This window comes from Paenibacillus sp. cl123, assembly GCF_900101595.1.
Taxonomy (GTDB): Bacteria; Bacillota; Bacilli; order Paenibacillales; family NBRC-103111; genus Paenibacillus_G.
In genome coordinates, this window is the sequence record NZ_FMYY01000001.1 from 378,072 (window position 1) to 435,742 (window position 57,671).

Annotated in this window: 58 protein-coding genes, 1 tRNA gene and 2 pseudogenes (1 of these 61 only partly in view); 36 read left to right on the forward strand and 25 right to left on the reverse strand. The window is 46.6% G+C overall.

Annotation, left to right across the window (positions count from 1 at the left end):
- Positions 1–257: 257 nt before the first annotated feature.
- Positions 258–1,139 carry a transposase gene (locus BLR08_RS01615; RefSeq protein WP_072327815.1) on the reverse strand — a complete coding sequence of 294 codons (882 nt, stop codon included), beginning with the start codon at positions 1,137–1,139 and terminating at the stop codon, positions 258–260.
- Positions 1,140–1,947: 808 nt separating this feature from the next.
- Here BLR08_RS01615 and BLR08_RS01625 point away from each other — a divergent pair.
- Positions 1,948–3,741 (forward strand): bifunctional diguanylate cyclase/phosphodiesterase, encoded by a 1,794-nt coding sequence (locus tag BLR08_RS01625; protein ID WP_072327817.1) that lies wholly within the window; start codon positions 1,948–1,950, stop codon positions 3,739–3,741.
- Between the two features lie 20 nt (positions 3,742–3,761).
- Here the strand turns inward: BLR08_RS01625 and BLR08_RS01630 are convergent, their stop codons facing one another.
- Positions 3,762–4,523: an HAD family hydrolase gene (locus BLR08_RS01630; RefSeq protein WP_072328347.1), complete on the reverse strand. Its 762-nt coding sequence runs from the start codon at positions 4,521–4,523 to the stop codon at positions 3,762–3,764.
- Positions 4,524–4,714: 191 nt separating this feature from the next.
- Between BLR08_RS01630 and polA the strand changes: the two genes are divergently transcribed.
- The 5 genes from polA (at position 4,715) to BLR08_RS01655 (ending at position 10,328) form a co-directional block, all read left to right on the forward strand.
- Positions 4,715–7,426, forward strand: coding sequence for a DNA polymerase I (gene polA, locus BLR08_RS01635; RefSeq protein ID WP_072327818.1), 2,712 nt, complete (start codon positions 4,715–4,717; stop codon positions 7,424–7,426).
- Between the two features lie 33 nt (positions 7,427–7,459).
- The gene (gene mutM / locus BLR08_RS01640; RefSeq protein WP_072327819.1) at positions 7,460–8,311 is read left to right on the forward strand and encodes a DNA-formamidopyrimidine glycosylase; all 852 of its coding nucleotides are present in this window, start codon (positions 7,460–7,462) and stop codon (positions 8,309–8,311) included.
- 147 nt (positions 8,312–8,458) lie between these two features.
- The gene (gene ytaF, locus BLR08_RS01645; protein WP_072327820.1) at positions 8,459–9,145 is read left to right on the forward strand and encodes a sporulation membrane protein YtaF; all 687 of its coding nucleotides are present in this window, start codon (positions 8,459–8,461) and stop codon (positions 9,143–9,145) included.
- 26 nt (positions 9,146–9,171) lie between these two features.
- Positions 9,172–9,768, forward strand: a complete 597-nt coding sequence (coaE, locus tag BLR08_RS01650; RefSeq protein WP_072327821.1) for a dephospho-CoA kinase — start codon at positions 9,172–9,174, stop codon at positions 9,766–9,768.
- Positions 9,765–10,328 (forward strand): lytic transglycosylase domain-containing protein, encoded by a 564-nt coding sequence (locus tag BLR08_RS01655; RefSeq protein WP_072327822.1) that lies wholly within the window; start codon positions 9,765–9,767, stop codon positions 10,326–10,328. Before coaE ends, BLR08_RS01655 begins: the two co-directional genes overlap by 4 nt.
- A gap of 75 nt (positions 10,329–10,403) precedes the next feature.
- Here BLR08_RS01655 and BLR08_RS01660 read toward each other — a convergent pair whose 3' ends face one another.
- On the reverse strand, positions 10,404–10,628 hold the full coding sequence (locus tag BLR08_RS01660; RefSeq protein ID WP_072327823.1) for an alpha/beta-type small acid-soluble spore protein: 225 nt from the start codon (positions 10,626–10,628) through the stop codon (positions 10,404–10,406).
- Between the two features lie 100 nt (positions 10,629–10,728).
- On the opposite strand from BLR08_RS01660, the gene nrdR reads away from it, so the two are divergent.
- Together nrdR and BLR08_RS01670 are read left to right on the forward strand one after the other, a co-directional pair.
- Positions 10,729–11,211 (forward strand): transcriptional regulator NrdR, encoded by a 483-nt coding sequence (gene nrdR / locus BLR08_RS01665; RefSeq protein WP_072327824.1) that lies wholly within the window; start codon positions 10,729–10,731, stop codon positions 11,209–11,211.
- A gap of 62 nt (positions 11,212–11,273) precedes the next feature.
- Positions 11,274–11,346: transfer RNA gene (locus BLR08_RS01670), tRNA-Ala, on the forward strand.
- A gap of 219 nt (positions 11,347–11,565) precedes the next feature.
- Here BLR08_RS01670 and xerC read toward each other — a convergent pair.
- The 3 genes from xerC to BLR08_RS01685 form a co-directional block, all read right to left on the reverse strand.
- The gene (gene xerC, locus BLR08_RS01675; RefSeq protein WP_176835386.1) at positions 11,566–12,531 is read right to left on the reverse strand and encodes a site-specific integrase; all 966 of its coding nucleotides are present in this window, start codon (positions 12,529–12,531) and stop codon (positions 11,566–11,568) included.
- Positions 12,524–12,679: an Arm DNA-binding domain-containing protein gene (locus tag BLR08_RS01680; protein WP_083536647.1), complete on the reverse strand. Its 156-nt coding sequence runs from the start codon at positions 12,677–12,679 to the stop codon at positions 12,524–12,526. Before BLR08_RS01680 ends, xerC begins: the two co-directional genes overlap by 8 nt.
- A gap of 376 nt (positions 12,680–13,055) precedes the next feature.
- The gene (locus tag BLR08_RS01685; protein WP_072327825.1) at positions 13,056–13,274 is read right to left on the reverse strand and encodes a helix-turn-helix domain-containing protein; all 219 of its coding nucleotides are present in this window, start codon (positions 13,272–13,274) and stop codon (positions 13,056–13,058) included.
- A 328-nt stretch (positions 13,275–13,602) separates the two neighbouring features.
- On the opposite strand from BLR08_RS01685, the gene BLR08_RS01690 reads away from it, so the two are divergent.
- Positions 13,603–14,565 (forward strand): hypothetical protein, encoded by a 963-nt coding sequence (locus BLR08_RS01690; RefSeq protein WP_072327826.1) that lies wholly within the window; start codon positions 13,603–13,605, stop codon positions 14,563–14,565.
- 147 nt (positions 14,566–14,712) lie between these two features.
- A complete protein-coding gene (locus tag BLR08_RS01695) occupies positions 14,713–15,819 on the forward strand; it encodes a hypothetical protein (protein WP_072327827.1) in 1,107 nt (368 codons plus the stop codon).
- Positions 15,820–15,912: 93 nt separating this feature from the next.
- On the opposite strand, the gene BLR08_RS30935 is transcribed toward BLR08_RS01695, so the two are convergent.
- From BLR08_RS30935 to radC, 5 genes are all read right to left on the reverse strand, one after another.
- Complete coding sequence (locus BLR08_RS30935) at positions 15,913–16,053, reverse strand: hypothetical protein (RefSeq protein ID WP_176835387.1); 141 nt, start codon at positions 16,051–16,053, stop codon at positions 15,913–15,915.
- 3 nt (positions 16,054–16,056) lie between these two features.
- Positions 16,057–16,251, reverse strand: coding sequence for a hypothetical protein (locus BLR08_RS01700; RefSeq protein ID WP_090585825.1), 195 nt, complete (start codon positions 16,249–16,251; stop codon positions 16,057–16,059).
- Positions 16,252–16,613: 362 nt separating this feature from the next.
- Positions 16,614–17,177 carry a hypothetical protein gene (locus BLR08_RS01710; protein WP_072327830.1) on the reverse strand — a complete coding sequence of 188 codons (564 nt, stop codon included), beginning with the start codon at positions 17,175–17,177 and terminating at the stop codon, positions 16,614–16,616.
- 104 nt (positions 17,178–17,281) lie between these two features.
- Positions 17,282–17,656, reverse strand: coding sequence for a helix-turn-helix domain-containing protein (locus tag BLR08_RS01715; protein WP_072327831.1), 375 nt, complete (start codon positions 17,654–17,656; stop codon positions 17,282–17,284).
- 394 nt (positions 17,657–18,050) lie between these two features.
- The gene (gene radC, locus BLR08_RS01720; RefSeq protein WP_072327832.1) at positions 18,051–18,656 is read right to left on the reverse strand and encodes a RadC family protein; all 606 of its coding nucleotides are present in this window, start codon (positions 18,654–18,656) and stop codon (positions 18,051–18,053) included.
- 243 nt (positions 18,657–18,899) lie between these two features.
- On the opposite strand from radC, the gene BLR08_RS01725 reads away from it, so the two are divergent.
- The 6 genes and pseudogenes from BLR08_RS01725 to BLR08_RS31530 form a co-directional block, all read left to right on the forward strand.
- Positions 18,900–20,084 carry an ABC-three component system protein gene (locus BLR08_RS01725; protein ID WP_072327834.1) on the forward strand — a complete coding sequence of 395 codons (1,185 nt, stop codon included), beginning with the start codon at positions 18,900–18,902 and terminating at the stop codon, positions 20,082–20,084.
- The gene (locus BLR08_RS30510) at positions 20,081–20,563 is read left to right on the forward strand and encodes a three component ABC system middle component (RefSeq protein WP_143014312.1); all 483 of its coding nucleotides are present in this window, start codon (positions 20,081–20,083) and stop codon (positions 20,561–20,563) included. Before BLR08_RS01725 ends, BLR08_RS30510 begins: the two co-directional genes overlap by 4 nt.
- Entirely contained in the window at positions 20,560–22,506 is a 1,947-nt protein-coding gene (locus BLR08_RS01730; protein WP_083536649.1) for a DUF3732 domain-containing protein, read from the forward strand. Before BLR08_RS30510 ends, BLR08_RS01730 begins: the two co-directional genes overlap by 4 nt.
- 47 nt (positions 22,507–22,553) lie before the next feature.
- Positions 22,554–23,897: an ATP-binding protein gene (locus tag BLR08_RS01735; RefSeq protein WP_072327837.1), complete on the forward strand. Its 1,344-nt coding sequence runs from the start codon at positions 22,554–22,556 to the stop codon at positions 23,895–23,897.
- 1 nt (position 23,898) lies between these two features.
- A complete protein-coding gene (locus BLR08_RS01740) occupies positions 23,899–25,017 on the forward strand; it encodes an HNH endonuclease (protein WP_072327839.1) in 1,119 nt (372 codons plus the stop codon).
- A 274-nt stretch (positions 25,018–25,291) separates the two neighbouring features.
- Positions 25,292–25,531, forward strand: a pseudogene (locus tag BLR08_RS31530) (group II intron maturase-specific domain-containing protein); the annotation flags it as partial.
- Positions 25,532–25,618: 87 nt separating this feature from the next.
- Here the strand turns inward: BLR08_RS31530 and BLR08_RS01750 are convergent.
- The gene (locus BLR08_RS01750) at positions 25,619–26,074 is read right to left on the reverse strand and encodes a hypothetical protein (RefSeq protein WP_072327841.1); all 456 of its coding nucleotides are present in this window, start codon (positions 26,072–26,074) and stop codon (positions 25,619–25,621) included.
- A gap of 152 nt (positions 26,075–26,226) precedes the next feature.
- On the opposite strand from BLR08_RS01750, the gene BLR08_RS30515 reads away from it, so the two are divergent.
- Positions 26,227–26,472: a hypothetical protein gene (locus BLR08_RS30515; RefSeq protein WP_143151525.1), complete on the forward strand. Its 246-nt coding sequence runs from the start codon at positions 26,227–26,229 to the stop codon at positions 26,470–26,472.
- A gap of 125 nt (positions 26,473–26,597) precedes the next feature.
- Here BLR08_RS30515 and BLR08_RS01755 read toward each other — a convergent pair whose 3' ends face one another.
- From BLR08_RS01755 to BLR08_RS32065, 3 genes are all read right to left on the reverse strand, one after another.
- Positions 26,598–27,170, reverse strand: a complete 573-nt coding sequence (locus BLR08_RS01755; RefSeq protein WP_083536651.1) for a LysR family transcriptional regulator substrate-binding protein — start codon at positions 27,168–27,170, stop codon at positions 26,598–26,600.
- A 141-nt stretch (positions 27,171–27,311) separates the two neighbouring features.
- A complete protein-coding gene (locus BLR08_RS32060) occupies positions 27,312–27,536 on the reverse strand; it encodes a JAB domain-containing protein (protein ID WP_072327843.1) in 225 nt (74 codons plus the stop codon).
- Entirely contained in the window at positions 27,496–27,822 is a 327-nt protein-coding gene (locus tag BLR08_RS32065) for a JAB domain-containing protein (protein ID WP_143014314.1), read from the reverse strand. Before BLR08_RS32065 ends, BLR08_RS32060 begins: the two co-directional genes overlap by 41 nt.
- Before the next feature lie 328 nt (positions 27,823–28,150).
- On the opposite strand from BLR08_RS32065, the gene BLR08_RS01775 reads away from it, so the two are divergent.
- The 3 genes from BLR08_RS01775 (at position 28,151) to BLR08_RS01785 (ending at position 31,707) form a co-directional block, all read left to right on the forward strand.
- Entirely contained in the window at positions 28,151–29,986 is a 1,836-nt protein-coding gene (locus tag BLR08_RS01775) for an outer membrane protein assembly factor BamB family protein (protein WP_072327849.1), read from the forward strand.
- Positions 29,987–30,110: 124 nt separating this feature from the next.
- Positions 30,111–30,782 (forward strand): hypothetical protein, encoded by a 672-nt coding sequence (locus tag BLR08_RS01780; RefSeq protein ID WP_072327850.1) that lies wholly within the window; start codon positions 30,111–30,113, stop codon positions 30,780–30,782.
- A 106-nt stretch (positions 30,783–30,888) separates the two neighbouring features.
- Complete coding sequence (locus BLR08_RS01785) at positions 30,889–31,707, forward strand: hypothetical protein (protein WP_143151526.1); 819 nt, start codon at positions 30,889–30,891, stop codon at positions 31,705–31,707.
- Positions 31,708–31,786: 79 nt separating this feature from the next.
- Here BLR08_RS01785 and BLR08_RS01790 read toward each other — a convergent pair whose 3' ends face one another.
- Both BLR08_RS01790 and BLR08_RS01795 read right to left on the reverse strand, forming a co-directional pair.
- Positions 31,787–32,635: an Rpn family recombination-promoting nuclease/putative transposase gene (locus BLR08_RS01790; protein WP_072327852.1), complete on the reverse strand. Its 849-nt coding sequence runs from the start codon at positions 32,633–32,635 to the stop codon at positions 31,787–31,789.
- A 48-nt stretch (positions 32,636–32,683) separates the two neighbouring features.
- Positions 32,684–32,998 carry a hypothetical protein gene (locus BLR08_RS01795; protein WP_072327854.1) on the reverse strand — a complete coding sequence of 105 codons (315 nt, stop codon included), beginning with the start codon at positions 32,996–32,998 and terminating at the stop codon, positions 32,684–32,686.
- Between the two features lie 221 nt (positions 32,999–33,219).
- On the opposite strand from BLR08_RS01795, the pseudogene BLR08_RS01800 reads away from it, so the two are divergent.
- Positions 33,220–33,666, forward strand: a pseudogene (locus BLR08_RS01800) (transposase); the annotation flags it as partial.
- Positions 33,667–33,835: 169 nt separating this feature from the next.
- On the opposite strand, the gene BLR08_RS01805 reads toward BLR08_RS01800, so the two are convergent.
- From BLR08_RS01805 to BLR08_RS01820, 4 genes are all read right to left on the reverse strand, one after another.
- Complete coding sequence (locus tag BLR08_RS01805) at positions 33,836–35,632, reverse strand: FAD-dependent oxidoreductase (RefSeq protein ID WP_256257370.1); 1,797 nt, start codon at positions 35,630–35,632, stop codon at positions 33,836–33,838.
- Positions 35,633–35,967: 335 nt separating this feature from the next.
- Positions 35,968–37,086, reverse strand: a complete 1,119-nt coding sequence (locus BLR08_RS01810) for a HAMP domain-containing sensor histidine kinase (protein ID WP_072327858.1) — start codon at positions 37,084–37,086, stop codon at positions 35,968–35,970.
- A gap of 35 nt (positions 37,087–37,121) precedes the next feature.
- Entirely contained in the window at positions 37,122–37,814 is a 693-nt protein-coding gene (locus BLR08_RS01815; RefSeq protein WP_072327860.1) for a response regulator transcription factor, read from the reverse strand.
- Positions 37,815–37,962: 148 nt separating this feature from the next.
- Positions 37,963–38,538 (reverse strand): NAD(P)H oxidoreductase, encoded by a 576-nt coding sequence (locus BLR08_RS01820; RefSeq protein ID WP_072327862.1) that lies wholly within the window; start codon positions 38,536–38,538, stop codon positions 37,963–37,965.
- 167 nt (positions 38,539–38,705) lie between these two features.
- On the opposite strand from BLR08_RS01820, the gene BLR08_RS01825 reads away from it, so the two are divergent.
- The 8 genes from BLR08_RS01825 to BLR08_RS01860 all read left to right on the forward strand — a co-directional run bounded on the left by BLR08_RS01825 (position 38,706) and on the right by BLR08_RS01860 (position 42,912).
- Complete coding sequence (locus BLR08_RS01825) at positions 38,706–39,050, forward strand: winged helix-turn-helix transcriptional regulator (RefSeq protein WP_072327864.1); 345 nt, start codon at positions 38,706–38,708, stop codon at positions 39,048–39,050.
- Between the two features lie 216 nt (positions 39,051–39,266).
- Positions 39,267–39,593, forward strand: coding sequence for a PadR family transcriptional regulator (locus tag BLR08_RS01830; protein WP_218131556.1), 327 nt, complete (start codon positions 39,267–39,269; stop codon positions 39,591–39,593).
- The gene (locus tag BLR08_RS01835) at positions 39,590–39,937 is read left to right on the forward strand and encodes a DUF1048 domain-containing protein (RefSeq protein WP_072327866.1); all 348 of its coding nucleotides are present in this window, start codon (positions 39,590–39,592) and stop codon (positions 39,935–39,937) included. The genes BLR08_RS01830 and BLR08_RS01835 overlap by 4 nt, the downstream gene beginning before the upstream one ends.
- 32 nt (positions 39,938–39,969) lie before the next feature.
- On the forward strand, positions 39,970–40,320 hold the full coding sequence (locus BLR08_RS01840) for a DUF1048 domain-containing protein (RefSeq protein WP_072328351.1): 351 nt from the start codon (positions 39,970–39,972) through the stop codon (positions 40,318–40,320).
- A gap of 15 nt (positions 40,321–40,335) precedes the next feature.
- On the forward strand, positions 40,336–41,094 hold the full coding sequence (locus BLR08_RS01845; RefSeq protein WP_072327868.1) for an ABC transporter ATP-binding protein: 759 nt from the start codon (positions 40,336–40,338) through the stop codon (positions 41,092–41,094).
- Complete coding sequence (locus BLR08_RS01850) at positions 41,095–41,862, forward strand: ABC transporter permease (RefSeq protein WP_072327870.1); 768 nt, start codon at positions 41,095–41,097, stop codon at positions 41,860–41,862. It abuts the gene before it with no gap.
- Between the two features lie 164 nt (positions 41,863–42,026).
- A complete protein-coding gene (locus tag BLR08_RS01855; protein WP_072327871.1) occupies positions 42,027–42,500 on the forward strand; it encodes a MerR family transcriptional regulator in 474 nt (157 codons plus the stop codon).
- The gene (locus tag BLR08_RS01860; RefSeq protein ID WP_256257372.1) at positions 42,490–42,912 is read left to right on the forward strand and encodes a hypothetical protein; all 423 of its coding nucleotides are present in this window, start codon (positions 42,490–42,492) and stop codon (positions 42,910–42,912) included. The genes BLR08_RS01855 and BLR08_RS01860 overlap by 11 nt, the downstream gene beginning before the upstream one ends.
- Positions 42,913–42,941: 29 nt before the next feature.
- Here the strand turns inward: BLR08_RS01860 and BLR08_RS01865 are convergent, their stop codons facing one another.
- Entirely contained in the window at positions 42,942–45,014 is a 2,073-nt protein-coding gene (locus BLR08_RS01865; protein WP_072327874.1) for a helix-turn-helix domain-containing protein, read from the reverse strand.
- A 130-nt stretch (positions 45,015–45,144) separates the two neighbouring features.
- On the opposite strand from BLR08_RS01865, the gene ilvB reads away from it, so the two are divergent.
- Both ilvB and ilvN read left to right on the forward strand, forming a co-directional pair.
- Positions 45,145–46,938, forward strand: coding sequence for a biosynthetic-type acetolactate synthase large subunit (gene ilvB / locus BLR08_RS01870; protein ID WP_072327876.1), 1,794 nt, complete (start codon positions 45,145–45,147; stop codon positions 46,936–46,938).
- On the forward strand, positions 46,901–47,380 hold the full coding sequence (ilvN, locus tag BLR08_RS01875; RefSeq protein ID WP_072327878.1) for an acetolactate synthase small subunit: 480 nt from the start codon (positions 46,901–46,903) through the stop codon (positions 47,378–47,380). The genes ilvB and ilvN overlap by 38 nt, the downstream gene beginning before the upstream one ends.
- Before the next feature lie 51 nt (positions 47,381–47,431).
- Here the strand turns inward: ilvN and BLR08_RS01880 are convergent, their stop codons facing one another.
- Entirely contained in the window at positions 47,432–48,010 is a 579-nt protein-coding gene (locus BLR08_RS01880) for a TetR/AcrR family transcriptional regulator (RefSeq protein ID WP_072327880.1), read from the reverse strand.
- A 158-nt stretch (positions 48,011–48,168) separates the two neighbouring features.
- On the opposite strand from BLR08_RS01880, the gene BLR08_RS01885 reads away from it, so the two are divergent.
- Positions 48,169–49,416, forward strand: coding sequence for an MFS transporter (locus BLR08_RS01885; protein WP_072327882.1), 1,248 nt, complete (start codon positions 48,169–48,171; stop codon positions 49,414–49,416).
- 35 nt (positions 49,417–49,451) lie between these two features.
- On the opposite strand, the gene BLR08_RS30945 is transcribed toward BLR08_RS01885, so the two are convergent.
- The gene (locus tag BLR08_RS30945) at positions 49,452–49,733 is read right to left on the reverse strand and encodes a hypothetical protein (protein ID WP_176835390.1); all 282 of its coding nucleotides are present in this window, start codon (positions 49,731–49,733) and stop codon (positions 49,452–49,454) included.
- Between the two features lie 177 nt (positions 49,734–49,910).
- Between BLR08_RS30945 and BLR08_RS01895 the strand changes: the two genes are divergently transcribed.
- Genes BLR08_RS01895 through BLR08_RS01905 form a run of 3 tightly spaced genes read left to right on the forward strand, consistent with a single transcriptional unit; the run spans position 49,911 to position 55,389 of the window.
- The gene (locus BLR08_RS01895; RefSeq protein WP_072327885.1) at positions 49,911–51,845 is read left to right on the forward strand and encodes a putative thiazole-containing bacteriocin maturation protein; all 1,935 of its coding nucleotides are present in this window, start codon (positions 49,911–49,913) and stop codon (positions 51,843–51,845) included.
- On the forward strand, positions 51,842–53,785 hold the full coding sequence (locus tag BLR08_RS01900) for a TOMM precursor leader peptide-binding protein (protein ID WP_072327887.1): 1,944 nt from the start codon (positions 51,842–51,844) through the stop codon (positions 53,783–53,785). The genes BLR08_RS01895 and BLR08_RS01900 overlap by 4 nt, the downstream gene beginning before the upstream one ends.
- A 23-nt stretch (positions 53,786–53,808) precedes the next feature.
- Positions 53,809–55,389 carry a SagB family peptide dehydrogenase gene (locus BLR08_RS01905; RefSeq protein WP_072327889.1) on the forward strand — a complete coding sequence of 527 codons (1,581 nt, stop codon included), beginning with the start codon at positions 53,809–53,811 and terminating at the stop codon, positions 55,387–55,389.
- Positions 55,390–55,474: 85 nt separating this feature from the next.
- Here the strand turns inward: BLR08_RS01905 and BLR08_RS01910 are convergent, their stop codons facing one another.
- Complete coding sequence (locus BLR08_RS01910; protein WP_072328352.1) at positions 55,475–56,896, reverse strand: PQQ-dependent sugar dehydrogenase; 1,422 nt, start codon at positions 56,894–56,896, stop codon at positions 55,475–55,477.
- A gap of 218 nt (positions 56,897–57,114) precedes the next feature.
- Here BLR08_RS01910 and BLR08_RS01915 point away from each other — a divergent pair, with 218 nt between their 5' ends.
- Positions 57,115–57,671 carry the 5' portion of a GyrI-like domain-containing protein gene (locus BLR08_RS01915; protein ID WP_072327890.1) on the forward strand. The gene runs 70 nt beyond the window's last position, so the window shows 557 of its 627 coding nt (coding positions 1–557); the start codon lies at positions 57,115–57,117; its stop codon lies off the right edge, out of view.

The window sequence follows — 57,671 nt, forward strand, 5'->3', positions numbered from 1 at the left end:
AAGGCAGAACCTAAAGGCAGAACCTAAAGGCAGAACCCAAAGGCATATCATTTATACAGAGAGAAAAGCACTCAACCAGTGTGATGAGTTAGGACGAATAAAGACGCGATGAAATAATATAAAGAAATGACCGTTTTTGTCTGGAGCTGTTGAAAATATTTAGCTAATACGCAAGGCGAGTTCCGTGCTTAAGCTCGAGTTAGGAGTTAAGAAATATTCCTCCAGCCCACAGATCAAATAGCTTAGAGATAAAATGATTAGATAAATTCAGATTGAATAATACGGCGATAAGTAGTTCGTGGAGAAGAGGCTGCCAACTGAAGCAGGGATGAGAAAAAGGGGCGGGCCAAGCTTGAAAGTTTGTATCTATACGCGAATTCCTCCAGATAGGATTGAAGGTGCTTGGGTCCAATACCATGGAAAGTTTGGTTGATCCAATTGCCAAGTTTACGGTTGAGCGCGCATAATGGTTGAAAACGTCTGGAACAGTAGGGCCTTGTTACGAAATGAGCCTCCGAATGCTGGGGAGAAATATAATTTTGCGAAAAGTGCTTTGTACCGCTTCGAAGTATGGAATCTCCATGCATGTGCGCGGCGGGCACTTTTTTGATTTTAAGGTGAACGGGTGAGCCTTGTTCATCTATGTCCGCACCGATTAGAAGAGTCTGTTTGCGTGGATGCTCCAGACTGCTGGAAAATCGGGGTCGTCCGTAATTACCAATGTTTACACGTATAATTCCTGTGAGCAGCTCTTTGTTATTATCAAGGGTCATCGCATGTCGAAGCTTATGTAGCATAAGCCAAGCTGTCTTATAGGTAACGTCGATGATGGAGCTCAGCTGCCGGGCATTTATACGGTAGGAGTCGTGCGAGAGCAGAAAAATGGCCTGGAACCATTTGACGAGGGCGGTTTTGCTGCCCTCCATCACAGTGCCGGAAATAAGAGATTCCTGAAAGCAGCAGCGGCTGCATTCAAACAGAGGAAGCCTTCTTGTACGGATTTGGTACGCGTGACGGTGACCGCATACACTGCAAGTAAAGCCATTAGGCCATTTTGCTTTATATAGAGTATTTTCGCAGGCAGATTTGTTTGCATACTGCGCATTAAACTGTTCAAATGTGATCGGGGACGCTTCCATAAAATCCTCCGTTCAAGACATAAGAATTATTTTATAGCGGAAAAAAGATACATCTGCAATGAATTCTTATAAATATCCTTATGTATCAGGTTATTTTGGGTTATGAACTCTATGAATGAATCTCTGTTAATTACGAAAAAATAGGAACGTTTGTTCCTTTTAATTATACCGAACGTATGTTTCCGTGTCAATCTTTTAGGAATGGAATTTGGGCAGTGGCTGAAGAATTCCTTTCCTGAGGGATGGGGATCATTCCCCAAAGTGCTGCATTGGGAGATGTGGAGAATCGACTCTTTCGCAGAGTAAAGCGGCTTTTAACTATAAGGTGCCATTTCTCTGAGTAGAGCAGACGACTATAGAAATAGAGCGGCAGTTCGACGCAAAAGCAAGAAGCAAGAAGCAAGAAGCAAGAAGCAAGAAGCAAGAAGCAAGAAGCAGGGAGCAGGGAGCAGGAAGCAGGGAGCAGGGAAAAGGGAGCAGAGAGAGGAGCAGAAAGCAGAGCGGAAACTAGAGAGCAAAGAACAGAGAGCAAAAAAAGTGAGCGGCAATGAGTCAGGTGTTTATAGGGAGCCAGAGAGCAAAGTGCAAAGGACCAAAGGACCAAAGGACCAAAGGACCAAAGGACCAAAGGACCAAAGGACCAAAGGAGCAAAGGGCCGAAAGCAAGAGCAAGAGCAAGCGGATGTTTTGGCTAACAATATTTACAACACATTTACATAAGTGCAGAAGGATTTAACATGGGGTTGAAAGTCCTATGATAAAGTAGGAATTAGGTACTGTGAGACAAAGAAAAGTGGGGATACATGCGATGGCTGCACAACGGGACAAAGGGACACCGGGAGATGAAGTGGAGACTTTGCGGCAGGAGCTTGGACATATTATCGAGCATCAGACCATACGCTCCGTTTATCAACCGATAGTTTCTTTGAGTGACGGAGAAATTACTGGCTATGAGGCATTGACCAGAGGGCCAGATGGCAGCTTGCTCCACTCGCCGCTGCCTTTGTTCGAATGGGCGGAGAAGCTAGGGGTGCTGTATACCCTCGACCGTTTGGCTCGCGCCAAGGCGATTGAAGGCGTCAGGATGAATAACGATAAGCAGTTGTTATTTCTTAACGTGTCAGCCGAGATACTGAATGATCCGTTGTTTGCTCCTGGACAAACGTTGGAGCTGCTGACAGCTCGGGGGCTCAGGCCCTCCAATGTTGTCTTTGAAATTACGGAGCGGAGCTCGATTGAAGATTTTGCCTCAGCTCAAAAAATATTGGATCACTACCGGCAGCAGGGATACAGAATTGCCATAGACGATGCAGGAGCGGGGTATTCGTCCTTGCAGGCTATTGCCGAGCTGAATCCGGATTACATTAAAGTAGATAAGTCGCTTGTGGCGGGTATGCATCGAAGTAAAACCAAGGAGTACATGCTGGAGACGCTGGTTGCTTTCGCTGATAAGCTCGGCATTTATTTGATAGCGGAAGGGATCGAGTCGCCTGATGACTTGATGAAGCTAACGAGAATGGGGGTTCATTACGGGCAGGGATATTTGCTGGGCAGACCTTCGGGGCAGGAACTGAAGCAGATACAGTCCGACATCAAGCGTCAGATCGCCGAGCATCGCAGCATGCGTGAATGGTCAGGACATATGCCGGCCATCGGCGAACTGGCGGCGCCTTGCCAGACCTTTGACGCAAGAACACCGATATCGGGGGTGGCCAACTATTTCAAAAAGCATATGGATGCGCAGGGAGCAGTCATATTAAGAGATAATCGACCGGTGGGGCTCATTATGCGGGAGAGGCTGTTTCAACAATTGGCCGGTCAATACGGCTATTCTCTATTCTGGAACAGACCGATCGATCAGTTGATGGACGAAGCTCCTCTAATCGTGGACGACAGCAAGCCGGTGGAGGCTGTTTCGAAGCTCGCGACCTCACGCGCCATCGGTCATTTGTACGATCTGGTGATCATTACGTCTAATGATCGATTGCTTGGCACCGCGTCGGTGAGAACTATTCTGGAGTGTATTACGAACGTCAAGATGGAGAAAGCCCGGGTAGCCAATCCCTTAACTGGCTTGCCGGGCAATTTGCAGATTAACAGGGAGATCAAGCGCCGCCTAACCGACGGCAAGCGCTTCTCCGTCATTTACGCGGACTTGGATTTTTTTAAATGGTATAACGATAGATATGGCTTCCACAAGGGTGATCAATTAATTCAGTTCACGGCCGACTGCATTCAGCATTCGCTTCATTTGCTTGGGGCCCCCCATGACTTTGTCGGTCATATTGGCGGAGATGATTTTATTGCCGTCACGGCGTGCTCGGATTCGGAGAAGATTTGTCAGGAGATGATTCGCAGGTTCGACACAGGTGTAGTTGCCTTCTATGAAGCAGAAAGCTGGACCTATGTAGAAGACCGTCACGGCAACCGGGTAGAAAGCGACGGCGTCACCTTGTCCTTGTCGCTGGTCGTTTGCGAAGCGGGCTTGCATGCAACGCCTGAGCAGATCTCGCAGACGGCCGCCAGACTAAAGAAACAGTCCAAGGCACATCGGGGCAGCGTTGTATTCTGTGACCATGTCGGGCACCGTATTTCGATGTGAGCATACGGACCGTTGGCAGCTCAGGAAAATAAGCCTGGCAACTGATCTATCCGCTTGATCAGATATACTTGGCGTTTGCCGAGTTTTTGCCGGGTAATCTTGGGCGACTCCGAGACAGGGTCCCCGCTCTCGTGCAGCCAGACGGCGTCCATCCCGACTTTAACGGCGCCGCAAACATCGTGCCTCCATGAGTTTCCGACCATAACGGCATGCCGGGGGGCGAGCTTTAGCGCATGCAGAGCGGATTTGAACAATACCGGAGAGGGCTTCTTATCCGCCGGTCTTAAGGCTGTGTAAACCCGCTCCGCAGGAAAAAACGACTGCAGACCGAACCGCTCGAGCAGCAGGAGCACTTCGGCACGGGGGCTGTTGCTGATGATCGCCAAGGTAAAGCGAGGCATGAGCAGAGTGAGTGTATCATGAGTGCGAGGAGGCATGGTTTTGGCGGAAACCTGCAAATGAAGCACCTCTTGCATAAAGTCGCGCGCCATCGACCCGGAGACTGGCAGCCTGCGTTCGAGAAAAGCCTCCCGCAGGCACTGCTGCTGCAGCTCGTCGAGCTGCTTGAAAGTCGAACGGGCTTTTTTGCGTTGGTGCCAGCGAGTGATATAGGCTTCCCAGAGCTTGTCGCTTTCTCCCGTCTCCGCTGAGTCCCACCGCGCCGCGTAGGCGCTCCACACCTCCCGAAAGCAAGCCTCGAAGCTCAGCCCCTGCAGCACCAGCGTCTGGTTTACGTCGAAAAAAATGACTTGTTTGCCGCTCAGCGGCTTCGATTCATTCACGGTCATCCCTCCGATTCTCCGGCACATTCATCATTCTCCAACATGCTCGGTAAGGATCGAGTCCTTTCATTTTATGCGACGTGTAGGCAGGTCACCCCTCTTCCTCTCTGTTTTTTGCGATGTTTTTTTCTTTCGTGCTCCTATGCTATCATGGAGGTAGAAGGATAGTTTGTACGAATGGGGTGTAATCGTTGTCCAAATCGAAGCTAATCGTCATTGACGGGAACGGGATTGCTTACAGAGCTTTTTTTGCGCTTCCGCTGCTCAGCAACTCGAAGGGGCTGCATACGAACGCGGTGTACGGATTTACTACCATGCTGTTGAAACTTATGGAAGACTATAAGCCCTCGCATTTTCTGGTCGCATTCGACGCCGGGAAGCAAACCTTCAGACATCAGGGCTATGCTCAATATAAAGGGACGAGAGAGAAAACCCCGCCAGAGCTATCGGAGCAGTTTCCAGTGCTGCGTGAACTAATAGCTTCCTTCGGTATCCGGCAATTTGAACTGGACGGCTATGAAGCGGACGATATTATCGGAACAGTGACGAAGTTCGTAGAAGAAAGCGATACTTACGAAGCTATCGTCGTCACCGGGGACAAGGATATGCTTCAGCTCGCTTCGGACAAGGTGCATATCGCGCTGACACGCAAGGGAATCAGTGAGATAGAGCTGTTCGACCCCGCGCATATTGATAAAACCTATGGCTTAAAGCCGCATCAGATCATTGATCTGAAGGGACTGATGGGTGATGCCAGCGATAACATTCCAGGTATTCCGGGAGTGGGCGAGAAGACGGCACTGAAGCTGCTGTATGAATATGGTTCGGTGGAGAAGGTTCTTGAAAATGCCGCCGGCATCAAAGGAAAGATGGGAGAGAAGGTTGCGGCTCATGCCGAGGAAGCGAGAATGAGCAAGGAGCTGGCGACCATTCACCGGGAGGTCCCGCTGGATTTTCCATTAGAAGAGCTCGCGTACAGCGGCTATGACCCCGCCTTGCTGGGCGATGCTTTCCGCCGATTGGAATTCAAATCGCTGCTGGAGCGTCTAGACCTGAACGGAACAGATAGCGGCGCTTTCGATACCCAGGAAGACGCAGCGCCGGGGACTGCTGCACATGCGCCTTGCTCCTGGGCAGCGGAGCCCGGGGAGCTCGCCGAGCTTGTGGGGGCGCTTGGGAGAGTAACTGCGCTCCACGTTGAGGCGATCGGTGAAAATCCTCATGTTTCCGAGCTGCTTGGCGTCGCATTCTTCACCAAGGGGAATGAAGCGGAGGACGAAGCCGAGGATAAGACTTATTATGTCCCTTATGAGGCCTTGATCTCTTCGGCCGCGGCTCCTGTGCGAGACTGGCTTGCGAATCGGGATAAGGCTATCCATGTATACGATCTGCATCGTGCGCTTCTCGCGTTATATTGGAGGGACATCGAGCTGAACGGCGTCGCTTTCGACGGGCTTCTGGCCGGTTACCTGCTGGACCCGACGGAATCGGCGCTGACGCTGAGCGGTTTAACCGCGCGCTACGGACTTCCCGCTTTGCCTGCGGATGAGGACGTATTCGGCAAGGGAGCCAAGTTCAAGCTGCCCGAACAAGATGTGCTCTGCGCGTTTATGGGGCGCAAGGTGGAGGCCGTGCACCGGCTGACCGCAAAGCTGGAAGCAGCGCTCGAGGCCGGCGAGATGCGGGAGCTGTTCCACGAGCTGGAGCTGCCGCTTGCGCTGGTCCTTGCCTCTATGGAGCGGAAGGGAATTCAAGTAGATATTGAGGAACTAAAGGCTTATGGCATCGAGCTGGGCAAGCGAATCGAGGAAATTATGGAACAGGTTTATGCTGCCGTAGGAATGGAATTCAATATTAACTCTCCTAAGCAGTTGGGAGAGATTTTGTTCGACAAACTCCAGCTGCCCGTAGTGAAGAAAACGAAGACCGGTTATTCGACCGACGCAGAGGTGCTGGAGAAGCTGGAGCCGTATCATCCGATGATCGGCCACATTCTCCATTACCGAACGCTGGCCAAGCTGCAGTCCACCTACGTGGAAGGGCTGCTCAAGGAGGTACGTCCGGATACGGGCAAGGTGCATACGTATTACCGGCAGACAATCGCGGCTACCGGAAGGCTCAGCAGCCAATATCCGAACCTGCAGAACATTCCCATCCGGCTGGAGGAAGGGCGCAAGATCCGCAAGGTATTTGTGCCTTCTATGCCCGGCTGGCGGATTCTGACCGCCGATTACTCGCAGATCGAGCTGCGAGTGCTCGCTCATATTTCCCAGGACGAGAGGCTGATAGAAGCTTTCCGCGAAGACATGGACATCCATACAAAGACGGCGTCGGACGTGTTCGGCGTGCCGGCGGAGTCCGTGGATTCGAACATGCGGCGACAGGCGAAGGCCGTTAATTTCGGTATCGTCTACGGTATCAGCGATTATGGGTTATCCCAGAACTTGCACATTACCCGCAAGGACGCGGCGCGGTTTATCGAGCAGTATTTCGCCGTATTTAAAGGGGTGCGCAAGTATATGGACGATATCGTAGCCATGGCCAGAGAGGACGGATACGTGACGACGCTGCTGAAACGGCGCCGGTATCTGCCGGAGATCAAAGCCTCCAACTTCAATCTTCGCTCGTTCGCGGAACGGACCGCGATGAACACGCCGATCCAGGGGACGGCGGCCGACATTATTAAGCTGGCTATGGTTCAGCTGGATAAGCGGATGACCGCCGAGGGAGTCCGCAGCCGAATGCTGCTTCAGGTGCATGACGAACTGGTATTCGAAGTGCCTGAAGATGAGGTAGAGATGATGAAGGCTATGGTCGCGGAAGTGATGGAATCCGCGCTGCAGCTCGATGTGCCGCTGAAGGTGGATGTAGACGACGGAGTGAACTGGTACGAAGCAAAATAAGACTTACGGAAGAAGTACGAAAGGAAGATAGCTGTGCCTGAGTTGCCAGAGGTAGAAACCGTCCGCCGCACGCTGCAGCAGCTGGTGGCGGGCAAAACGGTGGAGAGCGTCAAGGTGATGCTGCCCCGTATCATTCAGAAGCCCGACGATATTCAGTTATTCGCTTCGCTGCTTGTAGGAGAGACGATTCGCTCGGTGGAGCGGCGGGGCAAATTTCTTCGCCTGATGTTCGATCATTATACGCTCGTGTCCCATCTGCGGATGGAGGGACGTTATGGCATTTATCAGGCTGGTGAACCGGTTGAACCGCATACGCATGTTATTTTTTATTTCACGGACGGGAGCGAGCTGCGGTACAGGGATGTGCGGCAGTTCGGCACGATGCATATTTTCGATAAGGATCAGGATCTGAAGGAAAAGCCGCTGGTGAAACTCGGTCTGGAGCCGCTGGACGAGACGTTTACTTTGCAGGCTTTCCGTGACAGGCTTAGCCATCGGACGACGAAAATCAAGCCGCTGCTGCTTAATCAGGAATATATCGTAGGGATCGGGAATATTTATGTCGATGAGTCCCTGTATCTGGCTGGCATTCATCCGGAGCGGGAGGCGAATTCTCTTACCGGCCCGGAATGGGCCAAGCTGCATGAAGCCATCGTAACGACGCTGCGCGATGCGGTGGCCGTAGGCGGCTCGTCAATCAAATCCTATGTGAACGGACAAGGCGAGATGGGCATGTTCCAGCATCAGCTGCGCATGTACGGACGCAAAGGAGAGCCGTGTTACACCTGCGGCGGTCCGATCGAGAAGTCGGTTGTTGCGGGCCGGGGCACGCACTTCTGTCCAGCCTGTCAAAAGCCAAAGCCGCGAAGGATTATCCGCAAATAATGCACCACCCGCCCAGAAATCCCATATAGTAAGCCATGAGCCGCCAGCCCGGCGTCACCGCTGCAAGCGTGAGCAGGCTGTGCGCAAACAATCGATAACCTGCGCATGCTCGGGTGTGCGGGGTTATGGGCTGGGAGGGAAGGGCGCATGCTGCCGTTTTTTTCGCTTTTTTTGTTGGCCTTGGCAGTTAGTTTGGACGGGTTTGGCGTAGGTGTTACTTACGGGCTTCGCAAAATTCGGATTCCATTGTTTTCCATCGCTATTATTTCATGCTGCTCCGGCTTGATTATCTTTGTTTCCATGCAAATAGGCGTTTGGATGAGCGGGTGGGTTTATCCGGACTTGGCCAAAACGATCGGCGCTTTGATTCTGGTAGGGATCGGCCTGTGGGCCTTATACCAGCTCCGCAAGGAAGAAGCGGACTCCGAGGAGGCCGGTTCGGCCGAGACTGTCTCGGAGAGCGCTGCAGTTGTCCTGGGTCCTGCCAGCGCCAAAGAGATCATCTATATCGAGCTGAAGCGATTTGGGCTTGTCATTCAAATTCTTCGCAAACCTTCGATCGCGGATATGGACCGATCGGGCATTATTTCCGCGTATGAAGCAACCCTGCTCGGGCTTGCATTATCCCTTGACGCCTTCGGGGCGGGGATCGGAGCGGCTTTGCTTGGATTTACGCCTTGGCTGACTGCTGCAGTCATTGCGCTCGCAAGCGGCATGTTCCTGAGCTTCGGTCTGCGAGTCGGCTTCCGCTATGCCGGGGCCTTCTGGATGCGCCGATTATCCGTTGTGCCAGGATTTGTTCTTATTATCATGGGCATTATGAAACTATTCTAACCATTAAAGAAGCAGGGAGTTAGGCTATGAATATCGGATTAACCGGAGGCATCGCCTGCGGAAAAAGCACGGTAGCCGCGATGCTGGTCCGCCGCGGAGCCTTGCTTGTGGATGCGGACCGCATCGCGCGGGAGGTAGTGGAGCCGGGCACTCCCGTGCTGGCGCAAGTGATCGAGCGGTTCGGGGCGGATCTGTTGCTGCCGGACGGCTCCCTCCACCGCAAGAAGCTGGGCGAGCGTATTTTCGGAGACGGCGAGGCTCGCCGGGATCTGGAGAGCTTGCTGCATCCTCCTATCCGCGCGACAATGCGCGAGAGGATGGCCAGCTTCCAGGAGAACCATCCGGACAAGCTGGTAGTTGTGGACATCCCGCTCCTGTACGAGTCGGGCCTCCAGCAGATGGTGGACGAAGTGATGGTCGTATATATTCCTCGGGAGCTCCAGCTCGAGCGGCTCATGACGCGGGATGGCTTGACCTTGGAGCAGGCGGAGAAACGGCTGGATGCCCAGATGTCCATCGAGGAAAAAAAACGGCTTGCTGATATCGTCATCTTCAACACAGGCTCTCTTGAAGAAACGGAAAGGCAGATCAGCGCGTTCTGGAAGGAAAGGGGGCTTACATGAAGTTCTGGCGCAAGAAACGGGTATTCGCCGTGTTATTGGTGACCTTTCTTGTATTTCTGTTCTTGAGCAGTTCTTTCGTCGGACGACTCCTCTATGCGATTAAGTATGAAGAGGAGATTCACACATACGCCAAGCAGTATGACCTTGACCCGCTGCTGGTCGCCGCCATCATCCGTGTGGAAACAAACTACAGGCCGGATCTTGAGTCAAAGAAGGGTGCTTACGGCTTGATGCAGCTCATGCCGGACACTTCGGACTGGATTATAGAAAAGGCTCCTTTTGACGACAGTTACAAGTCCAGGCTTCATGATCCGGCTGTCAGCATAGAGCTCGGCTCCTGGTATTTGAACTGGATGAGCAAGCAGTTTGAGGGTAATCCATACGCGATGGTAGCTGGATATAATGCGGGGCATGGGAAAGTGGGCATGTGGCTGGAAGATAAGCAGTGGGACGGAACTTTGAAGAACTCGCAGCAGATCCCTTACGGAGAGACGAGACACTATCTTCAGCGCGTCATGTACTATTACCATAAGTACGTGAAGCTTTATAGGGAGGAATAGGAAAGAAGCGCCGGACAAGCGCCCTTTGCGGGGAGAATGACCGGCACTTCTTCTCGTTTTCAGTAAAACGTGGTATTATTTGAATTGACCGGCAAGAGATTGCTCGGCAATTTGGACCAAACGGCGTGTAATGTGACCACCGATTGCACCAGTATCACGAGTAGCCATGTTACCGTAGTAACCGTCTTGAGGAATTGCGATCCCCAATTCTTGAGCTACCTCGTATTTCAGTTGATCAAGCGCTGCGTTAGCTTGTGGCACTACCAGTGTGTTGCTGCTCCGGGATTGACCTGTACCCATGTCTGTTCACCTCCTTGTCGGTTGGTAATCCTATTATGCTCGTTTGACTTTTCTTCATGTAAGGGAGTCTCTGGAAAAAAGAAAGGAGGAACTGACGTACATGAAATGTCCATTCTGTGATCATTCCGGCACCAAAGTGCTTGATTCGCGTTCTGCAAATGAGGACAAGTCGATACGCCGCCGTCGCGAATGTGAGAAGTGCGCCAAACGATTTACGACCTTCGAGATGGTGGAAGAAACGCCCCTGATCGTCATCAAGAAAGATGGAAGCCGGGAAGAGTTTAATCGAGAGAAGATGCTGCGCGGCCTTATCCGCGCCTGTGAGAAACGACCGGTGCCTTTAGAGCGTTTGGAGATGATCGCCTCCGAGGTCGAGAAGCAGATCCGCAACACGGCGCATGCCGAGGTCGACAGCCGCGCGATAGGCGAAATTGTCATGACCGAGCTGTATCCAGTCGATGAGGTTGCCTATATCCGATTTGCCTCCGTGTACCGGCAATTCAAGGACATCAACATGTTCATGAAGGAGCTCAGCGGGCTGTTAACGAAGCATCAAGTTGGCGGAGACGGCGGAAAAAATTAATTTTCCGCCAAACGTTGACAAGCCCGCTGCTCCATGGTATTATCATTCTTGTCGCCAAACGAGGGGCCTTAGCTCAGCTGGGAGAGCGCATCGCTGGCAGCGATGAGGTCAGGGGTTCGATCCCCCTAGGCTCCATAATGAATAAAGCCTTTAAACACAAGGAATTCCGAGTGTTTAAAGGCTTTTTTCTATACCTAGATAATGATGATTTGAGGGTGTGGTCACACGTTTGGTCACAGCAAGTATTTTTTTGAGCTTTTTCCGGAGAAAATACTATAAACTGTGAGCAAAATAGTCACTGGTTTTCGCATAAATTCAAAATAAGCGCTAACTGTTGAATATATTTTTTTTATTCTAGCCGAACAACATTTCCCCATATTGTGTAGCGGTCTGTTTATGAACTGAAGGCAAAACATGAGAGTAAGTGTCAAGGGTTACTCTAATGTCGGAATGGCCAAGAATTTCTTTTACCACTTTAGGATTTATGTTTTGGGCTAACATGAGCGTAGCTACTGTATGTCTGAGATCGTGGAAACGGATGCGTGGGACATCTGCTTTCTTGATCAATTTATAGAAGTTACGAAGTAAATTTCGAGGGTTAAGGGGCTTGCCTGATTTTGTACAAATAACCAAGTCATTGTCTTTATATTCTGAGCCAGCTGCAAGCTTCTGTTTTTTTATTTTCTTTTGCTGTTTCTTCAGGTCGTCCAATGTTCGCTGAATTAATGTTATCGTCCTTGCACTTGATTTGGTTTTGGTGTCCTGAATTATTTCCTTGCCGTCATGACTTAATGTTTGACGAACTCGCAGCACACCTAATTCAAAATCGACGTCCTTAAAACGAAGACCCAATATTTCTGACTGACGCATACCAGTGGTTAAAGCGAGAAGAAAAGCAATGTGGAGATCGTCCTGTTCGGCAAGTTTTAGAAATCGAACCGCCTCTTCAAGATTCCAGACAGACATTTCTTTACGAGGTACTTTTGGGGCTTCCGCATCAGCAGCCGGATTATATGATATATATTTGCGCTTCTGAGCAGTATGAAAGGAGCTCTTTACGATTTTCTGAATGTCCTGAATGGAGCGTTCTGACAAGCCAGTTTCTTTGAGCAGGAATGAATAGAACTTTTCAATCATTGCAGTTGTAATCTTGCCCATTTCCTGATTTTTAAAGTACGGCACAATATGCTTCTGAATATTTGACTTATAGGTTTTAAAGGTCACTTTTCTTAGTTTTACTTCCTTACTGTCAAGCCACTCGCCTTGAAGAAATTCTGTGTACTTCAAATGATTGCTTTTGACATAGGTATGATCATCCACTTGCTGTAATATTTTCCTCATTTCTTTCTTTCTCTGATTTGAAGCCTCGCCGTTTAATTTGTCTGCGTTTGCCATCCTCATCTTTACCGGCACTTACTACGAACCAGTACGTACCGGTTTTCTCATCTTTGTGGACTTTCATTTGCATTGGTGAATCCTCCGTTCAGAATAGTTTCGATAAACACAAATAAGCAAGAGCAAATAAGCCCCTGCCGATTACAAAGCTGTTACCAGACAAATTCTTTTTTATTTGGTTGAAGCGGCATACAATAATTGCTCGCGCTCCGCTCGAAGCATCTCAATTTCTATTTTGATTATTTCTTTCCACTCAAGGGGGTTCCAAGAGGGCTAAACTCTAATGCCAACTTTACGTGCTTCCTTCCAATATCAACCAAGCGTTCAAGATAACCATTGTTATCTTCCAGTGTAGTCCAAATTGTTGTTGCTCATTGGTTTGAACCCTCCTGTAAAATCGGTAAGAACAAAATAAGCTGCGACAACAAAGCCGCAGCTTATTCCAAGGTTCATTCATCTTCCGCTAACTCTTTGTAACTTGTTATGCTCATCTTCGCTTGAGTTAGTACAAAGTTTTTTAATGCCATTTTTGGAATCCGATATGCTTTCCCAATCTTGAATGAATTAATTTGTCCAGATCGCAATAAATCGTATGCTTTATTACGACCTATTGCTAGTATCTCCATCATGTCTGAAAGCTTAACAACATCATCGTAGTTGGAGAACATAGGCATCCATCCTTTCAATGTATTCCAGAGTATAATATATACTCGAATCTGTCTGCGATACTGATTTGATAACCGTATTTTCATATTGATTTTCCCACATTCCCGCATTCCCACGTTCCCACGTTCCCAAAGCTTTAAGTGAATTTTCGTATATGGTAGACTGGGTATAAAATTAGTTGATTTTAGCACTTTCTTAGCCTGCCTTTCCGTCACGTTGAATTTGATTATTATACTTTTGTTTCGTTTAGATTAAATTATTATTCGTTAAATTATATCTGGCTCAACCAGCGTCAGTAGCTTAGAATCTAAATAAAAGGGGTGGTGCAATATGGAAGTATATCAGTCAGAAGACTTTATAGAAAAATATGTGGGGAAAGTAAAGAATATATTTTTTGAACTCAAGCTGGATGACATTAGGAAAAAGATAAACAGGATTCTTCAAAAGGAGAATTTGTATTTTGATGATGAAGCGTATCTCGTATTACAGTCTGAAAACAAAGAAAACGAGACTAAAATTTGCAACTTTTTTGTTCTTCCTACACATAGCCTATATTTTGATGATGGAGAGAAGATCAATGAAGCAGGGATTGCTGTAGAACTATATTCGCAATTCAACGATGAAAAGTACAAGCGCATTCTTGTAAATCTAAGTGATGAGGTAATTGAGAAAGGTAATTGGCTAACCACTGCGTATATTGATCGTGATTTCTTTGTGTATAAGCCGGACTTATATAGGTATTTGAGGATTGCAATAAAGTTGTCTTCACGTATCCTTAAGAAAGAAGCTAAGAAGGTTTTTTATAATGACGAGTGGCTTGAAGATGATGAAGCAATTGAGCATATTTCTAACTACTGGTATGACCGAAACATGCTCTCATTAAGGAAGCTTGGTAATGAAAGTGAATTTGAATCCAGTCACAAGGAAGTTACAGATGCGGTGCATTTTTTAGAAGCTCAGAACCAGTACATAGCTGAGACCGAATTGCTCCCCTTTCCGGAGAAGTTACCCGATGAATCTAAAGATCAGGGCTGGGAAGACAACGATTTTTATTACCTAATTTACTCAAAGGCATGGAGTTGGATTCGTGCTTATTTCAACCGTAAGGGGATTAAGCTTAAAACTACTGAAAAGGAATTAGATCATTACTTGGTTGAAGCAGGGGTCTTCGAAAGTAACGAAATAAGACCAAAGACCAATTTAAAGCGTGCTGATCGAAAAACTACTCAATTGAAAGAACGAGTATTTATGATTAACAAAATAAGGTTTAATGAGTTCTTATCTCGAAAGTGAAGTAGCAACAATCGCAATATATATGTATATTATTTAAAGTAATATTATTTATATCAGTCATACTTACAATCGATAATTCTATAGTGTTGGTTCAATTTGTAAGAAAATAAAAGTGCGCAAACACATTCAGAAAGGGGATGTGTTTGCGTGAAAATTGGTTATCATACCGTACTGTTAACAATTCCGATTGATTTCTTTACTGAGGAAACTTTATTCAAGGCATTACAAACATATTCAAAGGAATTGAATTCCAAGTTCTATAAGCAAGAATGGGCGAGTATTTCGTGGACTACATTTGAACTTTTTAAGGAACACGGACTGTTAATTTATTTGAAGGACTACCACTACAGGAGCGATAATAAGAAACGCATTTATAAAGTGCTGGAAGTTAGGTTAAATCCGAAGCGGTTGTCTGAAAAAAATGAATATGTGCAGGTAAGCACCTACGAAGATTACAAAGTAATCTCAATAGCGTTTAAAAAGGTGCTGGAACCTCTGAAACGTGCTTATAAAAAAATCTGCTCGAGTGGAGCTAATCCATTTATTATGCCATTTTTATTCGATGATTTATCGCAATACAAGGTTGACCGAATTGACTATTGTATTAACGTCCGAACTCCACACATGAACAGGTATATGGAGCTAATCCGCCGCGCAGACAAGCCAAAAACATTTGAAATGTGCCTAGAAGACAACTTACGAACTAAACGTAAAGAACCCTACAAAAATGCTTTCAGAATTACCAATCAATCGGTTCTGGTTAATTTTTATAATAAGAGCTTTCAGATGGCTAAGGTATTCGGTGATGAATTTCCTGAAGGACAAGAAGCAGAACAAATCATTCGTCTTGAAGTTCAATGCAAAAAAAGGAAAGTAAATAACCTCAAATATCATTATGGTATCGAAGGTAGGTCACTGCTGGATTATTCCCGTGAAGAATTATCAGAAAGTGTGCTGTTGTCGTATTATGAGAAAACCGTTGGGTATGAGGATTATTATACTTTGCAGGAAGCAAGGCATTTGATCAGCAATTCCGATTATAAACGGAAAGATCGGGAACGTATGATTGAAGTTCTTGAGCTAATCAATCAGAAAAGATCAATTTGGAAAGCTAGGGATGAATGCAAGGATGGAAAAAAGCAGTTTAATGAAGCTGTTAAAAATATAAAAAAAACGGGCATAAACCCTGTCACAATTCCTGTTTGGTGGGGATTTGAACAGCTTCCCAATCTATTACAGAAAATTGAACAGTAGTTTATGACCAATTAGCGGTTAAATTTATGTTCAAGCAATATCCTTATACAAAGGCAGAAGAATAATGAAGGGGAGTATCTCCCCCTTTATTTCCTACTTTTTGTTATCGGAATCTTTTCCATACTTATCGCTCAATTCCTGTGCTGTCTTAATAACATCGAAACCATTGTTGAGTGTTTTGCTGATAGCATCGGTTGCTGCGTTTTTCATTTGCTCCCACTTGTCGTTACTCATAGCTTAGTATCGCTCCTTTTGGTTATCCGAACCATTTTTTTGTGAGTTTCCACCCTCCTGCTGCGCCACTACCAGTTCCAAATAAGTACCCGAGAGCAGTCCCAACACCAGGACAGAATAGCGTTCCAACAGCAGCCCCAGCTGCACCACCAGCAAGAGCACTACCGCCAGTGACTGCAGTTTTTCCTGCTGTTTCAATGATTTTATCGCCCATATATTTCACCTCCTTCCAACATAAGAAATTGACCATACTAGTTTGTCTTTTTCATTAGAGAGATGAAAGTAGACTACGTATTGGTATGTTCATGATCAAACTTTTCAAAGAAGGCGTGGATGTGTAGGAATCAAACCCGACTTCTTGGTTTCGTTATAAGTCGAATGATTTTGAAAATGAAATAAATCAAGTAGAAGGGTGTAACTGCCCAACCAATAAACGTTGACAAAATAGTTTTGTAAACGAAATAGTTCGATATGGTTGTAAAAACAATTACGTTCCGCTGCAATCTGCTTATTAATGCCCATCCAAATGGGATGCTCAACAGTACGTAAGCTGCAATCAATTATAGCCCCTCCACTCTTGCTTCCGTAGTGATAGCAGCATCTATCATTTGTTTAATGTACGGTACAGCGGTATAAGCATGTTTATACTCCGTAACTCCGGGATTATGGCGTTTTTTGACTAAGTTCTTTCTTGTTAACTTCGAAATGATTGAATAGACTTGCTTTTCCTTGTCGATACGAATTCTATGCGTTGTCGTATTTTTGAACGTAAAATATACGCCCCATGCTCCTTTTTCAATTTTAAAATCGGGATGTTGATTTATGGATGATAATTGCGTAAATAATTGATCGTCCGTTAAAGGTCTTGCCAGAGAATAATCCTTAAAATTTAATTTGAACAGCTTGATTCCCGAGACTCCTTGCATAAAGATATAGGACGCTGTCCATCCGATGACTGCTCCAAATAGAGCACCTACGGCCCCTCCCATTGCAGCAAGAGCAATCGTTCCTGCGGGAATGAGGATGAGGTATGCTTTTTTATAAGCTTTCATTGGGTTTTCAAGCTGGATTGGCTCTATATCAACTTTGGGAATAACAACGTTTTTATCGGCTTCGATTGACATAGCGATGCTCCTTTTGTTTGAATATGATCGACTACTTGACCTTGCTACACAACGCGGCACTCAAATTTGAATCTATAAATGCATCCTTTCATCGAGAATAGCTGTCATGGTAGGCTCATTCCATTTTTAACAGATTCATTGCTCTTGCATTCCGTTCGTTGACCTGACACTCTACTGTTTATGGTATCAACGATAAGCTTCTTTAAATCCTCAGTAGTAAGTACAGTCAGAACGGCATTTTTATCATTTGTCCGGTTGTCTAGCGGTGATTCACTACCAAACAAGTTTTCCAAAGAGCACCCCAGACCAGTCGCTATCTTTTCGAGTGTATTAATCGTGCAATTGTTTTTTTCTCCCCGCTCAATCTGTCCAAGGTAACTTATGTTAATAGATGAGTGAAGCGCCAGTTGTTCCTGGCTCATTCCTTTCTGTAGTCGCAAGAGTCGTATTCGCTCACCGATATGTTGTCTTGGATTCATAATTCACACCCCCATAAAAATGATAGATTTTTCCTGTTTTTGCTTCAATATGATATAGCCACTAAAAAAGTATCTGGAGATACGATATCGTGAATAATCATCCGTATTTTATGGCTACATATATGAATTCCCGCCTTTGGGCAACAAAAAAGACGCATACAACGAAGGCAACTTTAAAGATTGCACGAGAAATAGTCTTCATCTCATGAATCTTTGAAGTTGTCCTGTGTCTGCGTCAAAATGTTTGTTATTATTGGCAGCTAGTGCAAAGTCATTATACTTTACGGCTGTGGAACCCTTTGCTGAAATCGCGAGTTCCATATCAAAAGTGGGAAAACCGTTTATGAGAATAATATACATATACTTACCAATAGTTTCAAGGGTTATTTGTTTTTCACATTAAGCCTTTTTCTTTTAGACTGACGAAGGTGTTTCCTCCAATTATGAGGTGGTCTAGCACTTCTATGCCCACAATTTCTCCTGCTCTCGCCAGCCGTTTGGTTAATTCAACGTCTTCTGGAGAGGGATTAGGGTCACCACTCGGATGGTTATGAGCACAGATGAGAGAGGCGCTACAACGTTTAATCGCTGCGCGGAATACTTCCCTTGGATGAACGATTGCAGCGTTGAGAGAGCCAATCGAAATGATTTCTTTAAAGATCACTCTGTTCTTTGTATTCAAAAATAAGCAAATGAAATGTTCTTTGGTTGCATACCTGAGTTCAGGTTCAAGTAAGTCAAATGCGTCTTTAGGACCGCGTATTGTTGTTTGCTCATAAGTTGGAATGGTCAAGTTCTTTGCAAGCTTTAACAGGGCTGTTAACTGACGAGCTTTACCCATGCCGATTCCTTTAATGCTCATGAGTTGCTGCTCGGTTACGTCCATTAGTTCTGCTGTAGTCGGAAACTGGTTGAGTAGTTGTTGGATGGGATAGCTGTCGGCACGTTCACGTAAAACTTCTGAAATCAATTTTTTCAGATCATCTTTGCGATTGTTCATTTAAATCTACCTCCTGATTATATTGATGGTTACAAAAAGGCTAGACACTTATGAAAGTGTCCAGCCTTTTGTCGCCTCTTGCGAGGACTACCTATCTGTATAGGTATCAGGTGTATAATATATAATCCTTTTGGTCTAAAATGCGACAAAATAGAACATTTGTTTGGAAGGATGTGGTACATTTTATGGCGAATTCTGTAAATAGGAGTAGATCAAATGTCATTATTAGAGAGGGGTTGAGTTATGTCCAGAAATATACATTCTGCACAAGCATCAATGTTAGGATATCGATTTCAGCCTCTTTATGCATTGCTTGTACTTTGGAAAGAAGCGGATGACGATTCTAATGAGATTAACATTGAGGCCGAAGATGATATAGTTTTGAAAGGTAACTATACAAAGCTATATCAACTAAAGCATAGTACGGGAGATGTACATGAACTTACAATAAAAAACGATGGTTTATGGAAAACTCTTAGAATTTGGTCTCCTTACGCTGAGTCTGATAAACACAAGATGTATTTCGTTACAGGAGATACCATTGCTCAAACCAATCCATTATATAAGTTAGTCAGTGGAGACTTAGATCGACATGACATAGTAGCTTTATTGACAAAAGAAGCCGAATTGGTAACTGAAGCTAGAGAAAAAGCAGTTGCTATAAATTCTAAGAAGTTACCATATGAGAATAAGTATCCGGGTTGTAGTACCTTTTTACAACTTAGTCCAAATCAGCGATTGAAACTATTAGAAAAGATAACGGTTCGTATAGACACCTTCAATATATTACAGATTGAAAATAAGGTCATTGACCAATTGGATCAAATGGTAGTGAGAAAAATTCGACCATTAATTGCCAAAAGACTATTGGAGTGGTGGGATAGAAGAACACTTTCTTCATCAAAAATTACAAAGACTGAACTTTTAGTACAGCTACAAAGTTTAATTGCGCAAATTCAGGATAATAACCTCCCAGATGATTTTTCTAAATTATCCCCAGCATCAATTTCTGGTGAACTAGGCGGTTTTATGGAAAAGCAAATCGACCTAGTTGATGGAGGCTATAGCAGAAAGAAAAGAGCAGCGGTAACAAGATGGCGAGCAAGAAATCAACGTGAGAAATGGATAACAGATGACATCTTGAATGCGTTAGAGCTTAATGACTACGATCAACTATTAATCGAGGCTTGGGCTGATCGTCACGAGCCAATGAAAGAAGATTTAGAAGGTGAAGAAGATAATTTCTGTAAAAAGAAAGGATTAGAGTTGCTTGACTGGACGCATAATGACGCACATCTTTATATAAATCCAATACGAGATGAGTGGAAACAACATTTTTTAATTCAAGGATCGTATCAACAATTATCTGAAGAATTAAAAGTAGGTTGGCACCCCAATTTTTTTGAAATGCTGGGTGATAACCAATGACTTCATCTGATGTTTTTTCCATAACAAACCCTGCCTTAACATCACTTTTATTGTGGTCATTTTTAGAAGGCTTTGAGACTGGGGAAAGAAGCGGTTGCCCGTTCCCTTTAATTTTTTTACCATTACCCTTGGTGCTCTCCCAATCAATTAGGGATGATTTCAAAGGCACTAATGCAGCAACTGGATTATATAGTTGGATTACTCGTCGCCAAAAAATATTAATTAACCTTGACACAAGAATCAATAAAACGGCGAGTTTAACTAGAAATGCTATTATTTTTGGTGCTTCGAATGGAATTATAATATTTGAAGCAAATGGGACTTTAAAATCTGGTAGCAAAGGAATAGTTAAGAGTCGGTTGAAAAATAATTCTGATGAGATTAAAGAAATGATTGGCGCAGCAAACAAACTGGGTGTATGGTTTTCCCAAATTAACTCGACATCCAGTATATTAAATAGTTTGGGGTTAACGGTATGAAAAGATGGAATATTCGTCAAATTCTATTGTACAGTCATGATGATCGTAGACATGAGATTACTTTTGAAGTAGAGCAAGTAAATATTATTACTGGTGACTCTCAGACTGGAAAGTCGGCTCTCCCTGAAATCATTGATTATGTTTTAGGATCAAGCGAATGTCACATACCTACATATGTCAGACGAAGTGTCTCATGGGTTGGTCTTGTTTGGAAGAAAAATGAGACTGAATTTGCAATGTTTAGAAGAGTACCACGAGCCCCATACAAATCGAGTTCTGATATGCATTTTATTAATGGACGAAATATTACTGTTCCTAATCAAGCCAACGAAATTCCATCGTCGACGAATATTGCTGGTGCATTAAAAAAATTCGAGAGATTAATTGGAATTGGAGACGTACAAAGTGAAGTTTTTGGCTCACAAAGAGATCGACATACGATTTCAATAAGAAGTGCAATACCGTATTTATTACAGGATGATAATATTATTACTAATAAAAATACGTTGATAAGAGGACTTGATGATTACCAGAGGCTTCAGACAATCATAGATGCTTTGCCCTACTACTTTGGAATAACTGATGAGGCTACAATTGAAAAGGAGATTGAACTCAAAAATTTAAAAAAACAGTTGAAGAGGCTAGAAAAAAACAGTTCAGAAGATGAGCAAATTACGATGAGTACCAATGCCCATACTCTTCTGTATCAAGCAACACAATTGGGATTGTGTGAAGCGTTACCTTTCGGGGCAACTGAAACGGTTGTAAATAGTATGCTACATAAGGTTGCTCAATGGAATCCATATTCCGATTCTTCATTAGTTGAGGAACGACTCGGTGATTTGTATGAGCAATTAAGTGTTCAGCAAAATGAGGTTATTTCAATTAAGAAAAGAATTAATTATGCCAAGAAATCTATACAATTTGCTCAGGATTTCAAGAGCACAGCTACTGCTCAACAAAGACGCCTTTCTGTGATTAATATTTTCAAAAATCCGGTTAATCCAGTTTCATGCCCACTTTGTCAACAAAATCTTGAAGAAGTTAACGAACCCATTAAACAGATCAGTGAGACTGTAAAGAAAGTCCAATTTGATCTTGATAATGTTGAAAAGGAGCGACCAAGCTTAGACAGTTATATCACTTATCTAACCGAATTACTTGCTTCAGCAGAAGAGAAGATTTCTTCTATTAATGTCCAGATAGGAGCCCTTATTAAAGACAATGAAAAATTAGAGTCCGGTCTGGATTTAAAAGATAGAAGGAATAGATTGGTTGGAGTAGTTAATTTTTATATAGATTCTGTAGCAAAGGTGGCTTCGAAATCTACCACATCATTCTCATCAGACCTTTCAGTACTAAGTGAGCGTATTAAGAATCTTAGTTTAGAAATTGATGTGGAATCAAAAAAAGAGGCGCTTGAAAATGTAGAAAGACGAATAGCTGCTATGGCTAAGGAGATTATTGCAGACCTACCTTTTGAGGATAGGTATAAAGATAATCCGCTGTATTTAAATTTGCGTGACTTCAAAGTAGGGGTATCTTTACCTACTCGCATCGAATACATGAGAGATGTTGGCTCGGATGAGAACTATTTAAGTCTTCATATATCAATGATGCTTGCCATGCATAGACATTTCGCAGAACTAAATCGTCCAGTACCTGGTGTTTTACTATTTGATCAGATAAGCCGCCCCTATTTTCCTTCTGAGGACGTTACGGAAATGGTTGAAATCGAAGGAAGTAATGATAATGATACAAAAGCATTGTTGCAGTATTTCAATTTGCTATTTAATGAGGTCAATCGTGGGGATTCTTTGCAAATAATTGTGATCGAACATGCTTATTTTAAAAATCATCCAGAGTATATGAAGGCAGTTAAAAAGCGTTGGAAAAAAGGCATTGACGGTTTGATACCTATTGGTTGGCCGGAAAAGGATTAAGCTTCGTAATTATTCAGGTAATAACACTTTGGAGGATTACTATACAAATGCAGATTAGAAAAATATGGATTGAGAAATTAGGGGGACTAGCGGACTTCCATTTGGCTTTTCCTAGTCCCCTTGAATATCATTTTGGGGAAATGAAAGTATCTATTCTTGTTGGAGAAAATGGAACAGGCAAGACCTCGATTCTAAAATTCCTATCTCAGATTTTTGTTGATCAGCGCTATTTTGATCAATTAAAATCAAGCTTTCATCTTGAGTACGAAATAAATGGTGTCGAAAACTTCTTATCCAATCAAAGTTATAGTAACAACTGTTTACCTTCAAAGGTTATAGTTTCTTCCTATTCAGCGTTTGAGCCATATCGATATAATTCACCTAAAAATTATTCCCCCGCTGAATATATATATCTAGGAACTTTAGGGAAAGGTACATTTGGACCAATTGGGCCAATTGCGTCTCTATCATCAGTATGTATACCAATTCTTGAAACGTTTTTTCACAAGGACAAAAGAAAATTGTCAGCAATACAAGAGTTGTTAAATGAAATAGGCTATATAGAAGTACCCCAAATTCAATTAAGCTTTATTCAGTCCGAAAATTATCTAAACAAGAAATATGAAAACTTAAAAGATCAAGGGATTACTGATGAGAACTTGATGGAGATACGATATTTACTAGAAAAGCTACATACTTTTCATCGTGACGTTTTAAATATTAAAAGAGTAAGAGGCAGACATCTTCTCGATCCAATTATTTTGGAAAACTATGTAGATGGTCCGAGTGGTTGGCTATCCGATGTAAAAAGATTAGCAAACTTACCGGGAGGCTTCAATATAGTAAAATCATTAAGTTTTAGAAAAGGGAATGAATTTGTACCACTTAATCAATTAAGTTCGGGCGAACTAAGCATGTTTTTTAGGTTCTTTAAACTAATAGCCGCTATCTCTGATAACTCAATTGTATTGATTGATGAACCGGAGACTCACTTACATCCTAGATGGATTCAAAAGTATCTCAATATGCTTAAATCAATATTCAGCAACTTTGACACCCATTTTATTATTGCAACACATTCACCTTTAATTGCTGCTGATGTACCCAACGAATCTATCATTGGTTTGCGAAAAAATAACAATGGAAGAGTTGAGCAGTATTTCGTTAATGAACAGACTCTTGGTACAAGCCCTCAAGAAATACTAAGAGAAGTATTTAAATTGGACAATCACTTCGGTGACTTTACGAATGATACGATATTAAAAATAAACAAACTAATTGATAAGGGAAAAATCGATCTTGCAAAAAAATTGTATGATGACCTTGGAGATTCTGATGAAAAGTTTTCTTTATTTTTACGTATGAAACAACAGTTAGACAAGGGGAAATAACATGTGGAAACTCAGTCCAATAGAGGAAATTATAGAGATAGACCGTGGTATTCAAGAGTTTATATCCGATTTTTTTGAGTGGGTTTTGAATGCGGATGCTAGTAAAAATATCGATGAACTAAGGAAGCAAGTAACCATTAAAGAGAGTAGAATTGGTAGAGTAGCAGCGGCAACTAATATGAAGGAGTTAATAGTATTACTTGCAAAATCCTCACACAAAAAGATCATTGCGACATATTATGAAGACTTAACATCCAAATATTTAGATTTGGTTGACGGTGTAATACCTCCGCCACCTAAATTATCCCCTGAAAGTCGATCTTTAATTCGAGAAATTTTCGAATATTTCTATGATAGTATCTTGGATTCTAAGACATTTCAACAAGAGTATATTCCTCAATATAGCGGTTCGACTGAATTAAAAGCTTATTTAAGAGATAAGTTTGGAGACAGTAGAAAAGTATGTCCGTATTGTGATATACAATGGATAGGACATTCAGCGCATTCTTCGATTGATCATTTTTTTCCGAAATCTAGTTATCCAATGCTATCTATATTTATTTCTAACCTAATTGTTTCATGTACTGGCTGCAATGATAGAATTAAAAAGGCGAAATTATTACTGCCATTGTTTCATCCTCATTTTCATCAAGCGGCGGATCACTTTGAATTTGTACTTGACAATGAATGTAATAATATTGTCGATATCAAATTACTTTCTGATCAACGAGATTCACACAAAAGAGTTGTTAACTATTTTCAATTATTTAAACTAGAGGAGCTTTATGCAAGTGTCTTATACAAAGTTAAGGAGGACAGAAGAAAGCTAAGGGAAACAGTGAGGAGACTTTTTTTAGCTACTAACCCTTCCGGAGATAAGCAAAGGGTACTTCGAGATATCCTTCATGAAGAAATTAGCAACAGGATTGCCCAAAATATATTAAAAAGAGGACATTTCGATTTAACTAAGATTAAATATGATTTTTTACAAAGTATGAAGGGGCCGCTTTTTGATATTGAAATTGAGTATCTATCTTCCCACTTAAGATTAGATAGTCATATAGGGAATGATAGGAGCTTAAAAGATTCCGTTGTTACCGATCCAAATAAAATTGCTTAACATTTGGTCACATTTCTGGTCACACTTTTTCATTTTCGAGCGCCGCGGCGCACTCGAACGTAGAAACATAAAACTCAAAAAAGCCTTGTCCCACAAGGCTCTCCTCTCCTCTTTCCTTAACGTAAAAAAGCCCATCTCTCCACTGGCAGCGATGAGGTCAGGGGTTCGATCCCCCTAGGCTCCATACAAAATAAACGTCACCACATCTCGTGGTGGCGTTTTTTGTATGGATTGCCTAGCGGAGATGAAACCCTAAAGGTTCGCCAGTGCGTAGGCGAAAGGACACTGCGAGAAATTCGACCAGTGGATTCGCCGCAGGTTACGCATGTGCTTATGGAAGCAATGGAAACGAATGCATACCAGAATCAGTGAGCTCCGGGCACTCAGCGTCCCAGAATGGGCATGTTTTGTCATGGCTAACTCCAGATGCGGAGCGTGGGAAATGTCTCGAAACACAAACAACGCCCTTCCGACTTCCTATTGGGAATCGAAAGGGCTGAAAAGCTTTGTTAACCTTTTGGAACCGCCGTATGCGGACCCGAATGTACGGTGGTGTAAGAGGACGGAGGTTAGGCGCCCCCTCCAACTCGATTAAATTCTATCAAAAAATTGCCGGGCTTAAGAAGTATAATGCATTCGGGTCAAATGCGGCACTAGATGATTTAAAAACACCAAAATTGTATCTTGTATTTGCTTCAACAGTAAATGACACCCATTCGTTATTGTTACCAGGATTTAGATCCGTCACCGTAACAGGCTCAGCATCATTCTTATTTACAACAAAAATGTAATGAAAGTTATTAGGATTTTGTAAGAGTACTGTCATTGTCCGACCACCATCGTTTGGCCCGGTCTGAATATAGTACCAGTCTTTATCAGATGCACTATTTATCTTCCCCATTGCAATATCACCATATTGCATTTGTTGTGCGACATAGTAGTCATCGTTATAACCTGTATCAACGATAGTTGCAGCGAAAGCTGCTTGTGAAGTAAAAACTAATGAACCAAAAATGATACCAGTTGCCACAATTTTTTTAGCAATGCTCTTAACCATTTCAATTCCTCCTAAAATTTAAATATTTACATCCCAAATTTTACTATTTTATAAATATTAATTCCAATTAAAGTAATTTATTGAAGTTAATATATTATATATTTTCTCTTATTACAAATATTTACTTATATTGTGCTCGGGTGGAAAATTATTTGCTGTTGATGAAATGGAATGAAAAAAGCAGATTTTATGACTTTAGATCCTCTTTCTTTGATACTAGGAATTGTGAAGAGTTTTACAGAAATCATTATTCTAAGAAGTTTGCAGAGCGCTGCAGCTGCACCTTTTCACCTGTTGCGCTCGGCTTTATTAGCGCAGGTTTTTGGTCGCGGGGATTGTCGGGCAAGTTATCAGCAGCCTTGTTAGCCACCAGTATTATTGGAATGCCGTTGCCGTAATTTACTCAGTGACTCTGCTATTGGTTATCATGCGTTTGCCCAGAGAAGAGAAGAATTAATGGATTCCGTCACTCTTCAAGCAAAAAAATGATCAAAAGATTTGATAGCACGCCCGGACTCCTAGATTACCCCAACGACCGTTCGGAAAGCTCCGTTACGCTCTGAATAAAGGATTGCAATTCGTCTATAAATATTTTGGCAGCTTGCCCCATAAATTTATCCGTTCGATATAGGATGCAAATATCCTGGCTTGGTGTAGGGTTGAGAAGCGTGACGGCTGTAATGTTATCGAGTTTCAGATAATGAAGCAGCAGCCTCGGAAGAATTGCCGCTCCTATCCCTTGTTCGACTAAGGACAGAAGTGTCGATAATGTAAAGGTTACGATTGTATGGTTCAATGCAATCCCTTTTTCTTGGCAACAGGAGTGGATGACTTTCGTAATCTGATGCTCCGGTCCGAACATGACCATTTTGAGCTGCTGTAACTGTTCGAAGGGGATTGCCTTTAACTTCGCAAAGGGATGGCTCGAATGGATGGCCAGAGCAAACTCTTCATGGAACAAAGGGATGACCGAGATGCGATCATCCGGATTCGCAGGCACAGTGGTAATGCCAAGATCCCTTGTGCCGTTGACAACCTGCTCATACACATCCACGGTTTCCGTCACGTGTATGGAAAGCTTGGGATATGTACGGATTGAATTGGACTTGTATGCTAAGAACTGCGTATGATGCTAACGGACGAACAGACAGCGCGTAGCGAAGCGGAGAGCATCTATTGAGCCGAAGGCTTGAATATAGAAGGGAGCCAGCGTAGTAAGCCGACCCCCCGTGACGTTTTACATCAATCCGTTTTCACGTAACGAATAAAAGTTATGAAGCGACACGACAAGATGATCAAGGAGTTCCACGCCTAATATCTCGCCAGCTTCTGCAAGGCGCTTAGTAAGCTGGATATCTTCATGCGACGGTGTACAATCCGTGCTGGGGTGATTATGAATGGCGATGATCGATGCGGAGGCTTTAACTATCGCTCGACGGTATGTCTCCCTTGGGTGGAACAATAGCGGCTGACAATGAGCCGACCGATATGCGCTCTTTCGATATCACATGGTTCTTGGTGTTGCAGCAGATTATCCAAAATTCCTCGTGCATCAGGTGTCCGACTTCGTATCTCATCAAGTCGAATGCATCCTTTGGTGAACGGATTACATATGTGTCATTTTTCGGCGTATTCAAGGCTCTTGCTAATTTCAATGCGGAAGTGATTTGCTTTGCTTTTGACCCGCCGATTCCTTTAACGGTTTGTAGTTCTGCTGATCCTTGTCGCGGGTTGCGGTGCAGATGCAACCGATTTTAGCAAGGATGGAGCCAAGACAAAGGTAAAGCAACTCATCACGGAAGATATCGGCGGCGATTACGGCCCCAAGGTAGCAAAGACGGTAAAGGTCACCATTTCCAAAGTTGAGAAAGGCGCTTCTGACGGCAGAATGTTTGTCAGCGGCAACGGTAGCTATAAACGTGACGGATGGAGCGAAAACGGAGTGGAGTAGGAAAGCACGACAATGTTCAGCTTTGGATAGGAATTGCAGCACAATGGTAAGGACTGGACTGTAGTTAATAGGAAGATGCACGAGGAAAAGGCTACATACAAAAATAAATAAGTGGGGGAACCGCATTGCGCAAATTGATCGTCTCAGCATTATTGCTAACAGGGTTACTTGCTGGATGTAACAACAATAACGGCACAATAAACAGCAGTAGTCCAGTAATCAATCAAGGCAAGGCTATTGAAGGGATATCGAACGTCGCTTGGACGTACAAGACGGATGAAAAGGCCGCTGTCAGTCAGCCTTTAGTTACACAGGACACAATATACTTCGGAACCGATAAGACGCTGTATGCGGTCGATACGAAGTCTGGAACGAAGAAATGGACTCGCCCTATTAACGTACTCCCGTCCGTTCCTGCCTTGGCAGGGAATACGCTGATCTACAATGATAAAGACGGAATTCACGCCGTCAATGCCGACAACGGAGAGGAAATTTGGAAGTACGATTACAACCAAAAGGCTCCTCCCGAGCTTAAACCGAAAGCAACGATTGCTTCCCCCAACCGCGCATTTATCACGGAACAGACTAACGGCGGGATTACCCTTAAAGCGGTGGACATCAAGACAGGCAAAGTAAGCTGGGAATACGGCAACGCTGTCCCCTTTGTCGGTCTTGTTCTCGCCGAGGATAAGCTGTATGTTCCAATCGACGGTGTGATTCGCATTATAGATGAAAAGAACGGGAAGGAAATCGACTCCATCAGCACGGATGCACCAATATCCAGTTTGAACGTCGCTAGAGATCAGCTTTTCTTTGTTGATATGGGCGGCAAGATCACTGCATTTGATTTGAAGTCCAAAAAGCAGGCATGGCAGTATAGTAATGAAGCATTCGAAGTGCCCAATGCTCCTACTCTAACCGTACTCAAAGATAAGGTGATTGCTTCCGAAGTGAAAAGCGGCCTAGTGGTCGGTATCGATGCTAAAGCGGGCAAAGAGCTATGGAAGATCAAGATGGGTGACGGGAAGTACCGTGCTACGCTCCCCTGGATTATTACGCAGCCTTCCGCACTTGGAGAAACATTATACATCGGTACTTGGGGCGGCGAGAATGATAAGGCTAAAGGTACTCCAGCATACTCCGATTTGATAGCAATTGACGGTAACAAGGGAACGGAGCTATGGCGGCAAAAGGTCGATGACTTCATTATGTACCCCCCAGCCTTCAATAACGGTCAGACTATCATTACCAACATGTATCAATCCGTGACAGCGTATAATGAAGGAAAGGTCACAGTACAAGCGGCGGCAGTAGAGCCGAAGCCATTCGTAGAAGCATCAGCCACTAACAAGCCTGTGCCTGATGAAGCATCAACGGAAGATGTGGAATATGAACTTAAGGACTTTGAAGGAAACTGGAAATCAGATAAACAAGCCTTCAAAATTGCTTTTACAGATAGCGACACTGGTATTATTACCTTCTACGATCAAGGCGAGGAGAAAGCTATTCGGTTCGAGTACAAGAAACCTGTATCTGAATACAACTGGGTAATGCTGCTTGTCGGCGCAGATAAAAAGCCGATTAGCATAAGGCTGAGCGATAAGGACACGCTTGGCTATGCAGATGAGAAAATGAGGGATTCACTCAAGAGACAGGACGAGACACAAACGCCGAGCGATTCCGCTAAAGCACTTATCAGCGGATTTGAAGGAAAATGGTGCGATTCCTTTCAAGCTCTATGCTTTGAACTTAAATTGACCGATGTGAACAAGGGTATGCTCGACTATTATCAAGAGCGCGATCCGATCAAGGAATCTTTCGATATTACCTACATGGATGAATACAGAATCGACATTAAGATCGAAGGTTCAAAGCTGGCTACCATTAGCTTGAGCAAAGATAAGATGATAATGACATACGAGACAGATTCATTGACTGAAATGATGACAAGACAGGAATAGCGCCCATGCGGCGCTATTGGTATATTAGGAATATCTTGCACAAAATCTTGAAACAAATTACACTTGTTTTTGTTGCATTCAACAAGTTTTTTTCAATGCCTAAAAGTAAAAGGAGATGTTACCTTTGACTCCAGAAGAGTTACTGGAAGTATTGAAACGGTACAGTGACTACACTGCGGCTGTGCCAACTGGTTCTGAGTTATTCTTTAAATGGGCGCCTATAGTTTCTCCTATTGCATCGCTTATACTAGTTCCTTTATCTATATTCGTAGTTTATTGGAATGTGGACAGAACCCAAAAAAAGAATAGAGAAAATGATATCTTGAAGCAAAGACGCGATCTGGAATTGAAATCAGCAGAAGAGATGTTGGAGGAATTGACTAAAGTAAAGATAACCTACCAGGACATAATTGGAATCAAGCTAATCTACGAAATGTTCATATCAATTGGCTCAACAGTAACTGTGGACTCTGTTAAAACTCATATTGCTAAGTGCATGGTAGAGCAACATAAGGTTACTAATTCAGTTGCATCACAGTTTAGAAAAAGAAGAGTCATATTAAGAGATTTAAATAGCGACATAGAAAAAGTATTTAATTGTGGATCAGATATGGGGGATAAACTAAATCAATTTTATAAATACTTTTCGAGCGAGCCAGGTCACACTGATAATGAAATCATGCAAAGTGCTGCTATTATAAGCCAAAACGCTTTGGATTTAACAGACCATTTAAACCAGATAATTGATAAGCTTCAAGATAAATATTTTGCACCTTTGTTTGTCGAGAAATCTTAATTTGGACCTATCATGTTACAAGCATTCAAAGGTACGGCGGCAGAACGAGGAGCGACATTAATAATAATTAGTGAACCACTATATGTTTTATAAAGAAGGTGTGTGCGTGCATTATCTTAAATTTAAAAGGGAACAGACAGGGAAATGCAACATATGCGGTAAAATCGAAAAGCTGACATGGGATCATGTTCCTCCTAAAGGTGGCCAAGCCTTTAACGATATTGAGCAGGAATCCATCTTCCAATACTTGGCTGGTAGCAATGGAGAACGTAGATATCAGTTTTCTCAGAACGGAGTCAAATATAGAACGATTTGTAGCAACTGTAACAATGCATTATTAGGAGCAAAGGCCGATCCTGTTCTTAATGAACTTGCAGCGGATGTCATGCTTATGATTAAAACCAGGCTTACACTGCCACAAGCGACGATTCATGTTAAGACAAAACCCGCACTAATTTGTAAATCTCTACTCGGTCACATGCTTTCAGCAACTGGTGATTTCGGCATGAGCAAGATTGATGATAGGTATCGGGAGTACGTATTAGATGAGGCGATGATTATTCCTAAAGGAATAAAGGTGTTCTATTGGATATATCCGTATATGAGCCTAAAGGTAATTAGAGATATAGCAATGCCCCGATACAGAGGTGAATGGAGCGATTTTAGCAGAGGGGGCGTCGGTATGTTCAGCATACTTAAATATCCCCCTGTCGGTTATTTGGCTACAGATTTGAATGAATACGAAGGGTTACATGAATTGACTCAGTACTGCGGAAGTAGCTTGGATGATGAGGCAGAAATACCTTTCAGATTAGATGTGATACAGCCTGAATACTGGCCTGAGGCTGGAGAGGATAACTTCGTCATGGGAGGAGAAGGCTTGGGGAATGGAGTGTCTGCCAGACCCCGTAGTAAACGAAAGTAGCGTTTGAAGCAAGCACTATCTGTCAATCCATAATAAACAAAGGCTGCGGAGAGTCAAATTCTCACGCAGCCTAAAGCATTCAATGTGTTCGTCTCAAGCTGTTTAGTTGCTCGGCGGAAAGTCCAGTCAGTTCTGCGATGATTGCAATGTCCATACCTTTATCCAGCATGTTCTGGGCAACTTCTAGCTTTTCTTTGGAGCGACCAATGGACTCGCCTTCTGCCCTAGCACCTTCCAACATGGAAGCTTCATCATGCAGGGCTTTTTGTCTCATCTCGTACATGCGACGTGCTTCTGCATCCTGACTGAGATATTCCAATGCGGTCATTGCTTTACCCAAAGTTGGTTCGTTCACTTTCAACACCTCCCAGTTCGTCGTGTCTTCGCTTTTCAGAAATAGCAGCCAGTTGAGCAAGCCGCCTTCATTGGGTATGCTTTGCGTATTCAACTTGGATAGCTCCATGATGTGAATTTCGATGTCGTCGATCAGTGTAATGCCGCTATGGTCTTCCCGTAGATGGAAAATGTTATGGTAACGGTCATTAGGTAGAATGGAGAAGTTAAGGATATTGATCGTGACGCATTTCCGAAGCTGCTTGTAGGACTGTCCCTCTTCAAGTTGCCCTGCATATTGCCTACTCCAGTAGTACAGCGTACGTTTTTCATTGTCGTATTTGTTAAACAACTGCATTTCTATATTAATTAGCTTTCCTTCTGTCGTCTTAGCTTGGATGTCAAAGATGGATTGCTTATCGCGCGGCGAATCCTTATCCGTATACGGATTCATCAGGACGATCTCGGTCAACGGCGGCTCTCCAGCCTCCATAAAGGTTCTGTTAAGGAAGGCGAGCAGGATATCCTTATTTTCTTCGCTGCCAAAGATGCGTTTGAAGACGAAATCGTTCTTGGGGTCAAGCAGGTCATGCATCCGAATCAACTCCAATCCTTGTCATTATTATTATACCATGATTCCCATTTATGTTGCATAGTGACGCGCCGCGCATCGCATTATCTCGTCTTTCAGGTCGTCGCCGTCTTCCCTTAGCTTCATGAGGCGAGCTAGGAATACCTTGTCTGTTCTTACAGCGGCCAGTTCAACCCGTAAAACCAGTTCAATATTCGTAATAGCAGAGACAGCATTCTGTACCGTCTCGTAGTCCAGCGTAGCCGCAGAGTGATAAATGTTATCCAAAACAGCATTGATCATCTCTTCGCATGTTTCAATTTGAGTGTACAGTCGGTCTTCATCAAGCAATAGCGCTTCATATTTACGGGTCGAGTTTTGTTCCATTGGACAGGACTCCTTTATTCGTTTTAGGGAAAAAGAAAAGAGACTCCATAACAGAGCCTCCTATAACAAGAGATTTGAGCTGAGGGGTGATCACAATCATGATCACGAACCCTAGATTATCGACGGAAATTCGAGGATACAACAGAGCATACCGAAGTCCGAAAACCCGCATAGGAGTAGGCTTTCGGACATATGGGTACACAGCAGGAAACCGTGCTAAGCAAGGGTTATACCATAAATGGGAGTTTACGTATGATGCCGCACGAAACGTGTATGTGTGTCCGCAAAAACAGGAATTGCCCTACCGGACAACCGACAGGAACGGCTACCGTCATTACGTGTCGGATTCGAAGGTCTGCTCCAGTTGTCCGATGCTTCAGAAATGCACACGATCCCGAAACCGCCGGAAGATCGTCACCCGGCACATTTGGGAGGCTAGCAAGGAGAATGTACGGGCAAACCGGCTGAGCAAATCCGGAAAACGCTTGTACCGCAAACGAAAAGAAACGATTGAGCGAAGCTTCGCGGATGCTAAACAGCTCCATGGGTTTCGCTATTGCCGTTTGCGGGGGCTGCGGAATGTGACGGAGCAAGCGCTCATGACCGCAGCGGTGCAGAACATGAAAAAGATCGCCTTCCATCTGGAGCGGAAGGCGAAGGAGGCCTGACTCCATCTCTGCCCCAAAAAAACTCGTTCAAAACACGAAAGAAACCCAACGTCTTAACAAAACGTGGGGTTTCTCGTCAATCTGGGAGGGCTTACGCCCTCCAATGAAATTTCAGTTCTCTACTCTACATTGAACGTTAACTAATCGGAATTAAGCCAAGTATAAAGATTCAATTAAAACGAAAACCGGTTAATTTTTCGACGGTATCCTTGAGCATCATGAAGACATCTCCATCCGTCAATTTATTAGGGTTGGCTATGAGTGCAACGGTCGATTTGTTAACAAATCCCTTGCTTAATAATTCGGTCTGTGCGTTTTCCGGGGTCGTCTGAAGCCCTATGCCTAAGGCAATCGTATAGCTCGCTTGCTGCAAGGTCAACGCTTGCTTCGCTGGTTCATTCACATTTTTTAGAGCTTCAGAAGGGTTTCCTTCAAAAAATGGTTTATATTTTTTCTTTATGATATTCAGTTCATTCACAATACGCTGCATATTGGAAGGGTTGTCCAGTTTAAACGCCTCGTTATGATACGAGCCTACAGCCAGCCCCATGTATACAGCGGCTTTCAGACCCTCATATTGGTTATGCTTCATAAAGCTCATCTTTTCGGCCGTATAGGGCTTGAGGTCCATGCCTTGATCGTTAAGCGACTTCTGGAGCTCGGCAATCAGCGTTTTCGATTCTGCCATTGCTCGAAAAGTAATTCCATTTTTGATAGCTAACTTGGCGGCAGCACCGGCTGCTTGACCCTCAGCCATACCGACCGGAATGACACGTGCGCTGCCATGTGCGAGCGTATCGTAGCTGGCCGATCTTCCCACGACGAGAATCCCGTCCACATTGTTCGGAACGATACTACGGAACGGCACCGCATATTTCAACGGATCCACGACGACAGACCCGTTGTCATTTGGGGAAATTCGTTGAATATCCGCAGGGTAAGATCCGAAGGCGATGCGATCCCACTGATCCCGGTTCTCCAGTAAATCGATGACAGTTAAACGATATAAGCCATTCAGATGGCGTGTCTCGCGAACATATAATTCAGGAGCAATTCCACTGAGTTCAACGTTTTTGAATTCCTCGAATTTTTTCAAGAAATTAATGACATGCGGGATTTCTTTGTTTGCAATATCCATTCCTTCTTTGACGGATTGAGGATTCAAGCCGTCAATTCCGAAGATCTGCAAGGCGTTGATCAGAATCGTCCCGTCTAGCTGCCTTCCAATGTTGAGACCGCGCATTTTCACGCGCTCTTTGTTAAGCGGTTCGTATTCCTTCATTTCTTTACCGTAGCCCCATGCGGACATTTTACTGACACCGGTATTGCTGTCCCCGTCTCCATTTAACCGTTTGGCGATCAAACTCCAGGCCTTATCGTCGATATTATTTAAACGGAATACCGCGGTGACGGCCATCCGGGAGGCTGCATCACCCAGATCCTCACGCCCGATTGTAAACGAGGCTCCGGAAGCGGCTGCCACATCGGCGTCTTGAGTAGCGTCAATAACGGCTTTTGCTTGCACTTTTTGCTTCGTTCCGTCCGGTAAGCCGACAGTGAGGCCTTGGACTCCTACGTTAGCCCCATCCTTTTGGACAATCGGTTCTATGGAGGAAGCTGTCATATACAGATCAATATGCTTCTCGGCTTTAACCAATTCGTAAAAAGCATTGGCTCCCGTCGTCACATCAAAGGAATGGCCTTCCGTTTTGTTGTACCATTCCGTGAAAATTCCTTTGTTATAATAATCCTGCTCTTGTCCCGGCAGCTTCGCGGATGTTTTATCCCAATTCATGTCGATGCTGTTCAACCAACCGACCGTCATCAGTCCGCCCAGGACCGCACGGTTCCGGCTGTCGATCAGCAGTGTCTGCAGCCCGTTGCGCGCCGCGGAGACTGCTGCTGCAATTCCCTCGGGGTCTGTACCGACGACAACTACGTCATAGCTTTCTTTCAACTTGTCCACGGATTGTACAACCTGGGGCTCGCGCTTCACATTCTCTGTCGGCGAGACAAGAACTCCTCCGTCGCCGTTTTTCGATGAGTTCATATACCATCCTATCCCCAGTCCAAGCAATACTATGAATATCGCTCCCGCTATAAACCGAACTCTTTTTTTGAACAATATGAACACCTCTGCCTATATGATTTTTGTACACAGCAGGATTGGTACTTCATTAATCTCTGCCGTCGTCCCAGTATAAACGATAAATGTTAATGTTCTTTATGCAGGCGCTTAGCGGTCGCTTAATAGATTCTTAATAAAAATTAAGAAATGCCGCAAACACAAAAAAAGACCGATTATCGGTCTTCCTGTGATCCGGGAGATATATTCTCATATAGGGGAAGTCTGGTTGCAAAGGCCGTTTCCTTGCGGCTGCTCCGCACCGAAATCAAACCGCCATGGATCTCGATAATGCTTTTCGAGATCGCTAGCCCAAGCCCGGTTCCGCCGGTTTGTGAAGATCTTGATTTGTCGGTTCGATAAAATCGTTCGAAAATATATGGTATATCGCGCTCGGGAATAGGGTCGCCATAGTTGACGATTTCCACGACAGCCTCGTCGTCAACTTTGCTGATGCGGATATCGATATATTTGCCGGTGCTTCCGTAACGAATCGCGTTGGAAATCATGTTTTCGTACGCGCGCATTAATTGGTGGCCGTCAGCAAGCACATACAAGCTATCGTTCGGGGCAGACAATCGGCATGCCATGTTTGCTTTTTTTAACTGGGGAGTAAATTCCTCCGCCAATTGCTTCAGGAAGCCCAGAATGTTTACTTTTTTCATTTGAAACTGAATGCCTTGCCCGCTTAGCGACGTATACTCGAAGAGGTGATCGATCAGCTTTTTTAAGATTTTCGTTTTTTCATAGGCGATGTTTATATAATACCTTAGCTCCACCTCATCTTTATAACGATCGGTCTCAATCAGCTCCAAGTAACCGAGAATCGAGGTGAGCGGAGTGCGCAGATCATGGGATACCCCTGTGATCAGTTCGTTTTTAGTTTTTTCGGCATTTCGCTCTTCTTCAATCGACTTCCGCAGTTGTTGGGTCATATGATTAAAATGTTCCGCCAAGACCCCCAATTCGTCCGAGGATTTGGTCGTAATTTCATATGATAAATTGCCTTGAGATATCTCTTGCAGCCCCCGCGTGATCTCCTCCAAATACGAAAAAACTTTACTGCTGAGCACAAAAAAATAGACAAGAAAAAGCACACAGCCGGAAATAATCATGATCGGCGTGGAGCCAATATGATTGACGACCCAGCGCATCGGCGTAGAGAACGGCCATACAAAAACAAGCTTCAAGCATAGACGATAACCGATATATTCGGTGATGGCAGTTAGTGCAATGCTGAGCAGGAACAGCAATATAAATTTCCAGCGCATCGTATTGATGAATTTTATTTTCACGTCCAATCTCCAATCCGTACTTATGATATTGCAGACTACTCAATTGTGTAGCCTATTCCCCATACGGTTTTGATGTACTGAGGGGCGCTTGGATCTTTTTCGAGCTTTTCCCGAATTTTACGAATATGAACCATAACTGTATTATTAGATTCGTAGAATGGCTCGTTCCACACGGATTCGTAGATTTGCTCCATACTTAGCACGCTGCCGCGGTGTTGGGCAAGCACCTGCAAAATAGCGAATTCACGCGGCGTCAGCTTAACCTGGTTGTGACCGACAAACACTTTGTGCGTCTTCAAATTTATAAGGAGATCATCGATCACAAGCTCGCTATCATCCTTTGCTTGATTCGCATGGAACTGCTTGAATCGGCGAAGCTGCGATTTGACCCGGGCAACAATTTCCAGAGGACTGAATGGTTTAACCACATAGTCGTCCGCTCCAATGCTTAATCCCGTAATTTTATCGATCTCTTGGCCTTTAGCGGAAAGCATGATAATCGGCATTTGCTTTTCCTCGCGGATTTTCATACAAGCTTGAATCCCGTCCATTCGCGGCATCATGACATCAAGGATGATTAAGTCGACCGTATTCGTTTGCAAAATGTCCAATGCCTCGATTCCGTCACTTGCCGTACATACATGAAATCCTTCATTTTTTAAATAAATTTCCAGAAGATTGGTGATTTCCTTCTCGTCATCAACCAGTAGTATAGTGGCTCCAAACATAAAATCGTCTTCCTTTATCTGAAATTTAAGCGCTCATGCCATTATCATACATGAATAACGCGAAAAGCAAGCCGCTGTGATGGCGGCCCTTTTATTTTGTTTGAACAATGGGCCCATTATCCCAGCCATACCCTTCGATTATCAGATATCAGGATACGGAGTAATTTCGCCCTAGCTCGTAAGCTTGAGCCAGCAGCTTCTCCCGAGTTTCCGGGTTTGGATCCAAGGTGTTATACAAAATTTCAACTCTGCTATTCAAAATTCCGCAGTAACTGGCTATTGCGACATTCAGCTGCTGGTTCATCATGTTCTCGTATTGTCGCTTCGCCATGTCTTCCTTCGAATCTGCCGCTAGGCCAAGCCAAAGTACTTGTTTATGAGGCAGTTTATTTGAACCGTATGCAAAACCATTGTTCCAAACCCGGTCAATATATCCTTTGAGCATAGCCGGTAAACTGTACCACCAAACCGGGAAAATATAGGCGAGAGCCTCGTGTTTCTTCATGCGTTCCATTTCTGTCTCAACTTCAGGCGAATACCGCTTATGATCAGATGACCAATCCGGCTCATCCGCTTCCCCAAGCACAGGATTAAATCCGCTGCGGTGCAGATCCAGCACTTCCGTTTCATGGCCTCCGTTTAGGAGCCCTTGCGTGAATCGGTCTGCAACAGAAAAGGTTAAGGAATTCACCCTTGGGTGTGAGACAACGGTCAGTACTTTCACGTCATATCACCTTCCATTCTACATTTTTAACAACCGCATATGGTACAAATTGAATTATGCCGTATAATAAAAAACATGGAAAGAACGCACTTTTTTGTTCTTATAGAACCAAAGAGTGCTATAGGTACTGAGAGGTAACTATTACATGTGTTAAAGGACTGTGACCAATGAAGGAGCAAACGACCCAAGTCCATAATATCCCTGCCGAAGCGACATTGGAGGTCATTGGCGGGAAGTGGAAGCTGTTGATTTTATGTTATTTAAACTGCGGCCCCATGAGATCGAGCGAATTCAGAAAGGAAATCCCCGATATATCCCAAAAAATTTTAACTCAGCAGCTTCGGGAGTTGGAGGAAGACGGCATCATCACCCGGACCGTATATAATCAAGTGCCTCCGAAAGTTGTCTACGAATTGAGTGAATTAGGGAAATCCTTGAAGCTCATATTAGATCAATTGGGCGAGTGGGGCGAATATTATATCAGAGCCCGTAAAAGCAAGGAAGCGGAATGAGCTTTAGGGCAAGGCTTCGATTCCCCCAGGCTCCACCAAACGCACAGATGCGGCACGCCAGCTTCCGGCGTGTTTTCTTTTTGTTTGGCGGAGCAATGAAATAAATCGTTATTTTCCGAGCAAAGGGTGTTGATTAATCAGCTACTCTGTGTTACTTTATAGTGGTAGTTAGTAATACTGCATACCTGTTATACAGAATAGTAAAGGGTGATTGTATTGGAAGACCTGACGGAAATGCTCAAAGGTGTGCTCGAGGGCTGCGTGCTTGAAATTATTAGCCGCGAAGAAACGTATGGCTATGAAATTACACGGCGGTTGAACGCCTTCGGCTTCACGGATGTTGTTGAGGGAACGGTGTACACCATTCTGATCCGGCTTGAAAAAAGTAAGCTAGTAGAAACGACCAAAAAGCCCTCCGACATGGGGCCGCCGCGAAAGTTTTTTACGCTCAATGATGCGGGACGTGAGGAGCTGCGGAGATTTTGGGAGAAGTGGGAGTTCGTTTCATCAAAAATTAACGAATTGAAGGAGTGGAAATCATGAATTTTTGGGAAAAAATCACAGGCAGCGACATGACTAAAGCGATGAAAGCTTTCGAGGTGCGAGCCCAAAAACTGCCGGCTGATTATCAAGCGGCATGGGAAAAAATCAAAGTCAATCTTTGGTCGCATTCAGATTTTACCGGACGCAACCTCATGCCAATTCTTGACGGTGTCCTCGGGCTGCTCGAAGAAACGGCGGCGGACGGCCAGAGTGTCCAAGAGGTTTTGGGCGATGATATCAAAGGCTTCTGTTCAGCGCTGGCCAGCGAAGAAGGGGCAAAGTCTTTACGTGACAAGTGGCGCCAGCAGCTCAATACGACTATCGCTAAAAAATTAGGCAAATAGGAGGATAAAAAATGAGAATCCAGGATATCAAAATGAAATTCCAAGATATCATCGAAGGCAAAAAAGAGTGGAGAGCGCACATGGCTCGTGTCAAAGCGCTTCCTCAAGATTATCAGATTGTTTATAAAGAGATTCAAAAATATCTCTTTAAGGTTTGCCCGGTTGAGCTGACCGAGGGGACGGGGGTGCTGTCGGGAATAATCGATCTTTTTGAAGAGGGCGCTGCCTCGGGGAAAGGCGTGCTCGAAGTGACGGGCCGGGACGTAGCGGCCTTCTGCGACGGTCTGATCACAGATTCTAAAACCTACATTGACATCTATCAGGAGTCTGTTGATGAAGAAGTTAACAAGGCCATGAAAAAGGCTATGGATAAAACCAAGTAAAAGGAGGATACCGGGATGGAGAAAGCCATTCAAGTGAAAGGTCTGCGAAAGTCATACAAGGACAAGGAAGTCCTGAAGGGCGTCGATTTTGAAGTGAGGCGGGGGGAGATTTTCTCTCTGCTTGGCTCCAACGGCGCCGGCAAGACGACGATCATCAGAATCCTCGCCACGCTGCTCAAACAGGAAAGCGGAACCGCTGCCGTCAACGGCTTCGACGTTGCGGCAAAGCCCGACCAGGTGAGACAATCGATTAGTCTGACGGGGCAGTTTGCCGCGGTGGATGAGATGTTGACCGGGCGGGAAAATCTGATCATGATTGCCAGGCTGCGGCATCTTCATCATCCTCGTCAAATTGCGGACGATTTATTGAAACGATTCGGTTTAACTGACGCCGCCGACCGCAAGGCGTCCACGTATTCGGGCGGGATGCGCCGCAGGCTTGACATCGCCATGAGTCTTATAGGAAAACCGCAGCTTATCTTCCTCGACGAGCCCACCACCGGGCTTGACCCCGAGGCACGCATGGAGACGTGGAGAATTGTCAAGGAGCTTGCCGACGGCGGCACGACGGTATTTCTGACTACGCAGTATTTGGAAGAGGCAGAGCAGCTGGCCGATCGCATTGCCATTTTGCATGAGGGCAGGATTATTGCCAATGGCACGCTGGAGGAACTGAGAAAACTGTTCCCGCCTGCAAAAATGGAATATGTGGAGAAACAACCGACCTTGGAGGAGATCTTCCTCGCAATCATCGGGAAAAAGGAGGCCGTATAAATGGAAACTGTAAAAAGTCATTTTTTCAGCGACATGAGCGTTATGCTTGGACGTTCCATCCGACATATATTGCGAAGCATGGATACCATCATCACCGTTTGCATGACTCCGATTGCCATGATGCTGCTGTTCGTGTATGTGTTTGGCGGCTCTATCCAGACAGGCACAGATAACTATGTGAACTATCTGTTGCCCGGTATTCTGCTGATCGCGATTGCAAGCGGTATAGCTTACACGGCTTACCGGCTGTTTCTGGATAAGCAGCGGGGCATCATTGAGCGGTTCCACTCCATGCCGATTGCGCGTTCCGCCGTGCTGTGGGGGCATGTGCTGACCTCGGTCGTATCCAATGTCATTTCGCTTGTCGTCATCATTCTCGTAGCGCTCCTTATGGGCTTTCGCTCATCGGCGGGGATACTGTCTTGGCTTGCCGTAGCCGGCATACTCGTGTTGTTTACGCTCGCTTTAACCTGGATCGCCGTGATTCCCGGACTGACCGCAAAATCGGTGGAGGGCGCAAGCGCGTTTTCTTATCCGCTGATCTTCCTGCCGTTTATCAGTTCAGCGTTTGTGCCGACCGAAACGATGCCGTCTGTCGTACGCGTTTTTGCCGAAAACCAACCGGTCACGTCGATCGTTGAATCCATCCGTGCGCTGCTGGCCGGCCAACCCGTGGGAAACGACATTTGGATCGCTCTCGCGTGGTGTGTCGGGGTCATGCTCGTAGCTTATATGTTTGCGATGAGGGCGTATAAAAAGCGGGTCTGAGGCTCCCTCCGGGGAAAGGTAGCCCTTTAGGGCGCGTTGGTAGCCGTGTAGTGGTGTGGCTCAAATTTGTAGTAACCCCTATGGGTTTTCTGACGCTCGGGCACTGTATAAAAAATCAAAAAACGCCTTGACATTGAAGTCAACTCAAATGCTATTCTGAATTCATGGAAAAACAATATTCTATACAAGAGGTTTCGCAGTTGCTGGGGATGTCCAAGGATACGCTTCGGTATTATGACCGGATTGGGGTCGTCTCCCCGTTCCGGGAAGACAATGGGTACCGCAGGTATTCGAAGAACGATCTCATAAACTTGATGAATATTCAGATTATGCAGTATGCGGATTTTTCCCTTGACGAAATCAGGGGGAAATTCAGTTTCCCAAGATCGGAAAATATCGATCCTGCTTACTGCGAAGAAGTTGCGGCGTTCATCGATGCCAAAAACGCAGAAACACGCAAGAAGATTGACCGTCTGGAAAAGGTCAGTCGGCTGCTAAGCTTAGCGGCTGAAACGTTAAAAGACTTTAATAACGAAAGCGACCAACGGTTGGCAGAATTCGTCCGTGAGCTTTATCAGGATATTCGAAATAATGAACCGGCAATTTCCAGGGAGGGCTGTTCTGAGCATGAAGATTAGAAATTTTTATTATCTGATTGCAGGCGTTCTTGCGATGCTGTTTGCCGCCACACATGCTTGGAATGGGCAATCCGCTGTGCTGCCGGCCCTTAACATGAAGACGATATCCATGGAAACACAGACGATATTCACGTATGTTTGGCACATTATCACAGCGGAAAATCTAGTCTTCGGCATCGCATTTATTTTTATGTCATTCCAAAGTGAGCGATCAAGGACCTGGCTTGCCGCATGGATGATCGCGGCGATCCTGATCGTCCGCCTGTTGGTTATACTTGGCGTAACGGCATGGCTTGACGCCGCTTCACTTGCGAATACGTTTATAGATTCGATTGCCATAGTCATCTATGTCGCTTTGATCACACTGGGCACATGGAAGAAAAGACAGTCCGGTCGTCAGCAGCTGCAGTAACGGCAATGTCTTAGGATCAAAGTTGGAAGCTACATTTTCGCCTCGCCGCCCAGCAAGGCTGCTGCCAGCTGCGTCCGGTTTTTCAGGCCGAACTTTGCCAGCATAGCATTCACATGCTTCTTAACCGCTGCCTCACTGATATAAAGAGAGGCAGCAATCTCTCTATTCGTGCATCCTGCCAATAGAAGCTGAGCCACATCGTTTTCTCGCTTCGTCAGCTCATGCCGAGGGATCGTCAGATCAATCGGCTGGGCTTTTTGCGGCAGCGGAAGCTGCTTGGCGTCATCCCTCTCCGTTCCGATCATTCGCTTCACATAGGCTCTTAGATTGTCGTTCCGCGTATCCAGCCAATAGGTGGATGCCGGTTTCGGCAACCCGTAGTCATTATGATCCGCACCTTGAATTTTTTTGAAGCCGAATCCCGACATCGCCTGGTCGTAATAGTCGAGCGGAGGAGGTGAAGTGACGATCAGATTGCCCGCCAACACATATTCGAATAGATGAGCGACGATGTCCGAGCGGGTTTGGTCATTTTCCAGATCCTCTACATCCACGCTCAGTAAGTACCAGGCCTTGCCCTGCGCCGCAGCCGCAGACAACTGCCGCTGCTGATCCTCAGAGATCGACTGGAACAACGCCCTTGAAACCGCGGCGGAGGCCAGATAATCCCATGTTTCCGAATTCACGGCCACGACGGTGAATACGCCGATTACACGTCCCGCGACGTTGCGCAGCAATTGAACGGACCGATTACCGTCTGACATGCTGAGCACATCGGGCCAGTTCACGGCCGCCAATCTGAGCAGGCTTTCTTCGGGCGTAAAAGAGAAGCGGTATAGCTCCTGCGATTCCGGGTCGGAACAGATGACATGCCATGCCCGGGGGCGTTTTTTCCGTTCTATAAGATATGTCTCAAGTTCCTGCGAATTTTGTTCATTTAGCGGTTCGCGATAATTCGGCGAGGCATGCGTATGGCGGTAGTGCGCCCTCAGGATCGGGTTACCGGTATAATGAAGCAGCTCGGCAAGCTCTTTCGAAATGTTCTTTCCTTGTGCGATGCCGTCTTCCAATTTTTTCTCGGCGAAGGCAACTGCGATTCGGTTATACTGTTCGAATTGTTCCGGCATGCGTTCACGGAATGTTCGGCGCATAGCTTCCCAAACCATGTCGTGCAGCCGCCATCCGCCCGACGAACGGCTTACGAAGGAGAGCTTGATCAAATGATCAAAGGCGCCGGGGCTGATCGGCTTCCCGATTAACTCCTCCAGCAGCTCTTGCTGGAAGGTTCGTACTGCGGAGGATGCCAATAACAGTCGCCGGAGCTCATCATCCGGCGCTTCCAGCAGCCAACGGTCCAGCAGCCAACGGTCCAGCATGGCTTCAATCGGCTCTTGCCCGGCTGAGGCAGAGAAATCCGGCGTTTCCGTCAGCTCTCCGGGTGCGGGAGCAAGCAGGGAAACAGCGATCGGATGGCCTAACGTGCGAAGCCAAACCGCATCGATAGCCTCCTCATCGGTAACTCCCCCATTCAGCAAATACTGCCGGATATCCTCGTAGGTTAGCGCAGAAAGCGGCAACCGCACGATCAGATTTTTCCAGGCCGAATACCTCCAAAGTCCCTCCAGCGGATAACGTCCTGCCACAACGATAAGAATATTCGTGGGCAAGCGAGGAAAATAAAAGGTACGCATCCAGTAGTCGAGGGAGCCTGCTTCCTCGTATCCGTCAATCAGCAGCACGACCTTCTTGTCCTCGGTCAATCGGCTAAGCTCCAGAATACTTTGATTGGCTGCCGCCTCGTTGTTATGGTTCGTGGTCATGCCTATTCCATGCAGGACAGCACGCTCAAACGCTGCGGTATCACCGTTTATTTCCTGCAGATCAACCTGTATAGGAATGGCGTTCAGTTCTTCGGCTATCAAGGCAAAATGAGCCAGCAAATACGTTTTGCCGATGCCGGCCGTGCCGAACACATTGAGAATCCGTTCTGTCCGATCAGACAGATGATTGACAAACTGCTGAAAAAGCCCCGTCTCAAACGAACGCCCGACGAACTGGTCGAACATCAGATTGTTCAATCGCTGACCGATCGTTTGCCGCATAGCAGCGTCCCCCCACTTGTCCTCAACATTTTTATCTAAAAGTATACCTCCAACGTAAACGAAAGGATAGCCTCAATCCGCTCTTCCTGTAGTACCGTTAAAGAACGGGAAGACAAGGAGGTTATTAAAAATGAAATTCATATCGGAAACAACGCTTGCCCCTCTACCAGGAAGAGGGGAAATACTTTCAGGTTCGGAGATTTTGCTGCGTTCTTTGCTTGCGGAAGGCGTTGAATGCGTCTTCGGCTATCCTGGCGGAGCGGTATTGTATATTTATGATGCGATGCATGACAATCCGGATTTCCATCATTTGCTGACACGCCACGAGCAGGGGGCCATTCATGCTGCCGATGGATACGCTCGCTCCACAGGCAAAACAGGAGTTGTCATGGCGACGTCCGGACCTGGCGCTGCCAATCTGGTAACCGGTATCGCAACGGCCTATATGGACTCTGTGCCGCTTGTCGTCATAACCGGAAATGTCTCGTCTGACCTGATCGGAACCGATTCGTTTCAGGAGGTTGATATCATCGGGATTACTCAGCCGATAATTAAGCACAGCTACCTGGTCCGGCATGCTTCCGAGCTTGCCCGAACGATTAAAGAGGCGTTTCATATTGCCTCAACCGGACGTAAAGGTCCCGTTCTCATCGATATTCCTAAAGACGTAAGTGCCGCCGTTACGGAATTCATATTGCCCGATCAAGCTTTTGTGCCGGGTTATACGGCTGAGCTTGAAGCGCGGGCTAAGGTCGATCAAGACGCGATAGAGCGGCTTGTTTCAGCTTTAAAGGACAGTAAGAAGCCGTTGCTGCTAGCAGGCGGGGGCGTCATTCAGGCTGACGGCAGCGAGGAGCTGCTTGATTTTATAGAGCGCACGGGAACGCCGGTGACAACCACGTTGCTTGGTCTGGGAGTCGTACCGGCGGATCATGAATTATGGCTGGGCATGCCCGGCATGCATGGCACTTACGCGGCGAACCAGGCTCTGCTGCAATGCGATCTTCTAATCGCCGTCGGAGTCCGCTTTGACGATCGGGTCACCATGAAGCTGGACAGCTTTGCACCGAACGCCAAGGTGGCGCATATCGACATAGATGCGGCTGAAATCGGCAAGCTGGTACGTCCCTCAATCCCCATAACAGGTGATGCCAGGGTGGCCTTGGGACAACTGAACCGCAGTATTTCCTCCGGTCATATGGAGAAAAAAGAATGGACGGCCGCGCTTCGGAAATTAAAAACGGACTACAGGCTCCGGTTCAAGTCCTCCGATAAAGAGCTGAAGCCTCAATATGTCATTGAGATGATCTCTCGAACGACGAAGGGAGAAGCGATCATTACAACCGATGTTGGGCAGCATCAAATGTGGACGGCGCAGTATTACCAGTTTCGGAAGCCTCGTTCCCTGATTACATCAGGAGGATTGGGGACGATGGGCTTCGGCTTTCCTTCAGCGATCGGAGCGCAGATCGGCAATCCCGACACTACCGTCATCTCTGTAAATGGCGACGGAGGAATACAGATGTGTTCCCAGGAGCTTGCCATCTGCTCCATACACCATATTCCCGTGAAAATCGTCATTCTCAACAACCAAACCCTTGGCATGATTCGCCAATGGCAGGAACTGATTTACGAAGGGCGATATAGCCATATCGATTTATCCGGCAGCCCGGATTTTGTGAAGCTTGCCGAAGCTTATGGGGTCAAGGGTCTCAGGGCCGAAACTCCGGCGGAAGCCGAGCGTGTGTGGCAAGAAGCGTTGACGACGAAGGGGCCTGTGCTGATCGATTTTGTCATTTCCCGTGACGAGCTTGTCTACCCGATGATCCCGCAGGGGAAGGGATTGCAGGATATTATTCTAGGACCTGATATTGGAGGAGAAGCAGATGAAACAAAGAAGACTGCTGTCGGTTTTGGTGAATGATACGCCGGGTGTGCTTCAGAGAGTGGCTGGTTTATTTTCACGGAGAAGCTACAACATTGAAAGTATTACCGTCGGCACCTGCGAACAGGAAGGGCTGTCCCGTATGATCGTGGCCGCCCGTGGGGATGATGGACAATTTCAACAAATAAGCAGCCAGTTAAACAAATTGATCGATGTCTTGCAAGTCGTCCAACTGCAGGATAGACCTGTCGTGAGCCGCGAACTTATGCTGGTAAAGCTCAAAATGGAGCCCTCCAGACGTTCGGAGATTCAAAGCCTGACGGAAACGTTCCGCTGCTCCGTTATCGATGTAAGCCCAAGTACGATGGTTGTGCAAATCGTGGGTGATCCGGAAAAAAACGATGCCTTTCTTCAGCTGCTGCAGCCGTACGGCATTGTTGAGATAACTCGTACGGGCGAAACAGCCATGAACCGGGGATAGCTTGATTTCAGCTGTACAAGTCCGATATAGCGGATTTGTACAGCCTTCTCTTTAATCTGCGCGAATTCCTCCAAAAGCATTTTCCACGATATGTTTAACATAAGCATCATCCAGATGATCACCGATTACTAGCAATTTATAAAAAATCGGTCCGTAGATAAGGTCAATGCTTACTTCGATATCGAGATTTTTCTTCAACTCTCCTCTTTGAACTCCCCGTTCCACAATCTGCTTGGCCTCGACCCGGCGAGGATGAAAGTACCTTGTCCGGTAGGCTTCTGCCAGTCCCGGATCGAATTGCCCTTCGCCGATCAGCTCCTTAATGATTTCACCCTCGCGACTAGTCAAAAACCGCGCTAAATCAGTGGCATGAACAAGTATGTCATTAAATACCGAGCCCGTGTCGGGCAGTGACAGCCTTGCCGAGGCAGCGGAGAGGAAGCCGTCCATCACGACGGCTGCTTTGTTGGGCCACCACTTATAAATAGTGGCTTTACTAACCCCGGCACGCTCGGCAATTTTTTCTACAGTGACTGCTCCAAAGCCATTTTCCAGCAATAACTCATAGGAGGCAGAAAGGATGGACTTCTGAGTTTCAACATTACGCGGACGCCCTCTTTTCGCATTCATCGGAATCTCCCCTTTACGTTAAAAACTATACGTTCATTATACAAAATAACCAACAGAAAGGAAAAGTTATGCCGCCCATTTACAAAACTGAACGTTTAGTATATGATATAATCAATTAATGAACTAAACGTACATTATTTTAAATGAGGAGGATTACAATGAAACCGAAACAAGCCGCCCCCGATAAACCCGTTTCAAGCTGGATTATGTTTCTGCTAGCGTCCGCCTGCGGACTGATCGTTGCCAATCTTTATTATGCACAGCCCTTATTAGGGCCGATCAGCGCCGCTATGGGTCTTTCCTCCGCAGCAGCAGGACTAATTGTCACTTTAACTCAAGTCGGTTATGTTGCAGGCCTGTTGTTTATCGTACCGCTCAGTGACATCATTGAAAATCGCCGCCTGGCGGCCGTATCGCTAATGGTGGTTGCAGGAGCATTGCTTACAGCGGCATTCGCTCCCAATACGCCGTTGTTCCTGACCGCGTCTCTGTTTATTGGACTGGGGTCCGTAGCGGCTCAAATACTGGTTCCCTATGCTGCCTATCTGTCATCCGAAGAGCAGCGAGGCCGCGTAGTTGGAAACGTGATGAGCGGACTTTTGCTCGGTATTATGTTTGCCCGGCCGGTGGCAAGCTTGATCACCAGCTTATGGGGCTGGCGAGCCATATTTGTTTTGTCGGCGGCTGTTATTATTTTATTGACGGTTCTGTTGTCTCGTATTCTCCCGGAACGCAAGCCTTCGCCTACGCTGACCTACAATAAATTAATGGTCTCTTTGGGCGCCCTTTTGAAACAATCGCCTGTACTGCGCCGCAGGGCCCTTTATCAAGCCAGTTTATTTGGGGCTTTCAGCCTCTTCTGGACTGTGGTTCCTTTGCGGCTGGCCGATGATTTCGGAATGTCGCAGCAAGGCATCGCTTTGTTTGCATTGGCAGGCGTGGGAGGAGCGGTAGCCGCGCCGATTGCCGGAAGACTGGCGGATAAAGGCTGGACCGGATTTTTGACCGGACTGGCCATGATGATTGCTGCCTTGTCCTTGCTGCTCACCTATGTTTACCAAGACAATTCTACAGTAGCTCTCGCTTTGCTCGTTCTTGCTGCCATTCTGCTGGATATGTCCGTATCGGGAAATCTTGTGCTGGGGCAAAGAGCGATTTACTCCTTGGGGAGCGAGGCAAGAGGCCGTCTGAATGGGCTGTTTATGTCCATTTTCTTCATCGGCGGAGCAATTGGTTCCTCTCTGGGCGGCTGGTCATACGACCAAGGCGGCTGGAGCTTCACAGCTCTGGTCGGAGCCGTTATGCCGCTTTTAGCTTTTATTTTCTTTCTTACTGAAAAACAATCTAAACCCGGCACGCCGAAGCTTCTGCAAAACAGAGTGAAGGGCACTAGGCATTTTAATTAGTAACAAGAGCGGAGCATTCCACATACGCTGAGGTATCAAAAAACCTTAACGGAGGAATGAAGATGAACGACTTCAGAAATCAGCTCCAAAACCTGGAGTTTTCCGACATGCAGGCGGGCCAGACGACGCCCTTTAACGCGCAGTATCAGCAAAATGCCGATCCTTCCCGCCTGTGTGTCGGATTTTGCGTTGGCGTTTGTTTTGTTCAATGTTTTAACTGCAATTGCAGTTGCAGTTGCAGTTGCAGCTGCAGTTGTAGTTGTAGCTGTAGTTGTAGCTGCAGCTGCTTCCGCTGCCACAATTGCGTGAATTGCCATAGCTGCGCACGCTGCCGCTAATAGCCGACGTTGACTGAAAGGCAGGGTCTCTGCACAAGCTCCGGCTTGCAGGGGCTCTTTCTTTTTTCAAATCAGGCATGAAGGACAAATTGCGTTACATAAAATGACAGAAACGGAATGACGCATATTGGAGATTAGGTAGCGAGGTGGTGCGGAATGGCGAGTGTGAAGTCTTCCATGCGTTTGAAAATAAATGACGACACCTTTTTTCTCCCGAATTCTGACGGCGGCGTCTATTTCCGGAACAATCGGGTGTCATTTCGCCTGGAGGGCAAGACGATTTATCAATGGATCGAAAAATTGCTGCCGATGTTCAACGGCGAATATTCGCTGGAAGAATTGACAGACGGCCTGACGGAGGCATACCGGGACCGGGTGTATGAAATTGCGGACCGGTTGTACCAGAACGGTTTCGTACGCGATGTGAGCCAGGATCGGCCTCATCAATTGCCGGCTGCTATACTTCAAAACTATGCTGCTCAATTGGCATATTTGGACAGTGTATCAGGCTCGGGCGCCTACCGCTTCCAAACCTATCGTCAAACCAAAGTGCTTGCGGTCGGTTCGGGCGCTTTTTTGAGCGCATTGGCGTCGGCGCTGTTTGAATCCGGATTACCCAGGTTTCACGTCCTCCTTACGACTTCCACGCCTCAGACCAGCAGGAGGCGGCTCGCAGAGCTTGCAGCCCATGCTTCTCGCACCGATCCGGAGGCGGCGTTAGAAGAAGTCGTCCTGTATAAGCGCGGTATGAGCGGATGGCAGGAGGCTATCGAGCCATTCGACGCGGTTCTGTATGTATCCGAGGAAGGAAATGTCGAGGAGCTTCGGGTACTGCATGCGGCATGCAAGGAAGCAGGCAAGATGCTGCTTCCTGCTCTATGCTGCCAGCAGGCGGGTTTGGCGGGTCCGCTTGTACATGGGGAGGATGAAGGGGATTGGGAATCGGCATGGCGTCGCATCCATCAAACTGCGCTGCAGAAGGACCCGGAGCAACATATTTTCTCCTCCACGGCAGGAGCGATGCTTGCGAATGTGCTTGTATTCGAATGTATGAAACGGTTCGCCGGGATAACCGAATCGGAAACGAATAGCAGAATGTTCCTGTTGGATCTTGAAACATTGGAAGGGAATTGGCATCCCTTCCTCCCTCATCCGCTTGTGACAGAAGGCACAGAGATCGAGGAGGTGCGGGATTTCGAGCAGCGGCTCCGCCCAAGCTCGGGGAACATCCGCTCCATCGCCGAATTATTCTCCTGTTTCAGCCGGTTGACTTCGGAAGTAACCGGTGTTTTCCATGTTTGGGATGAAGGCGACCTCAAGCAGCTTCCACTCTCCTTATGCCGCGTTCAGGCGGTCGACCCGTTGTCGGAAGGACCGGCCGGGCTGCTTCCGGACATCGTCTGCGCAGGTCTGACGCATCAGGAGGCGCGGCGGGAAGCGGGGCTGGCCGGAGTGGAGACGTACGCGCTGCGATTGGCCAGCATCTCGATGACAAGCTTTCCGGCAGCAGAGAATATGGGTGTCGGTGCGGGGGAATCGTTCGCGGAGGGCGTTTGCCGCGGGCTGCAAAAATGGTTGAACAAGGAGCTGGAGAGCCGCCAATCGAACGGAAAGCATGCAGCCGCTCGTGTGGAGGGAATTTCGATCGACGATGAACGCTGCCGTTATTTTTGGCAATCGCTGGCTGCGCTGCGGGGGGCTCCGGTTATCGGGCTGGGAGAAGAAATATCCGGTTTCCCTGTCATGTGGGTAGGCTCCCGCGGCCGCTGGTTTGGCAGCGCCGGCTTGAATCTGACATTGGCTTTGCGGGACGCGCTGCAGCAGGCTCTCCGTGATGTGCAGTATGAAACGGCCATCCCGTCTCCTCATCGTGCAGATGTTGCGTCCGTACAGCTGGAGGGAAATGTACCGCATCACGTCATGATTCCCAAGCAGGAAGAAGCGGAACATTCGAAGGCGTTGGAAGCCGCGCTGCAGGTGTTGAGACAGAACCGCAAACGGCCCGTCATCCTGGATTTGTCCATCGAGCCGTTCATGAAAGAGGAGTTGGCCGGCGTATATGGCGTATGGCTGGAGGAGGAGTCCCGATGAGCGCTATTGTGGCGGTAATCGGAAGCGGGCAGCTCTCGAACCTGGTTTGCAACGAGCTGCTTTCCGAATGCGAGATCGTTCGCCAACCCGATTTTCAGGCCGGAATACCGGAAGCGGTAAAGCTGGCATTGGTGCTGCATGATGCTTGGCATCCTGCGGTTCACCGCGAAGCCGAGACGGTGCTGCGGCAAGCTGGCGCGCCCTGGCTGCGCGGCTTCGTTGCTTGGGGCGAAGGGGTGGTCGGACCGTTAGTCCGCCCGGATGCGCAGGGCTGCTCCCAATGCGCCGATACGAGACGGCTCATGGCGGGACGCGACCGCAAGGAGATGTGGGAGCTGCAGCAGCAGCTCGCCTTGCAAGGGGAAAACAAGCGGGACGTGTGGGCATCGCGCACGGGACTTTTGCAGGTGGCCCATTTGCTGGCGGTGGAAGCAAGGAAGGTGATTCACGGGAACTCCGGTTCTTTGGAGGGACGTATTTTATTAATCAACATGAATACGCTGAACAGTTCTCGCCATTTTTTCCTGTCCGACCCGATGTGTCCGGTTTGCAGCCGGCTGCCTGACGATTCCAAGGAAGCGGCCCGCATTGCGCTTCAGCCAAACCCCAAGATCAGTGCGGACAGCTACCGCTGCCGTTCCATAGAGGAGCTGAAATCGTTTCTGGCCAAAGATTACCTGGATAGCCGGACCGGCTTTCTGAACGGGAAAATGCGCGATCTTATTTCACCCTTCGCCGATGCGAGCGTCAATTTGCCCTTGTTCGGGCAAGACGAAGCAACGGCAGGCCGCTCCCATTCCTATGCCGATAGCGAGCTGACGGCCATTTTGGAAAGCTTGGAGCGATATTGCGGCATGTCTCCGCGCGGCAAACGAACGGTAATCCGAGACAGCTACCGCAATCTGGAGGCAGATGCGATGAACCCGCTGCAAGTCGGGGTGCATGCCAAGGAGCATTATGAGCTTGAAGGCTTTCCCTTTCAACCGTTCGATCCCGATCGTCCGATGGATTGGGTATGGGGATACTCGTTTTTGCGCGAGCGCCCGATTCTCGTTCCGGAGCTGCTTTCCTATTACAGCATGAGCTGCGGACGAGGATTGGTGTTCGAAACCTCCAATGGCTGCGCGCTGGGCGGAAGCCTGGAGGAAGCGATTTTTTACGGCATGCTGGAAGCGGTGGAGCGGGATTCGTTCCTGATGACTTGGTACGCGGAGCTGCCGCTGCCGCGCCTCGATCCTTATTCCGTGAACGATCCGGAATTGCATCTGATGATCGGCCGCCTTCAAGCGGTTGCGGGATTCGACGTCCATCTGTACAACTCTACGATGGAGCATGGTATTCCAAGCGTATGGGCGATTGCCAAAAACAATAAAAAGCGGGGAATCAATCTCCTCTGCGCGGCCGGTGCCCATCCCGATCCGGTGCGGGCGGTGAAAAGCGCGATCCACGAATTGGCCGGCATGCTGCTCTCATTCGAAGAGAAGTTCGAGACGAATCGCGCGGAATATGAACGCATGCTCCAAGATCCATATCAGGTCAGGCATATGGAAGATCACTCGATGCTGTACGGATTGCCGCAAGCGGAAGAGCGCCTTCGTTTTTTGCTGGATGAAAACCGTCCGTTGAAAACATTTGCGGAGGAGTTCGGGCCGAAGGCGCGCCATGCCGATCTAACCGATGATTTGACTGATCTGATACAGGCTTTGCGCAAGGTAAACCTTGATGTGATTGTTGTGGATCAGACCACGCCGGAGATCGCGCGCAATGGTCTGTACTGTGTCAAGGTGCTCATTCCCGGACTGCTGCCGATGACGTTTGGCTATCACTTTACACGGTTGACAGGGCTGGAGCGGGTGCTCCGAGTGCCGGCGGAGCTTGGGTATCGCGAAACGACACTTACGCCCCAGCAGCTCAATCCCCATCCGCATCCGTTTCCGTGAAGCCGCTGCCGGGAGGGAGCAAGATGAGTCTGGAAGCCTTTTTGCACAGTCTGCATTATGAAACGGATAGAGCCAGACCGCCGGATTGGGAAGTGGATTGGGAGGATGCGCCGCTTAAAGTGAAAATGTACCGGGGACTGCCGGCAGTTCCGCTTTCTCCGGAAGTGCCTCTGACGCTCGAGAGAGGGAGAATGCCCGAGAAACCGGGCCTAAGCAGCGTCGGCCATATGCTTTGGTACGTATACGGGTTTACACAAATGTGCCAGTCGAGTCCCGCCCCGGGCTCCGCAGCGCAAACAACCGGCTCAATGCAGTGGTGCCGGCGGTTCGTTCCGTCCGGCGGAGCCTTATATCCGAACGAGATATACGTCTATTTGCACACGGGGGATGCGCCGGCAGGCGTATATCATTACGATGCGGCCCATCATCGTTTGGTGCTGCTGCGGGAAGGCAATTTCGCTCCGTACGTTTCCAGGGCGCTTGGCGGCCGTTATGATGTTTCCGCCAGCTTCGGCACTGTTTTTGTGTCGACCGTATTTTGGAAAAACTTTTACAAGTATAATAACTTTTCCTACCGCCTTCAGGGGCTGGACGCCGGGGTGCTGACCGGGCAGCTGCTGGAAGTGGCGAATCGGTTCGGATTCACAGCCGATGTCCATTATCAGTTTCTTGACAGGGCTGTTAACCATCTGCTCGGGTTATCTGAACAGGAAGAAAGTGTTTATGCGGTCATTCCGCTGTCGGCGGAGCCTGCGGTCAGACGGTCCGATCAAAGCAACGACAGGGAAGGGAATGTCTCTGCCGAAGAATTGTGCCGGATGCTGCCGGCGGTCCGGCACAGCGCTTACCTCCGATCAAGGAGGATCAAGGATTACCCGATGCTGGTCAAAATGAATGAAGCGTCCTTTCAGGAGGCTTCGCATTCGTTTAGGGAGATCGGAGGAGGCAGTGATCTCGGTTATGGAGGGCGGGCGTTCGCTTTGCCATACGTAACAAGCCTATGCTACGATTTGGCAGCAGTCAGCCGGGAGCGCCGTTCACCGGACATGGATTTCGTTTACCGGGAGGTAAACCTTCTGCAGCTGGCCGCCCTGCTGCAGGAGGCTGCGGCTTCCTTCCGCTATCGGAACGATTTGGACGGAGCGGATGAAACGCTTGTGTCCCGCGTTTCCCTTTATGTCTGCTTGTACGGCGTTGCGGGCATTCCGGACGGCGCTTACCGTTATGACAGCGCAGGGCATCTGCTGCAGCAAATACGTCCGGGAGACCACCGGGCATGGCTTCAGCATGGGATGTCGCTGCATAATGTCAATCTGTTTCAAGTGCCAATCTGCTTGCATGTGGCGGGAGATCGGGATCATCTGCTGCCGCAGCTCGGGTATCGGGGATATCGGATCAGACAGATGGAAACGGGGATTCTTGTCCAGCGGATCCTGCTCGCGGCATCCGCGCTCGGGATGGGCGGGCATCCGCTTCTAGGGTTCGATACGCAGATAGGCGACGAAATTTACGAATTGACGCTGCGCGGGAAAATGAGTCTGATCCAAATTCCGATCGGTCCGTACCGCCAGCGCGCCTGGTTGAAGGGAAGCTTGCATGGCTAACGTTTGTACAGCCAGGCGATGCTTCTCCGGTTCAAAAGAAATTTCGCGAGCCCGAGCAGGAAACTGCCCGGGCTTTTAATCTGTTTTATTGGACCCATGGAACAATCTCGAATACAGTGCCCAGGTTAGAATCGGCCACTTTCATAGAGCCGTAAACCCCCAAATAAAGCCGGGATTGACTCAAGTTAGTTCCCAATCCAACATAATAAGCGGCTTGAGAGCCGAAATCGTAATCCGTTTCAATTATAGTATAATCATTTGGTTTGCACTCCGTTTTGATCCTGGTATAAGCCAAAACTCCTCTAACAGGCGAATTTGCTTGCTTCCGAGCAAGGTCCGTAAACACGACGCTCCCCGTTAAGTCAGGGATTCCGTTGCCGCTATACGGCTGAACGCCTGTCAGTGCCGTTCCTCCGAACTTGCCTGGTCGGGGATCTTTATGATAATAACTGGTTAAAGGCTGCAGACGCAGCACTGAAGTTTGCAGCGCCTCATCGTAATAGGCCATGTAATTCTTGTTCAACATCGAGTTTGCCGAACATTCTCTCGGCACGGATGTAGGCAAAGCGCCTTCCCACCCTCGCCAGCCCAAGTTAATAAGCTCTTCTTGGGCAAGCTCAAGCCCCGTCTTGGAAGCTTGAACAACTTGAGTAACCGGTATAGGTTTATAATGAACGAATGAAAAGACGGATTCCACCAGATCTTGACCGACATTTCCTACGTATTTCACATATTGATTAGTGAACTTTTGATAGGAAATGCCCGTTGTATTTCGTACTCCTCTGGCGATGACCGTAAGTGTTTCCTGAATAGGCACGGACAGCTCATGAAACCGCGTAACGACGGAGGGATTATCTGCAGATGTATTCATGCCTACATCAATTTCAATGATTTTACCTGCAAGCTCCATCATGTTTTGGCTTAAATTAAACGGGTCATAGGCTGATCCGCCATCTCCCGTCGTCAAAACCAGCTTTCCTGTTTCAGGTGAAAAGTTTAAGCTGTTGACGCCATTATGATTTAAAAAGGGCCTTCTCAAATTGAGGAGTGTACGACGCCTATGAGGCTGACCGTTCGCTGGCAGAATCCATTCTTCGACGGTATCGATATGGTCATATTGTTTCTCCCTATTTGTCCACTTCAGGTTTAAAGTGCCGGGATCACACGGGTTAGGTTTAAAAGCTTCGGAAAAAGCTGTGGGACCCTGGGTTCCGGCTGCGGAGTAATGGAGGTAGAACAACCCGTTATAGTAAAATTGGGGGTGAAAGGCTAGACCTAACAGTCCTCGTTCGTCGTATCCGCCGCTGGAGCCGCCTAGTTTTAAGACCCGTGAACGAATATCGGCAAATGTTCCAATAACTCCGTGTCTGATGTAAAAGATTTCGCCGACCTGAGTCGCAACAATTATGCTTTCGATCGAATCCCCCGGAAAGATAGTTGTCTTTATAACGGTAGGCATATTTATCCTGCTGACAATAGGCTGCAGACGAACTTTAACTTTTTTCAACTGCATGTCCCTCCCGGTTTCCATTATCTTTATTAACGTATGCCGGGGAGTTTTGACTTAAACCTCTTTATTTACTTGGCTCGGTGCCGATTTCGAGCAAATGGCCGGTTCTTGCTCTCCATACGCTGGAGGAGTTGACGCATATTTGAACATGACATACTGTCGTCATATTGGGGGTGTTAAAATAAATCAAGACCATGCAAAGGGGAGATCAGATTATGAGCAAGAAGATCGATTACAAGAAAGATTTTAAACCTCTTTATTTACCGAAAACGTCGCCGGAAATTGTGGAAGTGCCGAGGATGCCGTTTTTTATGGTCAGTGGTTCCGGTGACCCTAACGGCGCGGAATTTGCCGCAGCGGTAGAGGCTTTGTACAGTTTGAGTTACGCCGTAAGAATGTCTTACAAAAGTGACGATGTGCCGCCAGGGTACTACGAATATACGGTTTTTCCGCTTGAAGGCGTGTGGGACTTGCTTGACCTGACCAAGCCTGCGACAGACAAAACAAATTTGAAGTATACGATTATGATCCGCCAGCCGGATTTTTTGACAGCCCCATGGTTTGAGCGGTTTCTCGAACAAACGAAAAAGAAAAAACCTAATCCGTTTCTCGAAAAGGTCCGGTTTGAGGACGTGGAGGAAGGGACATGCTGCCAAATGATGCATCTCGGAAGCTTTGAGAATGAACCGGCAAGCTTCGCTCGAATGGAAGCGTTTTGTGCGGAGAATGGGTATAGCCGCAGCAGCAAAATTCATCGGGAGATTTATTTGTC

Bases quoted from the DNA above. Each gene is read 5' to 3' on its own strand.
- BLR08_RS01615 (WP_072327815.1), bottom strand. From the start codon at position 1,139: ATGGAAGCGTCCCCGATCACATTTGAACAGTTTAATGCGCAGTATGCA.
- BLR08_RS01625 (WP_072327817.1), top strand. From the start codon at position 1,948: ATGGCTGCACAACGGGACAAAGGGACACCGGGAGATGAAGTGGAGACT.
- ytaF (WP_072327820.1), top strand. From the start codon at position 8,459: ATGCTGCCGTTTTTTTCGCTTTTTTTGTTGGCCTTGGCAGTTAGTTTG.
- coaE (WP_072327821.1), top strand. From the start codon at position 9,172: ATGAATATCGGATTAACCGGAGGCATCGCCTGCGGAAAAAGCACGGTA.
- BLR08_RS01655 (WP_072327822.1), top strand. From the start codon at position 9,765: ATGAAGTTCTGGCGCAAGAAACGGGTATTCGCCGTGTTATTGGTGACC.
- BLR08_RS01660 (WP_072327823.1), bottom strand. From the start codon at position 10,628: ATGGGTACAGGTCAATCCCGGAGCAGCAACACACTGGTAGTGCCACAA.
- nrdR (WP_072327824.1), top strand. From the start codon at position 10,729: ATGAAATGTCCATTCTGTGATCATTCCGGCACCAAAGTGCTTGATTCG.
- BLR08_RS01680 (WP_083536647.1), bottom strand. From the start codon at position 12,679: ATGCAAATGAAAGTCCACAAAGATGAGAAAACCGGTACGTACTGGTTC.
- BLR08_RS01685 (WP_072327825.1), bottom strand. From the start codon at position 13,274: ATGTTCTCCAACTACGATGATGTTGTTAAGCTTTCAGACATGATGGAG.
- BLR08_RS01690 (WP_072327826.1), top strand. From the start codon at position 13,603: ATGGAAGTATATCAGTCAGAAGACTTTATAGAAAAATATGTGGGGAAA.
- BLR08_RS30935 (WP_176835387.1), bottom strand. From the start codon at position 16,053: ATGAGTAACGACAAGTGGGAGCAAATGAAAAACGCAGCAACCGATGCT.
- BLR08_RS01710 (WP_072327830.1), bottom strand. From the start codon at position 17,177: ATGTCAATCGAAGCCGATAAAAACGTTGTTATTCCCAAAGTTGATATA.
- BLR08_RS01715 (WP_072327831.1), bottom strand. From the start codon at position 17,656: ATGAATCCAAGACAACATATCGGTGAGCGAATACGACTCTTGCGACTA.
- radC (WP_072327832.1), bottom strand. From the start codon at position 18,656: ATGAACAATCGCAAAGATGATCTGAAAAAATTGATTTCAGAAGTTTTA.
- BLR08_RS01725 (WP_072327834.1), top strand. From the start codon at position 18,900: ATGTCCAGAAATATACATTCTGCACAAGCATCAATGTTAGGATATCGA.
- BLR08_RS30510 (WP_143014312.1), top strand. From the start codon at position 20,081: ATGACTTCATCTGATGTTTTTTCCATAACAAACCCTGCCTTAACATCA.
- BLR08_RS01730 (WP_083536649.1), top strand. From the start codon at position 20,560: ATGAAAAGATGGAATATTCGTCAAATTCTATTGTACAGTCATGATGAT.
- BLR08_RS01735 (WP_072327837.1), top strand. From the start codon at position 22,554: ATGCAGATTAGAAAAATATGGATTGAGAAATTAGGGGGACTAGCGGAC.
- BLR08_RS01740 (WP_072327839.1), top strand. From the start codon at position 23,899: ATGTGGAAACTCAGTCCAATAGAGGAAATTATAGAGATAGACCGTGGT.
- BLR08_RS01750 (WP_072327841.1), bottom strand. From the start codon at position 26,074: ATGGTTAAGAGCATTGCTAAAAAAATTGTGGCAACTGGTATCATTTTT.
- BLR08_RS01790 (WP_072327852.1), bottom strand. From the start codon at position 32,635: ATGCATGACCTGCTTGACCCCAAGAACGATTTCGTCTTCAAACGCATC.
- BLR08_RS01795 (WP_072327854.1), bottom strand. From the start codon at position 32,998: ATGGAACAAAACTCGACCCGTAAATATGAAGCGCTATTGCTTGATGAA.
- BLR08_RS01815 (WP_072327860.1), bottom strand. From the start codon at position 37,814: ATGTTTGGAGCCACTATACTACTGGTTGATGACGAGAAGGAAATCACC.
- BLR08_RS01825 (WP_072327864.1), top strand. From the start codon at position 38,706: ATGAAGGAGCAAACGACCCAAGTCCATAATATCCCTGCCGAAGCGACA.
- BLR08_RS01835 (WP_072327866.1), top strand. From the start codon at position 39,590: ATGAATTTTTGGGAAAAAATCACAGGCAGCGACATGACTAAAGCGATG.
- BLR08_RS01840 (WP_072328351.1), top strand. From the start codon at position 39,970: ATGAAATTCCAAGATATCATCGAAGGCAAAAAAGAGTGGAGAGCGCAC.
- BLR08_RS01845 (WP_072327868.1), top strand. From the start codon at position 40,336: ATGGAGAAAGCCATTCAAGTGAAAGGTCTGCGAAAGTCATACAAGGAC.
- BLR08_RS01850 (WP_072327870.1), top strand. From the start codon at position 41,095: ATGGAAACTGTAAAAAGTCATTTTTTCAGCGACATGAGCGTTATGCTT.
- BLR08_RS01855 (WP_072327871.1), top strand. From the start codon at position 42,027: ATGGAAAAACAATATTCTATACAAGAGGTTTCGCAGTTGCTGGGGATG.
- BLR08_RS01860 (WP_256257372.1), top strand. From the start codon at position 42,490: ATGAAGATTAGAAATTTTTATTATCTGATTGCAGGCGTTCTTGCGATG.
- BLR08_RS01865 (WP_072327874.1), bottom strand. From the start codon at position 45,014: ATGCGGCAAACGATCGGTCAGCGATTGAACAATCTGATGTTCGACCAG.
- ilvB (WP_072327876.1), top strand. From the start codon at position 45,145: ATGAAATTCATATCGGAAACAACGCTTGCCCCTCTACCAGGAAGAGGG.
- ilvN (WP_072327878.1), top strand. From the start codon at position 46,901: ATGAAACAAAGAAGACTGCTGTCGGTTTTGGTGAATGATACGCCGGGT.
- BLR08_RS01880 (WP_072327880.1), bottom strand. From the start codon at position 48,010: ATGAATGCGAAAAGAGGGCGTCCGCGTAATGTTGAAACTCAGAAGTCC.
- BLR08_RS01885 (WP_072327882.1), top strand. From the start codon at position 48,169: ATGAAACCGAAACAAGCCGCCCCCGATAAACCCGTTTCAAGCTGGATT.
- BLR08_RS30945 (WP_176835390.1), bottom strand. From the start codon at position 49,733: ATGGCAATTCACGCAATTGTGGCAGCGGAAGCAGCTGCAGCTACAACT.
- BLR08_RS01895 (WP_072327885.1), top strand. From the start codon at position 49,911: ATGGCGAGTGTGAAGTCTTCCATGCGTTTGAAAATAAATGACGACACC.
- BLR08_RS01900 (WP_072327887.1), top strand. From the start codon at position 51,842: ATGAGCGCTATTGTGGCGGTAATCGGAAGCGGGCAGCTCTCGAACCTG.
- BLR08_RS01905 (WP_072327889.1), top strand. From the start codon at position 53,809: ATGAGTCTGGAAGCCTTTTTGCACAGTCTGCATTATGAAACGGATAGA.